General features: G+C 66.4%; 60 protein-coding genes, 1 tRNA gene, 1 pseudogene and 1 riboswitch (1 of these 63 running past the window's edge). Of the genes and pseudogenes, 21 read left to right on the top strand and 41 right to left on the bottom strand.

Annotated features, from left to right (window positions below):
- From miaA to rlmE, 6 genes are all read right to left on the bottom strand, one after another.
- Window positions 1–659, bottom strand: partial view of a tRNA (adenosine(37)-N6)-dimethylallyltransferase MiaA gene (miaA, locus tag AC5P9C_RS13790; RefSeq protein WP_074725911.1) — the 5' portion only. 295 nt of this gene lie to the left of the window's left edge; the window shows 659 of its 954 coding nt (coding positions 1–659); its start codon is at window positions 657–659; its stop codon lies beyond the left edge, outside the window.
- The gene (gene folP, locus AC5P9C_RS13785; protein ID WP_312558546.1) at window positions 659–1555 is read right to left on the bottom strand and encodes a dihydropteroate synthase; all 897 of its coding nucleotides are present in this window, start codon (window positions 1553–1555) and stop codon (window positions 659–661) included. Before folP ends, miaA begins: the two co-directional genes overlap by 1 nt.
- Before the next feature lie 192 nt (window positions 1556–1747).
- Window positions 1748–2251, bottom strand: a complete 504-nt coding sequence (locus AC5P9C_RS13780; RefSeq protein ID WP_053091676.1) for a hypothetical protein — start codon at window positions 2249–2251, stop codon at window positions 1748–1750.
- A 194-nt stretch (window positions 2252–2445) separates the two neighbouring features.
- On the bottom strand, window positions 2446–2631 hold the full coding sequence (locus tag AC5P9C_RS13775) for a hypothetical protein (protein WP_197639215.1): 186 nt from the start codon (window positions 2629–2631) through the stop codon (window positions 2446–2448).
- A gap of 99 nt (window positions 2632–2730) precedes the next feature.
- Window positions 2731–4665, bottom strand: a complete 1935-nt coding sequence (gene ftsH / locus AC5P9C_RS13770; RefSeq protein WP_049469014.1) for an ATP-dependent zinc metalloprotease FtsH — start codon at window positions 4663–4665, stop codon at window positions 2731–2733.
- 69 nt (window positions 4666–4734) lie between these two features.
- On the bottom strand, window positions 4735–5367 hold the full coding sequence (rlmE, locus tag AC5P9C_RS13765; RefSeq protein WP_312558548.1) for a 23S rRNA (uridine(2552)-2'-O)-methyltransferase RlmE: 633 nt from the start codon (window positions 5365–5367) through the stop codon (window positions 4735–4737).
- Between the two features lie 65 nt (window positions 5368–5432).
- Between rlmE and yhbY the strand changes: the two genes are divergently transcribed.
- Both yhbY and AC5P9C_RS13755 read left to right on the top strand, forming a co-directional pair.
- A complete protein-coding gene (gene yhbY / locus AC5P9C_RS13760) occupies window positions 5433–5738 on the top strand; it encodes a ribosome assembly RNA-binding protein YhbY (protein ID WP_049469012.1) in 306 nt (101 codons plus the stop codon).
- A gap of 13 nt (window positions 5739–5751) precedes the next feature.
- Complete coding sequence (locus AC5P9C_RS13755) at window positions 5752–6126, top strand: Mth938-like domain-containing protein (RefSeq protein ID WP_014646710.1); 375 nt, start codon at window positions 5752–5754, stop codon at window positions 6124–6126.
- A 27-nt stretch (window positions 6127–6153) separates the two neighbouring features.
- Here AC5P9C_RS13755 and AC5P9C_RS13750 read toward each other — a convergent pair whose 3' ends face one another.
- From AC5P9C_RS13750 to surE, 5 genes are all read right to left on the bottom strand, one after another.
- Complete coding sequence (locus tag AC5P9C_RS13750) at window positions 6154–6642, bottom strand: YqhG/Tai3 family protein (protein ID WP_343541306.1); 489 nt, start codon at window positions 6640–6642, stop codon at window positions 6154–6156.
- Window positions 6643–6941: 299 nt separating this feature from the next.
- The gene (locus tag AC5P9C_RS13745; protein ID WP_049464679.1) at window positions 6942–7727 is read right to left on the bottom strand and encodes a peptidoglycan DD-metalloendopeptidase family protein; all 786 of its coding nucleotides are present in this window, start codon (window positions 7725–7727) and stop codon (window positions 6942–6944) included.
- Window positions 7724–8338 (bottom strand): YqaA family protein, encoded by a 615-nt coding sequence (locus AC5P9C_RS13740; protein WP_014036746.1) that lies wholly within the window; start codon window positions 8336–8338, stop codon window positions 7724–7726. The genes AC5P9C_RS13745 and AC5P9C_RS13740 overlap by 4 nt, the downstream gene beginning before the upstream one ends.
- 18 nt (window positions 8339–8356) lie before the next feature.
- Window positions 8357–9034: a protein-L-isoaspartate(D-aspartate) O-methyltransferase gene (locus AC5P9C_RS13735; protein WP_049464681.1), complete on the bottom strand. Its 678-nt coding sequence runs from the start codon at window positions 9032–9034 to the stop codon at window positions 8357–8359.
- Window positions 9031–9810: a 5'/3'-nucleotidase SurE gene (gene surE / locus AC5P9C_RS13730; RefSeq protein WP_049464682.1), complete on the bottom strand. Its 780-nt coding sequence runs from the start codon at window positions 9808–9810 to the stop codon at window positions 9031–9033. The genes AC5P9C_RS13735 and surE overlap by 4 nt, the downstream gene beginning before the upstream one ends.
- A 209-nt stretch (window positions 9811–10019) precedes the next feature.
- Between surE and AC5P9C_RS13725 the strand changes: the two genes are divergently transcribed.
- A complete protein-coding gene (locus AC5P9C_RS13725; protein WP_049464684.1) occupies window positions 10020–10559 on the top strand; it encodes a Smr/MutS family protein in 540 nt (179 codons plus the stop codon).
- Window positions 10560–10682: 123 nt separating this feature from the next.
- Here AC5P9C_RS13725 and truD read toward each other — a convergent pair whose 3' ends face one another.
- The 9 genes from truD to AC5P9C_RS13680 form a co-directional block, all read right to left on the bottom strand.
- A complete protein-coding gene (gene truD / locus AC5P9C_RS13720; RefSeq protein WP_343541293.1) occupies window positions 10683–11714 on the bottom strand; it encodes a tRNA pseudouridine(13) synthase TruD in 1032 nt (343 codons plus the stop codon).
- Entirely contained in the window at window positions 11711–12208 is a 498-nt protein-coding gene (gene ispF / locus AC5P9C_RS13715; protein ID WP_049464687.1) for a 2-C-methyl-D-erythritol 2,4-cyclodiphosphate synthase, read from the bottom strand. The genes truD and ispF overlap by 4 nt, the downstream gene beginning before the upstream one ends.
- Before the next feature lie 34 nt (window positions 12209–12242).
- Window positions 12243–12941, bottom strand: coding sequence for a 2-C-methyl-D-erythritol 4-phosphate cytidylyltransferase (ispD, locus tag AC5P9C_RS13710; RefSeq protein ID WP_074725914.1), 699 nt, complete (start codon window positions 12939–12941; stop codon window positions 12243–12245).
- Window positions 12938–13291 carry a cell division protein FtsB gene (gene ftsB / locus AC5P9C_RS13705; protein ID WP_343541289.1) on the bottom strand — a complete coding sequence of 118 codons (354 nt, stop codon included), beginning with the start codon at window positions 13289–13291 and terminating at the stop codon, window positions 12938–12940. Before ftsB ends, ispD begins: the two co-directional genes overlap by 4 nt.
- A gap of 4 nt (window positions 13292–13295) precedes the next feature.
- Window positions 13296–14588, bottom strand: a complete 1293-nt coding sequence (eno, locus tag AC5P9C_RS13700; RefSeq protein WP_064238098.1) for a phosphopyruvate hydratase — start codon at window positions 14586–14588, stop codon at window positions 13296–13298.
- Between the two features lie 180 nt (window positions 14589–14768).
- The gene (locus AC5P9C_RS13695) at window positions 14769–15116 is read right to left on the bottom strand and encodes a hypothetical protein (RefSeq protein WP_053463430.1); all 348 of its coding nucleotides are present in this window, start codon (window positions 15114–15116) and stop codon (window positions 14769–14771) included.
- The gene (kdsA, locus tag AC5P9C_RS13690) at window positions 15113–15943 is read right to left on the bottom strand and encodes a 3-deoxy-8-phosphooctulonate synthase (protein ID WP_053463431.1); all 831 of its coding nucleotides are present in this window, start codon (window positions 15941–15943) and stop codon (window positions 15113–15115) included. Before kdsA ends, AC5P9C_RS13695 begins: the two co-directional genes overlap by 4 nt.
- Window positions 15944–16032: 89 nt before the next feature.
- Complete coding sequence (gene pyrG, locus AC5P9C_RS13685; protein WP_053506902.1) at window positions 16033–17697, bottom strand: CTP synthase; 1665 nt, start codon at window positions 17695–17697, stop codon at window positions 16033–16035.
- A gap of 397 nt (window positions 17698–18094) precedes the next feature.
- Window positions 18095–18328, bottom strand: a complete 234-nt coding sequence (locus AC5P9C_RS13680) for a hypothetical protein (RefSeq protein ID WP_005416022.1) — start codon at window positions 18326–18328, stop codon at window positions 18095–18097.
- Window positions 18329–18488: 160 nt separating this feature from the next.
- Here AC5P9C_RS13680 and parE point away from each other — a divergent pair, with 160 nt between their 5' ends.
- From parE to AC5P9C_RS13665, 3 genes are all read left to right on the top strand, one after another.
- Window positions 18489–20378, top strand: a complete 1890-nt coding sequence (parE, locus tag AC5P9C_RS13675) for a DNA topoisomerase IV subunit B (protein ID WP_049464702.1) — start codon at window positions 18489–18491, stop codon at window positions 20376–20378.
- Window positions 20379–20573: 195 nt separating this feature from the next.
- A complete protein-coding gene (locus tag AC5P9C_RS13670; RefSeq protein ID WP_049464706.1) occupies window positions 20574–21152 on the top strand; it encodes a GNAT family N-acetyltransferase in 579 nt (192 codons plus the stop codon).
- A 108-nt stretch (window positions 21153–21260) separates the two neighbouring features.
- The gene (locus AC5P9C_RS13665; RefSeq protein WP_343541530.1) at window positions 21261–22757 is read left to right on the top strand and encodes a S10 family peptidase; all 1497 of its coding nucleotides are present in this window, start codon (window positions 21261–21263) and stop codon (window positions 22755–22757) included.
- A 248-nt stretch (window positions 22758–23005) separates the two neighbouring features.
- On the opposite strand, the gene AC5P9C_RS13660 is transcribed toward AC5P9C_RS13665, so the two are convergent.
- Complete coding sequence (locus tag AC5P9C_RS13660; protein WP_064238092.1) at window positions 23006–24127, bottom strand: inorganic phosphate transporter; 1122 nt, start codon at window positions 24125–24127, stop codon at window positions 23006–23008.
- 13 nt (window positions 24128–24140) lie between these two features.
- On the bottom strand, window positions 24141–24767 hold the full coding sequence (locus AC5P9C_RS13655) for a DUF47 domain-containing protein (RefSeq protein ID WP_004152833.1): 627 nt from the start codon (window positions 24765–24767) through the stop codon (window positions 24141–24143).
- Between the two features lie 292 nt (window positions 24768–25059).
- Here AC5P9C_RS13655 and AC5P9C_RS13650 point away from each other — a divergent pair, with 292 nt between their 5' ends.
- Window positions 25060–26364 (top strand): hemolysin family protein, encoded by a 1305-nt coding sequence (locus AC5P9C_RS13650; RefSeq protein ID WP_032959200.1) that lies wholly within the window; start codon window positions 25060–25062, stop codon window positions 26362–26364.
- Window positions 26348–27007, top strand: a complete 660-nt coding sequence (locus AC5P9C_RS13645; RefSeq protein WP_343541528.1) for an exopolysaccharide biosynthesis protein — start codon at window positions 26348–26350, stop codon at window positions 27005–27007. Before AC5P9C_RS13650 ends, AC5P9C_RS13645 begins: the two co-directional genes overlap by 17 nt.
- Before the next feature lie 563 nt (window positions 27008–27570).
- On the opposite strand, the gene AC5P9C_RS13640 is transcribed toward AC5P9C_RS13645, so the two are convergent.
- The 4 genes from AC5P9C_RS13640 to AC5P9C_RS13625 all read right to left on the bottom strand — a co-directional run bounded on the left by AC5P9C_RS13640 (window position 27571) and on the right by AC5P9C_RS13625 (window position 30843).
- Window positions 27571–28068 (bottom strand): pyridoxamine 5'-phosphate oxidase family protein, encoded by a 498-nt coding sequence (locus AC5P9C_RS13640; RefSeq protein ID WP_014646688.1) that lies wholly within the window; start codon window positions 28066–28068, stop codon window positions 27571–27573.
- Between the two features lie 67 nt (window positions 28069–28135).
- A complete protein-coding gene (locus AC5P9C_RS13635) occupies window positions 28136–29131 on the bottom strand; it encodes an LLM class flavin-dependent oxidoreductase (RefSeq protein WP_150827263.1) in 996 nt (331 codons plus the stop codon).
- A gap of 221 nt (window positions 29132–29352) precedes the next feature.
- Window positions 29353–30120 (bottom strand): sulfurtransferase, encoded by a 768-nt coding sequence (locus AC5P9C_RS13630; protein ID WP_103283296.1) that lies wholly within the window; start codon window positions 30118–30120, stop codon window positions 29353–29355.
- Window positions 30121–30477: 357 nt separating this feature from the next.
- The gene (locus tag AC5P9C_RS13625; protein ID WP_049468563.1) at window positions 30478–30843 is read right to left on the bottom strand and encodes a DUF6164 family protein; all 366 of its coding nucleotides are present in this window, start codon (window positions 30841–30843) and stop codon (window positions 30478–30480) included.
- 69 nt (window positions 30844–30912) lie between these two features.
- Between AC5P9C_RS13625 and AC5P9C_RS13620 the strand changes: the two genes are divergently transcribed.
- Both AC5P9C_RS13620 and AC5P9C_RS13615 read left to right on the top strand, forming a co-directional pair.
- Window positions 30913–31347, top strand: a complete 435-nt coding sequence (locus AC5P9C_RS13620) for an FKBP-type peptidyl-prolyl cis-trans isomerase (RefSeq protein WP_049468561.1) — start codon at window positions 30913–30915, stop codon at window positions 31345–31347.
- Window positions 31334–32581 (top strand): TIGR03862 family flavoprotein, encoded by a 1248-nt coding sequence (locus AC5P9C_RS13615; protein WP_312558552.1) that lies wholly within the window; start codon window positions 31334–31336, stop codon window positions 32579–32581. The genes AC5P9C_RS13620 and AC5P9C_RS13615 overlap by 14 nt, the downstream gene beginning before the upstream one ends.
- A gap of 37 nt (window positions 32582–32618) precedes the next feature.
- Here the strand turns inward: AC5P9C_RS13615 and AC5P9C_RS13610 are convergent, their stop codons facing one another.
- The 4 genes from AC5P9C_RS13610 to AC5P9C_RS13595 all read right to left on the bottom strand — a co-directional run bounded on the left by AC5P9C_RS13610 (window position 32619) and on the right by AC5P9C_RS13595 (window position 36707).
- A complete protein-coding gene (locus AC5P9C_RS13610) occupies window positions 32619–33080 on the bottom strand; it encodes a GNAT family N-acetyltransferase (RefSeq protein WP_312581908.1) in 462 nt (153 codons plus the stop codon).
- An 84-nt stretch (window positions 33081–33164) separates the two neighbouring features.
- The gene (locus tag AC5P9C_RS13605) at window positions 33165–34787 is read right to left on the bottom strand and encodes an FMN-binding glutamate synthase family protein (RefSeq protein WP_150827266.1); all 1623 of its coding nucleotides are present in this window, start codon (window positions 34785–34787) and stop codon (window positions 33165–33167) included.
- 55 nt (window positions 34788–34842) lie between these two features.
- On the bottom strand, window positions 34843–36129 hold the full coding sequence (locus tag AC5P9C_RS13600; RefSeq protein ID WP_343541726.1) for a nucleotide sugar dehydrogenase: 1287 nt from the start codon (window positions 36127–36129) through the stop codon (window positions 34843–34845).
- Window positions 36130–36272: 143 nt separating this feature from the next.
- Window positions 36273–36707 (bottom strand): BLUF domain-containing protein, encoded by a 435-nt coding sequence (locus tag AC5P9C_RS13595; RefSeq protein ID WP_049468552.1) that lies wholly within the window; start codon window positions 36705–36707, stop codon window positions 36273–36275.
- 131 nt (window positions 36708–36838) lie between these two features.
- Here AC5P9C_RS13595 and AC5P9C_RS13590 point away from each other — a divergent pair.
- Window positions 36839–36925 (top strand) — tRNA-Leu (locus AC5P9C_RS13590).
- 21 nt (window positions 36926–36946) lie between these two features.
- On the opposite strand, the gene hemN is transcribed toward AC5P9C_RS13590, so the two are convergent.
- Complete coding sequence (hemN, locus tag AC5P9C_RS13585) at window positions 36947–38356, bottom strand: oxygen-independent coproporphyrinogen III oxidase (protein ID WP_053463579.1); 1410 nt, start codon at window positions 38354–38356, stop codon at window positions 36947–36949.
- Window positions 38357–38400: 44 nt separating this feature from the next.
- Complete coding sequence (locus tag AC5P9C_RS13580) at window positions 38401–38841, bottom strand: group III truncated hemoglobin (protein WP_343541730.1); 441 nt, start codon at window positions 38839–38841, stop codon at window positions 38401–38403.
- Between the two features lie 179 nt (window positions 38842–39020).
- Here AC5P9C_RS13580 and AC5P9C_RS13575 point away from each other — a divergent pair, with 179 nt between their 5' ends.
- On the top strand, window positions 39021–39308 hold the full coding sequence (locus tag AC5P9C_RS13575) for a hypothetical protein (protein ID WP_049468548.1): 288 nt from the start codon (window positions 39021–39023) through the stop codon (window positions 39306–39308).
- Window positions 39305–40345 carry a 4Fe-4S dicluster domain-containing protein gene (locus AC5P9C_RS13570; RefSeq protein ID WP_057493667.1) on the top strand — a complete coding sequence of 347 codons (1041 nt, stop codon included), beginning with the start codon at window positions 39305–39307 and terminating at the stop codon, window positions 40343–40345. The genes AC5P9C_RS13575 and AC5P9C_RS13570 overlap by 4 nt, the downstream gene beginning before the upstream one ends.
- A 9-nt stretch (window positions 40346–40354) precedes the next feature.
- Here the strand turns inward: AC5P9C_RS13570 and AC5P9C_RS13565 are convergent, their stop codons facing one another.
- Both AC5P9C_RS13565 and AC5P9C_RS13560 read right to left on the bottom strand, forming a co-directional pair.
- Window positions 40355–40591 (bottom strand): hypothetical protein, encoded by a 237-nt coding sequence (locus AC5P9C_RS13565; RefSeq protein ID WP_049468543.1) that lies wholly within the window; start codon window positions 40589–40591, stop codon window positions 40355–40357.
- 352 nt (window positions 40592–40943) lie between these two features.
- A complete protein-coding gene (locus AC5P9C_RS13560) occupies window positions 40944–41153 on the bottom strand; it encodes a helix-turn-helix domain-containing protein (RefSeq protein WP_080375681.1) in 210 nt (69 codons plus the stop codon).
- Between the two features lie 111 nt (window positions 41154–41264).
- On the opposite strand from AC5P9C_RS13560, the gene AC5P9C_RS13555 reads away from it, so the two are divergent.
- Window positions 41265–41666 carry a hypothetical protein gene (locus tag AC5P9C_RS13555; protein WP_049468541.1) on the top strand — a complete coding sequence of 134 codons (402 nt, stop codon included), beginning with the start codon at window positions 41265–41267 and terminating at the stop codon, window positions 41664–41666.
- Between the two features lie 22 nt (window positions 41667–41688).
- Window positions 41689–41751: riboswitch (Fluoride riboswitch) on the top strand.
- Window positions 41752–41832: 81 nt separating this feature from the next.
- The gene (crcB, locus tag AC5P9C_RS13550; RefSeq protein ID WP_103283301.1) at window positions 41833–42225 is read left to right on the top strand and encodes a fluoride efflux transporter CrcB; all 393 of its coding nucleotides are present in this window, start codon (window positions 41833–41835) and stop codon (window positions 42223–42225) included.
- Window positions 42226–42228: 3 nt separating this feature from the next.
- Here the strand turns inward: crcB and AC5P9C_RS13545 are convergent, their stop codons facing one another.
- Both AC5P9C_RS13545 and AC5P9C_RS13540 read right to left on the bottom strand, forming a co-directional pair.
- A complete protein-coding gene (locus AC5P9C_RS13545; RefSeq protein WP_495205186.1) occupies window positions 42229–43062 on the bottom strand; it encodes an AraC family transcriptional regulator in 834 nt (277 codons plus the stop codon).
- A 95-nt stretch (window positions 43063–43157) separates the two neighbouring features.
- Window positions 43158–43676, bottom strand: coding sequence for a P-loop nucleotide/nucleoside kinase family protein (locus AC5P9C_RS13540; RefSeq protein ID WP_103283302.1), 519 nt, complete (start codon window positions 43674–43676; stop codon window positions 43158–43160).
- 261 nt (window positions 43677–43937) lie between these two features.
- On the opposite strand from AC5P9C_RS13540, the gene AC5P9C_RS13535 reads away from it, so the two are divergent.
- A complete protein-coding gene (locus tag AC5P9C_RS13535; protein ID WP_343540672.1) occupies window positions 43938–45008 on the top strand; it encodes an alpha/beta hydrolase family protein in 1071 nt (356 codons plus the stop codon).
- A gap of 9 nt (window positions 45009–45017) precedes the next feature.
- On the top strand, window positions 45018–45167 hold the full coding sequence (locus AC5P9C_RS13530; RefSeq protein WP_206150142.1) for a hypothetical protein: 150 nt from the start codon (window positions 45018–45020) through the stop codon (window positions 45165–45167).
- A gap of 21 nt (window positions 45168–45188) precedes the next feature.
- Here the strand turns inward: AC5P9C_RS13530 and AC5P9C_RS13525 are convergent, their stop codons facing one another.
- Window positions 45189–45458: a hypothetical protein gene (locus AC5P9C_RS13525; protein WP_005415995.1), complete on the bottom strand. Its 270-nt coding sequence runs from the start codon at window positions 45456–45458 to the stop codon at window positions 45189–45191.
- A gap of 217 nt (window positions 45459–45675) precedes the next feature.
- Window positions 45676–46590 carry an ADP-ribosylglycohydrolase family protein gene (locus AC5P9C_RS13520; RefSeq protein WP_343540668.1) on the bottom strand — a complete coding sequence of 305 codons (915 nt, stop codon included), beginning with the start codon at window positions 46588–46590 and terminating at the stop codon, window positions 45676–45678.
- 312 nt (window positions 46591–46902) lie between these two features.
- On the opposite strand from AC5P9C_RS13520, the gene AC5P9C_RS13515 reads away from it, so the two are divergent.
- The 3 genes from AC5P9C_RS13515 to AC5P9C_RS13505 all read left to right on the top strand — a co-directional run bounded on the left by AC5P9C_RS13515 (window position 46903) and on the right by AC5P9C_RS13505 (window position 49331).
- On the top strand, window positions 46903–47448 hold the full coding sequence (locus AC5P9C_RS13515) for a hypothetical protein (RefSeq protein WP_495205185.1): 546 nt from the start codon (window positions 46903–46905) through the stop codon (window positions 47446–47448).
- Entirely contained in the window at window positions 47445–47876 is a 432-nt protein-coding gene (locus tag AC5P9C_RS13510; protein ID WP_495205184.1) for a hypothetical protein, read from the top strand. The genes AC5P9C_RS13515 and AC5P9C_RS13510 overlap by 4 nt, the downstream gene beginning before the upstream one ends.
- Window positions 47877–47978: 102 nt before the next feature.
- On the top strand, window positions 47979–49331 hold the full coding sequence (locus AC5P9C_RS13505; RefSeq protein WP_495205183.1) for an ApeA N-terminal domain 1-containing protein: 1353 nt from the start codon (window positions 47979–47981) through the stop codon (window positions 49329–49331).
- Between the two features lie 44 nt (window positions 49332–49375).
- On the opposite strand, the gene AC5P9C_RS13500 is transcribed toward AC5P9C_RS13505, so the two are convergent.
- Both AC5P9C_RS13500 and AC5P9C_RS13495 read right to left on the bottom strand, forming a co-directional pair.
- Window positions 49376–49873, bottom strand: coding sequence for a hypothetical protein (locus tag AC5P9C_RS13500; protein WP_495205182.1), 498 nt, complete (start codon window positions 49871–49873; stop codon window positions 49376–49378).
- A gap of 53 nt (window positions 49874–49926) precedes the next feature.
- Entirely contained in the window at window positions 49927–50487 is a 561-nt protein-coding gene (locus tag AC5P9C_RS13495) for a hypothetical protein (RefSeq protein ID WP_495205181.1), read from the bottom strand.
- 123 nt (window positions 50488–50610) lie between these two features.
- Between AC5P9C_RS13495 and AC5P9C_RS13490 the strand changes: the two are divergent.
- Window positions 50611–51251 (top strand): annotated as a pseudogene (locus AC5P9C_RS13490) (SOS response-associated peptidase).
- Window positions 51252–51594: 343 nt separating this feature from the next.
- On the opposite strand, the gene AC5P9C_RS13485 reads toward AC5P9C_RS13490, so the two are convergent.
- A complete protein-coding gene (locus AC5P9C_RS13485) occupies window positions 51595–52620 on the bottom strand; it encodes a hypothetical protein (protein ID WP_495205180.1) in 1026 nt (341 codons plus the stop codon).
- Window positions 52621–53402: the final 782 nt, after the last annotated feature.

Genomic DNA, 53402 nt, shown 5'->3' with positions numbered 1-53402 from the left:
AGCATGGCGTCGAAGCGCGCCTCGATGCGCTGGTGCAGCACCGCGCGGTCACGCGGGGCCAGGATCAGCTTGAGGGTGCGCACCGGCAGCGGCGCCACGCCAGGCCGGCGCTGCCATTCAGTGATGGGGACGCCGGTCAGGCGAAAGACCTCCAGCGCGCGCTGGATGCGTTGCGGGTCGGTGGCATGGATGCGCGCGGCCGCGGCGGGATCGACCCTGGCCAGCTCTGCATGCAGTGCCGCCCAGCCGCGCTCGGCGGCTTCGGCGGCCAGCACCGCTCGCACCCCCGGATCGGCCTCCGGCATCGGTGACAGGCCCTGCAGCAGTGCACGGAAGTACAGCCCGGTGCCACCGGCCAGGATCGGCAGCTTGCCGCGCGCCACGATGTCGGCCACGGCCCGGCCGGCATCGGCGGCGAATTCGGCCGCCGAATACGCCTGCCAGGGATCGCGCACGTCCAGCAGATGGTGCGGCGCCTGCGCGCGCTCGGCCGCATCGGGCTTGGCCGAGCCGATGTCCAGGTGGCGGTACACCAGCGCCGAATCGACGCTCACGATCTCGCCATCCAGCTGCTGCGCCAGGGCGATCGCCGTGGCGGTCTTGCCGCTGGCGGTGGGGCCCATGACGGCGATCGCCAACGGACGCCGGTCGATGGCCATCAGTCTTCGTCCGGCCAGCGGATCGTCGGCGCGGCATCGGCACGCGGCGTCGGCACGGCCTCGACCGCCTGCCAGATCTTCAGCGCGTCGACGGTGGCCGCCACGTCATGCACGCGCACGATGCGCGCGCCGCGCTGGACCGCGATCAGGTGCGCGGCCACCGACGCCGCCACCCGCTCGGAGGGCGTGTCGCGGCCAGTGAGTTCGCCCAGGCTGCGCTTGCGCGACAGGCCGGCCAGCACCGGTACGCCCAGTTCCAGGAAGCGCTCCGAGCGCGCCAGCAGGGTCATGTTGTGGGCGGTGGTCTTGCCGAAGCCGAAACCGAGGTCGATCAGCAGGTTCTTCTTCGCGATGCCAGCCATTTCCGCGGCGAACAGGCGCTGCACCAGGAAACCGTGCACCTCGGCGACCACGTCGTGGTACTGCGGATCGGCCTGCATGCGGCCCGGCTCGCCCTGCATGTGCATCAACACCACCGGCACACCGGCTTCGGCGGCCGCCTCCAGCGCGCCGTCCTGGCGCAGGGCGAAGATGTCGTTGATCATGCCGGCGCCAGCGGCCACGGCCGCGCGCATCACCTCCGGCTTGAAGGTGTCGATGCTGATCGGCACCCGCGTGCGCGCAGCCAACTGCTCGATCACCGGAATCACCCGACGCAGCTCTTCCTCGATCGAGACCGGCGCGGCGCCCGGGCGGGTGGATTCGCCGCCGATATCAAGCAGGTCCGCCCCCTCCTCGACCAGCTTCAGGCCATGCGCGACCGCAGCCTCGGTGGTGTCGTGCGCGCCACCATCGGAGAACGAATCGGGGGTGACGTTGACGATGCCCATGACCCGGGCACGGTCCAGGCGCAGGATGCGGCCGGCGCAATCGAGCTGGGGCGAGGTATCGAACATGGGCAATCCTGCTGGGGCAACGAGGCGTAGTTTAAGCCGCGGCCCGGACCCTCGCATGCGCGCCGTTGTTCCCGCACCCGCATTGCCGCTTGGCCGCAGGCGCTGCGGCACGCCCGTCCGGGCAATGACACACGGTGGGGATGTCCGCGCCACCGAAGCGGGCACGGACATCCGAGGGTAACGACAGCGCCCTCAGAAATCGCCGAGGCGCGCGTTGTCCGTCGGCGCCGCCAACCAGCCCGCAAGGTCTTCGCCAATGGCGCTGACGGTGCGATCGAGCACGGCACAGGACCCCTTGAAACCGCCGAACGCCCCGCCGCGGGACACGCGGCGTGCGGTCACCGTCGCGACCTGGTGGCCATCCTCGAACAGCACGCCACGCACGGCGGCGGACTTGAAGTGGCCGACGAAGGCGTTGCCTGCGCTCTGCGCTTCAACCAGCTCAAGCTTCAGTGAACGTCCGTTGCCGCTCTCGGCACCCACCGGGCCGGGCACGACGGTATTGCCGTGACGGGTGGCATGGGTGGACAGCGACTGCGCCAGCGTGGTGCCGATGCTGCACTCGTTCCTGATGGCGTCGGCGATGATCGCCGAGTCCGCGAAAGGAACCGGCTGTGCGGTGCGGATGTCTGCGGCAGCGGCGGGTACGGCGATGGTTGCCAGCCCTGCGAGGGCCAGCGGAAGCAGCAGTTTCATGGTGTTCCCCTGTAATCCCGGCCTCCCCCTATGGCGGCCGTGGCCGCGCATCGTGACGCGCGAACGGGCTGTCGTGCAAGGCCCAACCCGTGCAGGGGGCGGTCGTGTTGCGCGGTGGAGATCATGCGCACGCGGCGGGAATCACCGCCCACCGCGCAACGGTGCTGACGGGAACGCGCCCTGCCGCGGCGCCGTCAACGCCGCCGGCGCCGGCGATCCACGTACAGGGTCCTGGCGATGCTCAGCACGACGCCGACGGCGATGCCCACCACGCAGCCCAGCAGCAGGTTGTCGGCGCCCAGCCCTACGCCCACGCCGACCACGGTGGCAATGATCATTTCGGCGGTGTGGGAAATCGGTTCGGGCTTCGCGGCGGACATGCAGGCTCCAGCATCAGTTCGGTTCGGGAGGGGCCGAAGGCCCCGAAACGACAAGGCCGGGTTGCCCCGGCCTCGTCTGGTGTTACGTGCAGCGGGCCGTCAATGCGATTCGGCCGGGCCTGCGATCGGCGGCAGCGGGCGGGCGTCGCCGCCCTTGTCGTTGCCACCATCCTTGTTCGACTTGCTCCAGCCCGCCGGCGGCGGCGGATCGCGGCCTTCCATGATGGCGTCGATCTGCGGTGCGTCGATGGTCTCGTACTGCAGCAGCAGCTGCGACATCGCATGCAGCTTGTCGATGTTCTCGGTCAGCAGCTGGGTGGTGCGGGCATAGGCCTTGTCGAGGATGTTGCGCACTTCCTCGTCGATCCGGCGCGCCGTGTCGTTGGACACGCTCTTGTGCTGGGTGACCGAACGGCCCAGGAACACCTCGTCATCCTCTTCGCCATAGGCGATCGGGCCGAGCTGCTCCGACAGGCCCCACTTGGTGACCATGTTGCGGGCCATCTTGGTGGCGCGCTCGATGTCGTTGGAGGCACCGGTAGTGACCTTGTCCTCGCCGAAGATCAGCTCTTCGGCGACACGGCCGCCGTACAGGGAGCACAGCTGCGACTGGATCGCCACGCGGTTCATCGAGTACTTGTCGCCTTCCGGCAGGTACATCGTCACGCCCAGCGCACGGCCGCGCGGAATGATGGTGACCTTGTAGACCGGATCGTGCTCGGGCACCAGGCGGCCGACGATGGCGTGACCCGCTTCGTGGTACGCGGTCAGGGTCTTCTCGTCCTCGCTCATGGCCATCGAGCGGCGCTCGGCACCCATCAGGATCTTGTCGCGGGCACGGTCGAAGTGGTCCATGCGGACTTCCTTCTCGTTGCCGCGCGCGGCGAACAGGGCCGCCTCGTTGCAGAGGTTGGCCAGGTCGGCGCCGGAGAAGCCCGGAGTACCCCGCGCGATCACCATCGGCTCGACGTCGTCGGCCAGCGGCAGCTTGCGCATGTGGACCTTCAGGATGTGCTCGCGGCCCTTCACGTCCGGCAGGCCGACCACGACCTGGCGGTCGAAACGGCCCGGGCGCAGCAGCGCCGGGTCCAGCACGTCCGGACGGTTGGTCGCGGCAATCACGATCACGCCTTCACCGCCCTCGAAACCGTCCATTTCGACCAGCAGCTGGTTCAGGGTCTGCTCGCGCTCGTCATGGCCACCGCCCAGGCCGGCGCCACGATGGCGACCGACGGCGTCGATTTCGTCGATGAAGATGATGCACGGGGCATGCTTCTTGGCCTGCTCGAACATGTCGCGCACGCGGCTGGCGCCGACGCCGACGAACATTTCCACGAAGTCCGAACCGGAGATCGAGAAGAACGGCACCTTGGCTTCGCCGGCAATGGCCTTGGCCAGCAGCGTCTTGCCGGTACCCGGCGGGCCGACCATCAGCACGCCGCGCGGAATCTTGCCGCCCAGCTTGGTGAACTTCGACGGGTCGCGCAGGAAGTCGACCAGCTCGCCCACTTCTTCCTTGGCCTCGTCGCAGCCGGCGACGTCGGCGAAGGTGACCTTGATCTGGTCCTCGCCCTGCAGCTTGGCGCGCGACTTGCCGAAGGACATCGCGCCCTTGGCACCGCCACCGCCGCCCTGCATCTGGCGCATGATGAACAACCAGAAGCCGATGATCAGGATGACCGGCAGGAAATTCATCAGGATCGCGCCGAGGGAAATGCCGCTGGACGGCTCCTCCTGCACGATTTCCACGTTCTTGGTACGCAGCACGTTGATCAGGTCCCGATCGAACGGCGCGGTGATGGTGGACGACTGCCCACCGCGGGTGGTGTAGGTCAGCTGGCTGGTGCCGCCGCGCATGTCGCCGCCGAAGGCGACCTTCTGCACGTTGCCACTGTCCACCTGGTCCAGGAACTGCGAGTAGGACGCACCCTGCGCGCCCGCCCCCGAGGTCTTGGGCGAGAAGCTCTGGAAGACCACCATCAGCACGACGGCGACGACCACCCATAGCAGGAGGTTCTTGGTCAAGTCGTTCATCCTCATTGGCTCCGGTGTTCCTCTCAGTGCTGGCGTTGCGTGGGGGTCGAACTTGCGTACAGTGCGAGCTTACTTCATGTGGGCGCGTTTTCCCTGACCCAAGGCATACACCTCGGGGGAGCGCTTGCGCGAGGCTTCCGGCTTGCGGATGGAGACCTTTTCGTACCGGCGGCGCATGTCGCGCACGTAGTCGTCAAAGCCCTCACCCTGGAACAGCTTGATCAGGAATGCCCCACCGGTCTTGAGGTGGTTGTCGGCAAAATCCAGGGCCAGCTCCGCCAGGTGCATCATCCGCGGCTGGTCGACCGCGCCCACACCACTCTTATTGGGGGCCATGTCCGACAGCACAAGGTCTACCGGCTGGTCCCCGAGCATGGCTTCAAACTGTGATAGGACGGCTTCTTCCCTGAAGTCACCATGAAGGAACTCCACGCCGGCCAGCGGCGGCATGTCCAGGATGTCCAGCGCCAGCACGCGACCGGTGTCGCCGATCTGTCTCCGAACCTGCTGAGACCAGCCGCCGGGGGCCGCGCCAAGGTCGACCACCACCATGTGCGGCTTCAGCAGGCGGTCACGTTCGAGCAGCTCCTCGAGCTTGTAGGCGGCGCGCGAGCGCATGCCCTCGGCCTGCGCCTTCTTCACGAAGGGGTCGGAGAAGTGTTCCTTGAGCCAGCGCTGGCTGCTTTTGCTGCGGGTAGCCATTGAAAATAGGGGCTGATGGGGTCCTCATGATACCCTGATCGCCCCATTCAACCGTGTTTTCCTGCATGTCCATCGCCCTGACCGCCTCCCAGACCCGTTTCCTGCGCGGCCAAGCCCACGACCTGAAGGCCCTGCTGCAGACCGGCGGCAAGGGTGTGACCCCGGCCTTCATCGCGGAGCTGAACGAAGTGCTGGAGCGCCACGAACTGGTCAAGGTGAAGGTCGCCGCAGAGGATCGCGACGCCCGTGACGCGATGATCGGCGAGATCGTCGAAGCCACCGGGAGCGCACTGGTGCAGCGCATCGGCCACGTCGCGGTGCTGTACCGCCCGAGCAAGGAACAGCGTCAGATCGTGCTGCCGCGCGGCTGATCGTCCCACCGTCATGCAGCTGAACCACGAACCGCCGGATTACGCCTACAGCCTGCGCGCCGCCGATGGCCGCTCGGCCAAGGTGAATGACCAGGTGCTGGGCGGCAGTTTCTTCCTCACCCCGGACCAACTGGTCACGCACTGGCCGGTGGCAAGTGCCGCCGCGCTGCAGCTGGCGGACCTGGAGCCGATCCTGGCGCTGAACCCGGCGCTGATCGTGCTGGGCACGGGTGACCGTCAGGTGTTCCCGCCTGCGGTGGTGATGGCCGCCTGCCTGTCGCGTGGCATCGGCCTGGAGGTGATGAACAATCCGGCCGCCGCGCGCACCTTCAACATCCTGGCCGGCGAAGGCCGCAAGGTCGCCGCCGCCTTCATCCTGGAAGGCTGAATTCGAGGCGCCGGGTGCCGCCCGGCGCTAGCTGCGCGAAGGCGTGCAGCGGAACGCGGAGAACGCCTGCAGCCGACCGATCAGGTTGCCGCCCTGCCCCCAGCGGATCTCCATGACCTGCCAGTCCTGGCCCTGCCGCTGCAGCAGGACCCGGTCGGTCCAGCGATAGTCACCCACCGCCAGATCGACCGGGACCCACGTGGCGTTGCCGGTGGATCCGGGCATTCCCACGCTCACCGTCTGCGGTCGATCCGGCGCCATCAGGTAGGGACTCTGGTCGAGCATGTGCGGCTTCTCGTCAGGCGCAGCCAGTGTGGTACATGCCCGCTCGTAAGCGCGCTGCGCCTCGACCGCTGAGCGCAGGGCATCGCCCAGCAGCGGCGCAATGGCCGCGTCGTCCGACGCTGGCGCCTGGACGACAGCGTACAGGCGGATAACCACCTCGCGCGGATCGGTGCTGGCGGCGGACAGCGGCGCGACGATGAACAGCGGCAGGAAGACGGCGAAGCGGCTCATACGGCACCGGGTTGGCTGGGTGCGCAGCAGCATGCCGCGTTCCGCGCCCATCGGGAAGATTGAGATACGTCTCTCAAACGCGCGCCTCGCCCGGCCCGACGCCACCAGGCGAGGACGCCGGGCGTGGCCCGGCGCTTGCGCATCCGGCGATCAACGCACCGGGAGGTATTGCTGCGGGTCGACCGGCTTGCCGTTGTAGCGGGTGAGCTGACGGCGCTTGCGGCCCATGGGCCGTGCCGTCAGTGAACGCCCGGCGCGCTGCGCCGGGCCGGGGATCCGCCCAGATGGCGAACCCGCGATCAACGCGCCGGGAGGTACTGCTGCGGGTCGACCGGCTTGCCGTTGTAGCGGATCTCGAAGTGGACCATGTCGCGGTTCGCGCCGGTGCGGCCCATCTCGGCGATCTGCTCGCCTGCCTTCACGCTCTGCCCTTCGTTCACCAGGCGCTTGCGGTTGTGGCCATAGGCCGACAGCCACTGGTCGCTGTGCTTGATGATGATCAGCTCACCGTAGCCGACCAGGCCGGCGCCGGAGTACACCACCACACCGTTGGCGGCGGCCTTGACCGGCTGGCCGCTGGTACCGGCGATGTCCACGCCCTGCTTGGTCGCATCGCCGGCAACGTAGCGGCCGACGATGGCGCCATCGGCCGGCCAGCGCCAGGCGATATTGCTCTTCACCGGACCGGCCGGTGCCGGGGTCGGCGCAGTACTGCCAGCGCTGCTGCCACCCGGGCGCGGCGCAGTGACCACCGTGGTCGGCGCACGACCACCGCCCGCACCCGGCGGATACAGGCGGATCACCTGGCCCGGGTAGATGGTCGAAGGATTGTCCAGGCTGTTCCACGCGATCAGGTCGGCCGGCGTGATGTCATGGATGCGGGCCAGCGCATAGATGGTGTCGCCTTTGCGCACCACCACGGTCTGCCCGGGCTTGGGCACCGAGGTCTTCGGCGTGGTCACCGCACCACCGGCACTGCCGCCGCCCGGGCGGACCACGGTGGCGGTGCCGCAGGCGGCCAGGGTGGAAACCAGCAACGCCAGCGCGCCGATGCGCACTCCCTTGCTCAGACGATCAGGACTCATGCGAACTTCGACCTCCATACAAGCCAGGCGATCAGCACCACCACCAGCGCGGTGGCGATCCAGCCCAGCGGTTCAATCCAGCGACGCAATGCCGCTTCGGCACGCGCACCACCGATACGGATCACCGCAGCCAGCACGAACACGCGCTTGCCGCGACCGATCAGCATGCTCAACAGATACTGCGGCATCGGTACGCCGACGATACCCGATGCCCACGTGAAGACCTTCATCGGGATCGGCATGAAGCCGCCCAGCACCAGGAAGGTGAACACCGCCCACGGCGATTCGGCCATCTTCGCCTGCACGGTGGTAATGCCCTGTTCGATCGCAGGCAACATGCCCAGCGCTTCGAACAGTGGCTTGATCGCCTCGAAGGCGTAATGCCCCAGCGCGTAGCCGACCAGTGCGCCGACCATAGAGCCCGCCAGGCTGAGGGTGGCGAACCACCAGCCCCGCTTGGGCTGGGCCACGCACATCGGCGCCAGCATCACCTCCGGCATCACCGGGAAGATGATGGCTTCGAAGAAGCTCAACACCGTCAGGTAGGTCGGCGCGCGTTCGTGCGCCGCCCACTTCATCGCCCGCTCGTACAGCGGCCCGAAAATCTTCATGCAACCCTGCTCCGTGGATTAGTCGAGCATGCCAGACAGCAGCGGCACGAACGTGACCGGCGCCAGCACGCGTTGTTCGATGCTGCCATCGGGTCTGCGGTCCAGCTGCACCAGCGACTGCCCGCCCGGGCCACCGACCGGTGCGACCAGACGCCCGCCTTCGGCCAGCTGCCCGACCAGTTCGTCGACCAGCGCCGGCGCCGCGGCAGTGACCACGATGGCATCGAACGGACCGTGCTCGGCCCAGCCAGCGCGGCCGTCGTCATGCTTGGTGCGGATGTTCATGCCCAACGCACGGAAGCGCTTGCGCGCCTGGCGCAGCAGGTCGCCGATCCGTTCCACGGTGTAGACCTCCAGGCCCAGCGCGCCGAGGATGGCGGCCTGGTAGCCGGAACCGGTGCCGACTTCCAGCACCCGCTTCGGCGCGACCTGGAGGACCGCCTCGGTCATCCGCGCAACCACCCAGGGCTGCGAGATCGTCTGCCCGTGGCCGATCGGCAGCGCGGTGTCCTCATAGGCACGCGACGCCAGCGCTTCATCAATGAACAGATGGCGCGGCACCACGCGGATCGCATTCAAGGTGGACTCGTCGGCGATGCCGGCCTCGCGCAGGCGGTCGACCAGGCGGTCACGCACGCGCTGCGAGGTCATGCCGATACCCACGGCCTCCGGCTGCAGTCGCAGGCGCGGACTCATGCCGGCTGGTCCAGCGCGGCGCTGAGGCCGCCGACCCAGCTGGCCACCTTTTCCAGGGCCTGGTAGCGGGTCAGGTCCACCTGGATCGGCGTGATCGAGATATGGCCGGTGCGCACGGCGTGGAAGTCGGTACCGGGGCCGGAGTCCTGCTCGCGGCCGGCCGGGCCGATCCAGTACACCTCGTTGCCGCGCGGATCCTTCTGCGCGATGCAGCCCTCGGCGCGGTGCCGGTTGCCGAGACGGGTGACCTCGAAGCCCTTGACCTCGCTCCACGGCAGGTCCGGCACGTTGACATTGAGGATGGTGTCGGCCGGCAGCGGATCGGCCTTGAGCCGGGTGACGATCTCCACCGCCGCGCGCGCCGCGGTTTCGTAGTGCTTCGGATCGTGGTTGCGGCTGACCAGCGACACCGCCACGGCGGGCAGTCCAAGGAAGCGACCTTCCATCGCTGCCGAGACGGTGCCGGAATAGATCACGTCGTCGCCGAGATTGGCGACATTGTTGATGCCGGACACGACAATGTCGGGCTCGAACTCAAGCAGGCCGGTCAACGCCAGATGCACGCAGTCGGTGGGTGTACCTGCCACCGAAACGGTGTAATGGTCGATGCGCTTGAGCCGGATCGGCAGGTCCAGGGTCAGCGAATTGCTGGCACCGGAGCGGTCGCGGTCGGGCGCGACCACCGTGACTTCGTGTCCAGCCTCGCGCAGCACCGAGGCAAGCATCCGGATGCCTGCGGCGTCGACGCCATCGTCATTGCTGACCAGGATTCGCATCTTCGATTTAACCGCTTGATTTTCCAAGAATTCGATTCCGTCACCGTGCAGTGTGGGCGGGACCGTCGCGCTCCCCTGCGGAAGCCGTCGACCCTGCAAGGGCATCGTCTATTGTGCCGCATGCGGGCCGCCGGTCCTACCCTGCCGGCGGTCACGACCGACATCGAACCGTCATAGGCAGACCTGCGCCGGCGGTTTACCCTGTGCGCATGTCGCACCCTGAAGACGAAGATCCCGCCGCGCTGTTCCGTGCGGCCATCGGCGCAGTGACGCCGCTGCGCAAGGATGCCGAGCCGGCGCCTGCCGCGCCCCGGCCGAAACCACGCGCGCGGATGGCCGAACGTGACGAGGCCGAGGCAGCCGGCGAGTTCGCCCGGCTGCTGCGCGACAGTACTCCGCTGGAAGCTGGCGACGTGGCCAGCTATCGCCGCGACAACCTGCCGCCGCGCCTGTTCCAGCGCCTCAAGCGCGGCCAGTACTCGGTGCAGGACGAGCTGGACCTGCACGGTGCCACCGCCGCGCAGGCCGAAGCCCTGCTGCGCCAGTTCTTGCTGGAAGCGCATGCCCATGAGTATGGGTGCGTGCGCATCATCCATGGGAAGGGACTGCAGTCCGACGGCGGCGCGCCGGTGCTGAAGAACCTGGTTGACCGCCTGCTGCGGCTGCGCAACGACGTGCTGGCGTTCCATTCGGCGCCGACCGGCCAAGGCGGGACCGGCGCGGTACTGGTGCTGCTGGCACGGCGCTGAAAAAAGGGGTCGCCGTGTGTCCAGGTAGAGTCGACTGTCAGTCGACTGCTCTTCCAGCGGCAAGCGAATACCTCGCGCTGCGCGCGCAAGTCGACTGACAGTCGACTCTACCGCGCGCCCTGCTCAGGCCTGCGAGGCGTCTTCGACGGGGCCGAGTTCGTGCAGTACGGCGGTGGCGTAGCAGCCCGGCGGCAGCGCGAACGAGAGTTCCAGTACATCATTGGTCAGCCACTGATGCTGCAGCAATGCCGGGCGCAGGCGCAGCGCGCGCCGTTCCTGCTTCAACCGCGCCTCTTCCAGGCCGGCCCGCAGCGCCTTCGATTCGTCGTCGTCCAGCGCGGCCAGCTCCAGCGCGCGTGCGGCATCGGCGCTGCGCAGCTCGCCTTCGCCCCACAACGGCGCGCTGGGATGGATGTCGAAACGCGCCAGGCGCTCGGCCAGTACATCGGTGTACGGCTCGGGACCGAACACGCTGCGGCTGCCGTCGAGCATCCACACTTCACCCTGCAGCGGCTGATCCCAGTTGCCCTGCTCCACGCGCGCGGCGAGCACGCGGTTGAACAGCGCCGAACGGGCAGCCGACAGCAACAGCGAACGCTGGTCCTTGCGCATGCGGCGACCACCGAACATCGCCAGTGCCGCTGGCACGTTGCCGCCATCGCGCCCGAAGCGCTGTTCGCCGAACCAGTTCGGCAGGCCGCGTTCGGCAATCTGCTGCAGGCGTTCGCTGATTGCGGCGGCATCACCCCGCACTTCGCGCAGCACCAGCCTGAAGCGGTTGCCGGCCAGTGCGCCGCGCTGCAGCTTGCGGTTGTGCCAGGTCGCGTCGAGCACCTCGATCTCGTCGCTGGCCAAACCGGCCAGGTCCGGTGCGATGCGCTTGGGCAGGTGCACGCTGAAACGCTGGGTGGTGACCGCGTTGCGATCCTTCATGCCGGCATAGCTCACTGCCATCTCCGGCAGGCCCGCCCACGTGGCCAGCCGCTTGGCCACATGCACGGTGTTGGCACCGCGCTTGCGGATGTGCAGCAGCAGGTGCTCGCCTTCGCCGGTGGCCTCGAACGCCGGCAACTCGTCCACCTGGAAATCCTCCGGCGTGGTGCGGATTCGAGCCGACAGCAACGGCGCACCAAATGCCAACGGCAGCGGGATCATGCCGCCACCAGCAACACGACCGCCTGTGCGGCGATGCCTTCGCCACGGCCGGTGAAACCGAGCTTCTCCGACGTGGTGGCCTTGACGCTGACCGCATCCAGCGGCAGCTGCAGCAGGCCGCCGATGCGCTCGCGCATGGCCAGTGCATGCGGGCCGACCTTCGGACGCTCGCAGATCACGGTGATGTCGGTGTTGCCGACGCGCCAGCCCCGCTCGCGCAGCAGGCCGTCGCAGTGGCGCACGAAGTCACTGCTGTCGGCCCCCTTCCAGCGGTCGTCACTCGGCGGGAAGTGCTGGCCGATGTCACCCAGCGCCAGCGCACCGAGCATCGCGTCGCACAGGGCATGCAGGATCACGTCGCCGTCGCTGTGCGCGAGCACGCCGCAGCTGTGCGGCACGTTCACCCCACCGAGCATGATGTGATCGCCCTCACCGAAGGCATGGACGTCGTAGCCCTGGCCGATGCGGACGGGCGGGAACGGTGCGGTGCTCATGGATGCAACCCTTGCAGCAGGGCCGCGCGGGCGGTCAGCCGGCGCGGCGGGAAAGTACGAATTCGAACCGGTCGAGATCGGCCGGAGTGGTGACCTTGAAGTTGTCCTCGCTGCCTTCCACCAGCAGCGGGCGCTGGCCCTGGCGCTCCATGGCCATGGCCTCGTCGGTGACTTCGACACCGGCGGCAGCGGCTTCGGACAGCGCGCGGCTGAGCTGGTGGCGGCGGAACAGCTGCGGCGTCAATGCACGCCACAGGCGCTCGCGCGGCTCGGTGCCATCGATGCCACCGTCGTCGCCGGCGCGCTTGAGGGTGTCGCGCACCGGTGCGGCCAGGATCGCCCCGACCGGGTCGGCACGACCGACTTCAAGCAGGCGGCCAAGGTCGGCCAGCGACAGGTTGGGCCGGGCCGCATCATGGACCAGCACGAACTCATCGGCGCGCACCGAATCCGGCAGCGCCTGCAGCCCGGCCAGCACCGAGGCGGCACGGGTTGCGCCACCGATGCAGGTCCGTACCGGCTTGCCGGCCCACTCATTCCAGCCGGGCCAGTCCGCATCGTCCTGGCCGATCACCACCATTGCCCCGGCCACGGCCGGGTGCGCCAGCAGGGCGTCCAGGGTATGGGCAAGCAGGATCTGCCCGCCCGCCTGCAGGTACTGCTTGGGCAGCGGCGCGCCGAAGCGGGTGCCGCGGCCTGCGGCCGGAACCACCACCCAGATCGCCGCGCTCATGGCACATCCGCCGGGTGTTCGCCCGCCGGCGCGTTGGCCCCTGTAGCAGGCTGCGCCGGAGCGACCGGCGCATCCTCGACCACGCGGTAGAACTTCTCGCCGGGCTTGATCATGCCCAGCTCGCTGCGCGCGCGCTCCTCGATGGCGGACTGGCCTTCCTTGAGGTCCTTCACTTCGGCAGCCAGCGCGTCGTTGCGCTGCTGCAGGCCCTCATTGTCCCGCTCCTGGTTGGCGACCTGGGCTTCGAGCATCATCACTTCGCCCGAATTGCCCGGACCGAACCAGAAGCGGTACTGCAGCCAGCCCAGCAACAGGGCCAGCACCAGCAGCATCCAGCGCCAGTCGCGCATCGGCTCAGCGCTTCAGCGAAACGAACGCGTCACGACCGGCGTAACGCGCGCCGGCGCCGAGGGCTTCCTCGATGCGCAGCAGCTGGTTGTACTTGGCCACGCGATCACTGCGGCACAGCGAACCGGTCTTGATCTGGGTGGCGGTGGTGGCCACGGCGATGTCGGCGATGGTGGTGTCTTCGGTTTCGCCCGAGCGGTGCGAGACCACGGCGGCATAGCCGGCGCGGTCGGCCATGGCGATCGCTTCCAGGGTTTCGCTGAGCGTGCCGATCTGGTTGACCTTGATCAGGATCGCGTTGGCGGTGCCCGAATCGATGCCTTCCTGGAAGATCTTCGGGTTGGTCACGAACAGGTCGTCACCGACCAGCTGCACCTTCTTGCCGATGCGCTCGGTCAGCAGCTTCCAGCCGGCCCAGTCATTCTCGGCCAGGCCATCTTCGATCGTGATGATCGGGTACTGCGCGGCCCAGTCGGCGAGGAAGTCGACGAACTGCTCGGAGGTCAGGCGCTTGTTCTCGCCGACCAGGTTGTACTTGCCGTTCTCGAAGAACTCGCTGGAGGCCACGTCGAGGCCCAGCAGCACGTCTTCACCGGCGGTGTAGCCGGCCTTGCCGATCGCTTCGAGGATGGTGTCGAGTGCTTCGACGTTGCTGCGGAAGTCCGGCGCGAAACCGCCCTCGTCGCCCACCGCCGTGCTCAGGCCGTGGCCCTTCAGCACCGACTTCAGCGAATGGAAGATTTCGGTACCGGCACGCAGCGCTTCGGAGAACGAGGTGAAGCCGACCGGCAGCACCATGAACTCCTGGAAGTCGACGTTGTTGTCGGCATGCGCGCCGCCGTTGATGATGTTCATCATCGGCACCGGCAGCGACGGGGTCACCCCGGTCTTGGCCGCCAGGTACTGCCACAGCGCCTGCTTGTTCGACGCGGCAGCGGCGTGCGCGGCGGCCATCGAAACACCCAGCAGTGCGTTGGCGCCCAGCCGACCCTTGTTCTCGGTGCCGTCCAGATCGATCAGGCGACGGTCGAGGCCGGCCTGGTCGGTGGCTTCGAAGCCCTTCAGCGCGGCGGCAATCGTGGTGTTGACGTTGTCGACGGCCTTGCGCACGCCCTTGCCCAGGTAACGGGTCTTGTCGCCGTCACGCAGCTCGACCGCTTCCTTGGTGCCGGTCGAGGCGCCGGAGGGAACCGCGGCGCGACCGAACGAACCGTCCTCCAGGATGACTTCGGCTTCCAGCGTGGGGTTGCCACGGCTGTCGAGGATTTCACGGGCGTGGATGCTGCGGATCGTACTCATGGTCGGGCCGGTTACCTGTCTGGAGAGGGGGCGACAAAACGAATGCCGCGTGATTATCCCCGGCTGCCCGCCACTTGCCAAATGGCGCGGGCGCCGTCAGCCAGACTGGCCCAGCAACGCGCCGCCAGCGCCAGCGCGATCAGACCCCGGGCCGATCACGCCTTGCCAGGGTCGCATTCATCAGAGCAGCCCGTAGAACAGGGCGCCGAGCCACAGCGAGAGCAGGATGATCGCCAGGCCGGCCGCCACCTTGCCACGGTTCAGGCGCCACGCCAGTCCGGCGGCAGCGATGCAGCCCACGGCCGCCACCAACTCCCCGATCAGCAGCGCGATGAAGCAGGCGCGCAGGTTGAAGCCGCTGCCACCATCGCCCGGCGGGCGCACGGACGCGGCGCCGATCAGCACCAGCCCGAACATGCCCGCGGTGAACAGCACGGCCAGGCCCAGCGCGATCAGGCCCCACGGCCACTGCCTCCAGTGCCGGCGCTGACGCTGGCTTTCCAGCGCCAGCCACGGGTCACGGCTCACGCAAAGCGCGAGAAGCCGTGCTTCTTGGTGACCGCGTCGAGCTCCATCAGGGTCTCGAGCAGTGCTTCCATCTGGTCCAGCGGCCACGCATTGGGGCCATCGGACAGGGCCTTGGACGGATCCGGATGGGTCTCGGCGAACAGGCCGGAGATGCCCACTGCCACTGCAGCGCGCGCCAGCACCGGCACGTGCTCGCGCTGGCCACCGGAACTGGTGCCCTGCCCGCCCGGCAGCTGCACCGAATGGGTGGCATCGAACACCACCGGGCAACCGGTATCGCGCATCACCGCCAGCGAGCGCATGTCGCTGACCAGGTTGTTGTAGCCGAAGCTGGCACCGCGCTCGCAGACCATGATCTGCTCGTTGCCGGTGGCCTTGGCCTTCTCCACGACCGGCTTCATGTCCCACGGCGCCAGGAACTGGCCCTTCTTGATGTTGACCGGCTTGCCGGCCGAGCACACCTTGCGGATGAAGTCGGTCTGGCGAACCAGGAACGCCGGGGTCTGCAGCACATCCACCACCGAGGCCACTTCGTCCATCGGGGTGTATTCGTGGACGTCGGTCAGCACCGGCACGCCGATCTGCTTCCTGACCTCGCCCAGGACCTTCAGGCCCTCTTCCATGCCCGGGCCGCGGAACGCGGTGCCCGAGGTGCGGTTGGCCTTGTCGAAGCTGGACTTGAAGATGAAGTTGACGCCGAGCTTGTCGGTGATTTCCTTCAGCTTGCCGGCGGTATCGAGCTGCAGCTGCATCGACTCGATCACGCAGGGTCCGGCGATCAGGAACAGGGGCTGGTCCAGCCCGACCTCGAATCCACACAGTTTCATGGCGTTTCCTTGTTGTCCGCGGCACCGGCCGGGCCGGTGCGCTGGGGGTTTAAGCATGCAGGATGGGGGCCGAAGCCCCCATTCACAAGTCAGGCGCGCGCTTCGGAAAGCAGCTTGCCGCCCGCCTTGCGCTCGCGCGCGGCACGGATGAAACCGATGAACAGCGGATGGCCGTCACGCGGCGTGGACAGGAATTCCGGGTGCGCCTGGCAGGCCAGGAACCACGGATGGGTATCGCGCGGCAATTCGACCACTTCCACCAGCGTGTCATCCATCGACTTGCCAGCGATCACCAGCCCCGCATCTTCCAGCTGGGTGCGGTAGCGGTTGTTGAACTCGTAGCGGTGGCGATGGCGCTCGGCGACCACGTCCTTGCCGTACAGCTCGCGGGCCAGCGTGCCCGGCTTCAGGCGCTGCTCCTGCAGGCCGAGGCGCATGGTGCCGCCAAGATCGCTCTTGTCGTCACGCTTCTCGACATCGCCGCTGGCGGTGCGCCATTCGGTGATCAGGCCGATCACCGGGTTCGGCGACTGGCGGTCGTTCTCGGTACTGTTGGCGCCTTCCAGGCCGACCACGTTGCGCGCGTAATCGACGACGGCCGCCTGCATGCCGTAGCAGATGCCGAAGTACGGCACGTGCTGCTCGCGGGCGAACTTCGAGGTCAGCACCTTGCCTTCGAAACCACGGTCACCGAAGCCGCCCGGCACCAGGATGCCGTCGACATCGGCCAGTGCGGCCATGTCGGTGCCTTCCAGATCCTGTGCTTCCAGCCACTTCAGGTTGACCTTGGTGCGCTGGCGCAGGCCGCCGTGCTTCAGTGCTTCGCCGACCGACTTGTAGGCATCCTGGTGATCCACGTACTTGCCGACCACGGCGATGGTGACTTCATCCAGCGGATGCAGGGTCGCATCGACTGCGTCCTCCCACATCGACAGATCGACCGGACCGGCCTTGTCAGCCAGCTTCAGCTGGTTGACCACGATCTCGTCCAGGCCCTGCGCGTGCAGGCCCGACGGAATGCGATACAGCACGTCGACGTCCGGCACGCTGATCACCGCGCGCTCGGAGACGTTGGTGAACTGGGCGATCTTGCGGCGCTCCGAATCCGGCACGGTCTGTTCGGAGCGGCACAGCAGCACGTCCGGCTGGATGCCGATCGAGCGCAGTTCCTTCACCGAATGCTGGGTCGGCTTGGTCTTCAGCTCACCCGCGGCGCCGATGTACGGCACCAGGGTGAGGTGCATGAACAGCGCCTTCTCCGGGCCGCGCTCGGTGCGCACCTGGCGGATCGCTTCCAGGAACGGCAGCGACTCGATGTCGCCGACGGTACCGCCGATCTCGACCAGCGCGACGTCGTAGCCCTCGGTGGCCTCATCGATGCAGCGGCGGATCTCGTCGGTGATGTGCGGAATGACCTGCACGGTCGCGCCGAGGTAATCACCACGACGCTCCTTGCGGATCACGTTCTCGTAGATGCGACCGGTGGTGACCGAGTTCTTGCGGCTCAGGCGGGTACGCACGAAGCGCTCATAGTGGCCCAGGTCGAGGTCGGTCTCGGCACCGTCGTCGGTGACATAGACCTCGCCGTGCTGGAACGGACTCATCGTGCCCGGGTCCACGTTGATGTACGGGTCGAGCTTCATCATCGTGACCTTCAGGCCACGGGCTTCGAGAATGGCGGCCAGCGACGCGGCGGCAATGCCTTTGCCGAGCGAGGACACCACGCCGCCGGTTACGAAAATCAAGGGAGTCATGGCTGCAAGCATCCTGTCTGGAAATGGAAAACGGCAGCGCCACGCGCCGCCGGAGGGCGGGCATGGTGCTCAGAGGGGGTTTTCCGGTTCGCTGGAACAGCGAGGGAGGTGCGGATCCGCGCGGCAGGCGCCGGACCGGGACCACCGTGCGAGGTCGGGGCGGCCGTGCCGGCCACATCGACCGTCACCTGCGACCCGCATTGCTGGCGGCCACGCTTGGCCGTGCCAGCCCATTCGCAAAGGGTGGACACGCACTTACTCCCGGAAAGCCATAGTTTACAGATTGATGGCCGCCAACCCAAGGGGCAGACGCCACGTTCCTCAAAAGAAACGCCCCGCTGGGCGGGGCGTTCCGGAGCGCAGCCCTTGTCGCAAGGGCGTCTGGCAGGCTGCGGGATCAGCGCTTCTTGCGCGCTTCCTCTTCCTCTTCCTGCTGCGGGGCCGGCTGGCCCTGCGCCTTCATTTCGGCATTGGCCTGGGCACGGCGCTTGGCCTTGGCGTCGGCCTCGGCCTGCGCCTTGTCGGCCTGGTCACCCTGCTGCGGGGCCGGCTGGCCGGCGTTCTGCGCCACCACCAGCGGCACTGCAACGGCGGCAGCGGCCAGGATCGCAATGGTCAGCAACTTCTTCATGGAGTCCTCCTCGCGGTATGGCTGGGATGTGCGGGCGCCGGCGTTCAGAATCCAGCGGCTGTCATTTTACCCCCTCCCCGCCATCGAGGCTGAACCGCAGGCGTGCAAAATCGCCGTCCAGACCGCACACTTGCGCGTCGCTCCGCGCTTTAGAACATAGATGAACGCCCGCTATAACGCCGCCGATATTGAAGTCCTGTCCGGCCTTGACCCGGTCAAGCGCCGTCCCGGCATGTACACCGACACCGCGCGCCCGAACCACCTGGCGCAGGAAGTGATCGACAACTCGGTGGACGAGGCCCTCGCCGGCCACGCCCGCTCGATCGAGATCACCCTGTACAAGGACGGCAGCGTGGAGGTCAGCGATGACGGCCGCGGCATGCCGGTGGACATCCATCCGGAAGAGAAGATCCCCGGCGTCGAGCTGATCCTCACCCGCCTGCATGCCGGCGGCAAGTTCAGCAACAACAACTACACCTTCTCCGGCGGCCTGCACGGCGTCGGCGTCAGCGTGGTCAACGCGCTGTCGACCCTGGTGGAGGTGCACATCAAGCGCGAAGGCGCCGAGCATCGCATCACCTTCCGCAACGGCGACCGCGCCACGCCGCTGGAAGTGGTCGGCAGCGTCGGCAAGAAGAACACCGGTACCCGCGTGCGCTTCTGGCCGGACCCGAAGTACTTCGATACGCCGAAGTTCGCGGTGCGCGCGCTGAAGCACCTGCTGCGCGCCAAGGCCGTGCTGTGCCCGGGCCTGACCGTGAAGCTGACCGACGAAGCCACCGGTGAAGTCGATACCTGGTACTACGAGGACGGCCTGCGCGATTACCTGAAGCTGGAACTGGGCGAGCGCGAATCGCTGCCGGCCGACCTGTTTGTCGGCAACCTCAAGAAGGACACCGAGGTGGTGGACTGGGCCGTGGCGTGGCTGCCGGAAGGCGAGCTGGTGCAGGAAAGCTACGTCAACCTGATCCCCACCGCCCAGCACGGCACCCATGTCAACGGCCTGCGTACCGGCCTGACCGAGGCGCTGCGCGAGTTCTGCGACTTCCGCAACCTGCTGCCGCGCGGCGTCAAGCTGGCCCCGGAGGACGTGTGGGACCGCGTGTCGTTCGTGCTGTCGCTGAAGATGACCGACCCGCAGTTCAGCGGCCAGACCAAGGAACGCCTGTCCTCGCGCCAGGCGGCCGGCTTTGTCGAGGGCGCCGCCCACGACGCCTTCAGCCTGCTGCTGAACCAGAACGTGGAACTGGGCGAGAAGATCGCGCAGATCGCCATCGAGCGCGCCAGTGCACGCCTGAAGACCGAGAAGCTGGTCGTCCGCAAGAAGGTCACACAGGGCCCGGCCCTGCCCGGCAAGCTGGCTGACTGCATCAGCCAGGACCTGTCCCGCACCGAGCTGTTCCTGGTCGAGGGTGACTCGGCAGGTGGCAGTGCCAAGCAGGCGCGCGACAAGGACTTCCAGGCGATCCTGCCGCTGCGCGGCAAGATCCTCAATACCTGGGAAGTCTCGTCCAACAGCGTGCTGGCCTCGGAGGAAGTGCACAACCTGGCCGTGGCCATCGGCTGCGACCCGGGCAAGGACGACATCACCGGCCTGCGCTACGGCAAGGTGGTGATCCTGGCCGACGCGGACTCCGACGGCCTGCACATCGCAACCCTGCTGACCGCGCTGTTCCTGAAGCACTTCCCGGCGCTGGTCGATGCCGGCCACGTCTTCGTGGCGATGCCGCCGCTGTTCCGCATCGATGTGGGCAAGCAGGTGTTCTACGCCCTGGACGAGGAAGAAAAGCGTTCGATGCTGGACAAGATCGAGCGCGAGAAGATCAAGGGCGCGGTCAACGTCACCCGCTTCAAGGGCCTGGGCGAGATGAACCCGAACCAGCTGCGCGAGTCGACCATCCACCCGGATACGCGCCGCCTGGTGCAGCTGACCGTGGACGATGGCGAACAGACCCGCTCGCTGATGGACATGCTGCTGGCCAAGAAGCGCGCCTCCGACCGCAAGGGCTGGCTGGAGTCGAAGGGCGACCTCGCCTCCCTGGAAGTCTGATACCGGCGTGGGGTCGGATCCGTTTCCTGACAGGAGACGGCTCTGACCCGGTTGCCCGGTAGTGCCGGCCGCTGGCCGGCAACCTCGACGGCCGGCCAGCGGCCGGCACTACCGGTTCATGCGCCCTTGGCATTACGCCCCCATCGGCAAACCCGGCAGCGCCATAATGCGCGTCCACCCGTGTGGACCATCGTATTGGCCAGCCACTCGCTGCTGTTCCCCGGCCTGCCGCTGCACAGTGCACGGCTGGTCCTGAGCCCGATCCGCCGTGACGACGCCGCCGCGCTGTTCACGCTGCAGTCCAACCCCGATGTGATGCGCTGGTGGAACCATCCTGCCTGGACACGCCAGGCCGAAGCACGCGCGCAGATCGACGATGATCTGGCCGCCCAAGCCATCGGCAGCCAGCTGAAGCTGGCGGTGCGTGAATCGCTGGAGGGCCCGCTGCTGGGCATCTGCGTGGTGTTCGCGGTGGACCGCGATGCAGCGCGCGCCGAGATCGGCTACCTGCTGTCGCCTGATCGGCAGGGACAGGGCTACATGCACGAGGCCCTGCAACAGGTACTGGCCTACCTGTTCCGCACCCTGCATCTGCATCGGGTGGAAGCCGAGATCGATCCGCGCAATGCGCCATCCGCGCACGTGCTCGAACGCCTCGGCTTCCATCGCGAAGGCGTGCTGCGCCAGCGCTGGCGGATCCAGGGGGAACTGGCCGACTCGGCCGTCTATGGCCTGCTGGCCGATGACGAAGCGGCCGCCACCCTGCCGGCTTGACCCAATCTGGCCAGTCGTGGCCGCAACGCCACGCCATGCCTTTGGACACATACGGCATGGGCTGCCACCGGCCTAGCATCGGAATCCCCTTCCGCTGGATCCGGTGCCATGAAGTCCCTGCTGCACACTGCCGCGCTCTGCGTCGGCCTGCTCGTCGCCCCTGCCAGCGTGCTGGCGGCGCCCGACGCCGACCCCAAGCCCGACCCGAAAGACGACAAGACCGAAGCGCCTGCGCTGCCCGCCGATGCCTCGGCCCGCCAGAGCATGCGCCTGGCAGGCCGCACGCTCGACTACACCGCCACTGTCGGCACCCTGCCGGTGCGCGATGCCAAGGGCAAGGTGATCGCCGATGTGGTGTTCACCGCCTATACGATGCCGGGCAAGGACCGGCCGGTGACCTTCGCGCTCAACGGCGGTCCCGGCGCGTCGTCGGTGTACCTCAACATGGGCGCGATCGGACCCAAGGTGGTGACCTTCGGCTCCAAGGGTGACAGCGCGTCGGCGCCGGCGACCCTGCACGACAACCCGGGTACCTGGCTGGACTTCACCGATCTGGTGTTCATCGATCCGGTCGGCACCGGCTTCAGCCGCGCGCGCATTGGCGACGAGGAAGCGAAAAAGCAGCTGTACAACCCTGCTGCCGACATCGAATACCTGTCGCGCTCGATCTACGACTGGCTGCTGCGCAACCAGCGCATGGCATCGCGCAAGTACCTGACCGGCGAGAGCTACGGTGGCTACCGTGGCCCGCGCATCACCCACTTCCTGCAGACCCGGCTGGGCGTGGCGATGAACGGCCTGGTGCTGGTTTCACCCTACCTGAGCCCGACCCTGGAAGACAACGCCGACGTCTCGCCGATGGCGTGGATGCAGACGCTGCCGTCGATCGCTGCCGCGCACCTGGAGCGCCAGGGCAGGTTGACCGATGCGGCGATGCGTGAGGTGGTGGAGTACACCCGTGGCGACTACGCCACCGCATTGATGAAGGGCCGCAGCGATCCGCAGGCGACCGAGGCGATGCTGCGCCGGGTGACCGAGCTGACCGGACTGGACCCGCAGTTCGTGCGCCGTGCCGGTGGCCGCCTGGAAACCCAGGCCTACCTGCGCGAAGTGTTCCGCGACAAGGGCACGCTGGGCAGCCGCTACGACTCCAACGTGACCGCGTTCGACCCATTCCCGAATGATCCGGAACAGCGCGCCAACGATCCGCTGCTGGACAGCATCATCGCGCCGACCACCACGGCGATGGTCGACTTCGTGACACGCGTGGTCGGCTGGAAAGTAGATGCGCGCTACCAGGCGCTGAACTACGACGTGAACCGGTTGTGGGACCGCAATGGCGAGCTGCGCCAGGGCGCGGTGACCCAGCTGCGCCAAGCAGTGGCGATCGACCCGCACCTGCAGGTGCTGATCGTGCATGGCTGGAACGACCTGTCGTGCCCGTTCATGGGATCGATCCTGACCGTGGACCAGATGCCGACGATGGGCAGCAATCCGGACCGGGTGCAGGTACGCAGCTATCCGGGCGGGCACATGTTCTACAGCCGGGCCGACAGCCAGGCGGCGTTCCGCAAGGATGTGCAGGCCCTGTTCCAACGGAATTGAGGGGTTCGGCCGGGCCTGCGGCCCGGCACCCGCTGACTGCAACGGCAAGATCAACGGCAAAAGCGGGCTTCCTGAGGGCTGGCGAGGTTCCTGCTGCTGTTGGTGGGTGTCGACCTTGGTCGACACACTGGATACCGAAGAATGATCTGCCATGAAAAAAGCCCGCCGGAATCCGGCGGGCTTTTTCGATTGTCGGGGTCAGATCCCTTTCCTCAGGGGGAAGGGCTCTGACCCCAGGGCTGCGGGCATCAGGTCCAGCCGAACAGCTCGAACAGCTTCAGGATCAGGTATGCGCAGCCGCCGGCCGCCGGGATGGTCAGGATCCAGGCCCAGACGATGCGCTCGATCACGCCGAACTTGAGCGAACGCGGGTTCTTGGCGAAACCGACGCCCATGATCGCGGTGGAGATGCTGTGCGTGGTCGAGACCGGCATGCCGAAGTGGGCCGCCAGGGTCAGGATGGTGGCCGAGCTGGTCTCCGCGGCGAAACCGTGGATCGGGTGCAGCTTGACCATCTTGTGGCCCAGGGTCTTGATGATTTTCCAGCCGCCCGAAGCGGTACCGGCCGCCATCACCACCGCACAGGTCAGCACGATCCACATCGCGATGCCGTCACCGGCATGCGCATCCGGGTGCATGAAGGCCAGCCAGGACGGCAGGTCATCCAGTGCGCCGGTGGCTTCGGCACCGATCAGGGTCATGGCGATGATGCCCATCGTCTTCTGGGCGTCATTGTGGCCGTGGGCAAAGCCCATGTAGGCCGCCGACGCGATCTGCGCCTTGCCGAAGAACGCGTTGACGATGCGCGGACGGGCCAGGCGGCCGATGGCACCACCGATCTTGGCCAGGCCGGCGATCAGCGCCCACAGCAGCACCATCACCACGATGCCGAGCAGGAAACCGGCGATCGGCGAGGTGATCATCGGCACGAACACCTTCCACAGCAGGCCCTTGTTCTGCGCCCAGCTGCCCAGGCGCTCGGACCAGATCAGCGCGTCCCAGTTGTTGTGGGCGGCGGCCAGGCCGGCGCCGCAGAGGCCACCGATCAGCGCGTGCGAGGACGAGGACGGCAGGCCCTTCCACCAGGTGATCAGGTTCCAGATGATGCCGCCCAGCAGGGCGCACAGGATCACCTGCGGGGTGACCTCGACCACGTTGGTGTTGAGCAGGCCCGAGGCGATGGTCAGCGCCACCGCGGTGCCGGTCAGCGCACCGATGAGGTTCATGAAGGCGGCCAGCATCACCGCCCAGCCGGGCGAGAGCACCTTGGTCGCCACCACCGTGGCAATGGAGTTGGCAGTGTCGTGGAAGCCGTTGATGAACTCGAAGACGAGCGCGGCCAGGATCACCACCAGGACAAGGGTCAACATGCGGCGGCGTCCGTCAGCTGTTCTTCAACACGATCTGGTACGCCACCACGCCGGCCTCGCGGCAACGGTCGATGGCCTTTTCCAGGATCTCGAAGAATTCCTTCAGCAGGAACATCTGCAGGTTGTCCAGGCGGCCCGAATAGATGTCGCGGTACAGCTCGAGCATCAGGCGGTCGGCCTCGTTCTCCAGCGAGCGCAGCTTCTCGTTGAGCGCGGTCATCCGGTCCAGGTTCATGTGGCGCAGGTCGGCCACCATCTCCACCACCACGCCGGCGGCCTGTTCCAGCATCGCCGCGCGCGGCGCGAAGTCGATGTGCTCCAGGTGGGTCGTGGCCAGCGAATAGCGATCGGCGAACTTTTCGATCTGCTTCGGAATCTTGTACAGCGCCGAGCCCAGCGCTTCGATGTCTTCGCGCTCGATCGGGGTCATGAAGCTGTCCACCAGCGCCTGGCTGATCTTGTCCGAGGCGGCGCGTTCGCGCAGGCGGGCCAGCTTGAAGGCGTCCAGCGCGGGCTGGCGATCGGCCTCGCGCAGCATGGAATGCAGTGCCTTGGCGGCGTCGGACGCCGCGACGGCAGCCTCATCGAGCAGGGTGTAGAACTGTTTGCCGGAACCGAAAATGGTCTGCAGAGAGAACATTGAGAAACCTGTCAGCCGTCGCGGGAAGGACGGCACCAGACGGAATTATGACGGCTAGATGACCATCACGGGTATCCCCGCCGCCTTTCGGGGCGCTGGAACCCCCAACCTGAACAGGCGGTTGCCACCCTGCCACGCCCCTTTGCTAAGATGCCAGCGCGCCTTCGGGCGCACCTTATGGACGACGACCCTTATCCCCCTGCGCCGCGCCGGACCCCGTTCCTGAGCGCCTGCCGCCATCGCAAGCACCCGCCCTCCCTGCCACCAACCGGGGACGACGCCCGTGTTTGAAATGATCCTGATTGTCTTCGCGCTTGTTCTGCTGAACGGCTTCTTCGCCATGTCCGAGATGTCGGTCATGACCTCGCGCAAGAGCCGCCTGAAGCAGATGGCTGCCACCTCCAAGCGCGCGGCCAAGGCGCTGGAGCTGTCGGAGAAGCCGGAGAGCTTCCTGTCCACCGTGCAGATCGGCATCACCGTGATCGGCGTGCTGACCGGCTACCTCGGCGGTGAGGCGCTGGGCGAGGCCTTCGCCGGCTGGATCCAGGGGCTGATGCCGGGGTTTGCGTACGCGGGCAACATCGGTACCGCGCTGGCCGTCAGCCTGATCACCTTCATCACGCTGATCTTCGGCGAACTGGTGCCCAAGCGCCTGGCGCTGACCCGCTCGGAAGCCATCGCCGGCCTGGTCGCAATGCCGATGAGCTGGCTGGCCAAGCTGGCCCTGCCCTTCGTCTGGCTGCTGTCCAAGACCACCCAGCTGGTGCTGCGCCTGTTCGGCCTGGGCAAGGATGAAGTCGCCTCGGTGACTGAAGAAGAGATCCGCATGCTCGTGGCCGAGAGCCATGAAGCCGGCGTGATCGACGCCCACGAGCGCGACATGATGAACCGTGTCATGCGCCTGGGTGACCGCACCGCCGACAGCCTGATGACCCCGCGCAACCGCATTGCCTGGCTGGACACTCAGGCCGGGCTGGAGCGCAACCTGGAAATCATGGCCGAGCACGAGTTCTCGCGGTACCCGGTGTACCGCGACAACGACATGGACGTGGTCGGCGTGCTTGAACTGAAGTCGCTGGCCACGCGCATGGCGCGCGGCGACAACGCGCTGTTCCAGACCCTGCGCGAACCGCTGTACGTCTCCGAATCGACCCACGCGATGAAGCTGCTGGAGATCTTCCGCGAGGAACAGCAGTCGATGGCGCTGGTGGTGGACGAGTACGGCGAGATCCAGGGCCTGGTGACCATCAGCGACCTGATGGGCGCCGTCGTCGGCCGCCTGCAGGCGGTGGAGAATGCCGATGAAGACGCGCTGGTGGTGACCCGCGAGGACGGTTCGCTGCTGGTGGATGGCTCGCTGCCGATCGAAGACCTGCGCGAGCTGATCGGCAGCAACGAGCTGCCCGATGCCGAGGACGGCGATTACTACACCCTGGCCGGCATGTGCATCCACTACTTCGGCCGCATCCCGCACGCAGGCGAGTACTTCGACTGGGCCGGCTGGCGCTTCGAAGTGGTCGACCTGGACGGTGCGCGGGTGGACAAGCTGCTGCTGCGCACGCTGTCCGACGAGCAGGCCGATGAGCTCACCGCCTGAGGCCGGCCAGGGTCCAGGCGGCGAGCGCCCGGCCTACCGCAACGAGGGCATCCGCACCCTGCTGGAGATGTTTACCTCCGGCGACCCGGCCGAGCACATGCCGCTGGGCCAGATTCTCGGCAACCTGCAGCAGAGCGCGTTCGGCGTGTTCCTGTTCGTGGCGATCCTGCCGTCCTTCATCCCGATCCCGGGCATGGGCGGCGCGGTCAGCGGCCCGCTGGTGATCCTGATCGGCCTGCAGATGCTGTTCTGCCTGCGACGGCCCTGGCTGCCCGGTTTCATCGCCCGCCGCGGGCCCAAGCGCGGCACCATGCACCGTTTCCTGGACCGCATCGACCGGCCGCTGCGGCGCCTGGACAGGATGCTGAGGCCACGCCTGCCGCAGCTGCTGACGCCCCTCCCCGCCCACGCCTTCAGCGGCCTGCTGCTGGTGCTGCTGGGCCTGCTGCTGTCGTTGCCGATTCCCTTCACCAACTTCCTGTTCGGCTTCCAGCTGCTGCTGTTTTCGCTGGCGCTGCTGGAACGCGATGGCGCGCTGATGCTGTTCAACTGGATCGCCGCGTTGGCGGCGATCGCCTTCTTCGGTTTCAGTTCGGGGCAGCTGGTGGGTTACACGGTGGACCTGTTCCAGCGCTGGTTCTGAGCCGGAACCCGGTAGAACCGGCCGCTGGCCGGCCGCCACGTTTCCAGGTCTGCCGGCCAGCGGCCGGCACTACCAGTACCCGGACATCTGTCATCACCAACTGATGCTGTTCAACTGGATCGCCGCGACGGTGGACCTGTTCCAGCGTTGGTTCTGAGCCGGAACCCGGTAGAGCCGGCCGCTGGCCGGCTGCCACGTTTCCAGGTCTGCCGGCCAGCGGCCGGCACTACCAATACCCGGACACCGGTCATCACCGACTGAGGCTGTTCAACTGGATCGCCGCGACGGTGGACCTGTTCCCGCGTTGGTTCTGAGCCGGAACCCGGTAGAGCTGGCCGCTGGCCGGCTGCCACGTTTCCAGGTCTGCCGGCCAGCGCCCGGCACTACCAATACCCGGACACCGATCATCACCGACTGAGGCTGTTCAACTGGATCGCCGCGACGGTGGACCTGTTCCAGCGTTGGTTCCGAGCCGGAACCCGGTAGAGCCGGCCGCTGGCCGGCTGCCACGTTTCCAGGTTTGCCGGCCAGCGGCCGGCACTACCAATACCGGACGTCGGTGATCACCGAAGATCGATGAAGCCGTTGTCGGCCAGTTGCGCCGGCTCGTCCTGCACCGCCGACAGCACGAAATTCAACGCCTTGCCCAGCAGCGTGCCCGGACCATCCCAATACTCGGCCGAATCGGCCCGCACGTGGATCAGGCGCAGGTTCGGGTCGTCCTTGCCGCCCGGGAAGAACAGCTTCATCGCTGGCGACCACAGTTCCTCGATCTTCGCGCGGTCGTCAACGATGCGCGCGCGCCCTGCCACCGAGACATAGGTGTTCTTCGAAGGCGAGGCATAGGCCACGTTGACGTGCGGATCAAGCGCGATCTCGGCAACCTTCGGGCTGTCGGCGGTGATGACGAACCACAGGTCACCGTCGAAGGTGACCTGCTGGGTGGCCAGCGGCCGGCTGTAGAGCCGCCCGTCGACGCCGGTGGTGGTGAACATCGCCACCTCCACGTCCTTGATCAGTTCGGCCAGCTGGGCGATGTGTTCGGCGCGGGTATCCGCCATGGGAGGCTCCAATGGGTAGAGCCCCCATCAGACCCGTCGCGGCTGCAACGGGCCGTGACGCCATTGTTCAGCCCGCGTGGCGGGCGTGCCAGGCCTGCATCGCCAGTTCGAACGAACGCAGGCGCGCGCGGTGGTCATACAGGTTGGCGGTGAGCATCAGCTCGTCCGGCGAGTGCCGCTCAACGAACGCGGCGATGCCATCGGCCACCTGCTGCGGATCGCCGAGCACGGTGCAGGCCAGGGCCCGCTCCACGCCGAGCTTTTCGTGCGGCTCCCAGAACGCTTCGATGTCGTCGATCGGCGCCGGAATCTTGCCCGGCCGGCCGCGGCGCAGGTTGACGAAACTCTGCTGCTGGCTGGTGAACAGGCGGCGCGATTCGGCCTCGCTGTCACTGGCGACGACATTCAGGGCCAGCATCGCGTGCGGCTGCTTCCACGTGGCCGAGGGGCGGAACTCGCGGCGGTACACCGCCAGCGCCTCGTCCATGGCGTCGGGCGCGAAGTGCGAAGCGAACGCATAGGGCAGGCCCATCGCGGCGGCCATGCGCGCGCCGAACAGGCTGGACCCCAGGATCCAGGTCGGCACCCGCAGGCCACCGCCCGGAACCGCCTGCACTGCCTGCCCGGGCTGTACCGGCTCGAAGTAGTGCAGCAGCTCGCGCACGTCCTGCGGGAACTGGTCGGCGCTGTCAAAGTAGCGGCGCAGTGCACGCGCAGTCGGCTGATCAGTGCCCGGCGCACGGCCGAGGCCGAGATCGATGCGGTCCGGATACAGCGACGCCAGCGTGCCGAACTGCTCGGCCACCTGCAGCGGCGCATGGTTGGGCAGCATGATGCCGCCGGCACCGACGCGGATGCGCCGCGTGCCGCCCGCGACGTGGCCGATCAGCACGGCCGTGGCCGCGCTGGCGATGCCCGGCATGTTGTGGTGTTCGGCCAGCCAATAGCGGCGGTAGCCCAGCGCATCGGCATGCTGGGCCAGTTCCAGCATGTTGGCGAAGGCGGCGGTGGTGTCACTGCCCTCGCAGACCGGGGCCAGGTCAAGGATCGACAACGGGATCATCAGCGGTTTTCCGTCACAGGATCCCCCCTGCATGGGGTCGGCCGGGCGCAGCGGCCAGTGCCGGTGGCAGGATGCTGATTCCCGCGGCGCGGGTTCGGCGCTGACCGGGCCGATCCGGGTGCCCTGATCCGCGACAAGCGCGATTGGTAGTGCCGGCCGCTGGCCGGCATTCAGGTAGAGGGCTTCGCGCTCGGCCAGCGGCCGGCTCTACCGGAGCGCGGTCAGAACGCGCTCGGGCGCGGCTCCGGCAACGGCTGGTCGACCATCGGCTTCAGTTCCGCATCCAGCGCAATGCGCTCGTCGAACACGAAGCAGCGGCCTTCGTAACCCTCGCCGCCCACCTCCTCGAAGTACCCCAGGATGCCGCCGTCGAGCTGCAGGACGTTGTCCATGCCGTCGTTGACCATCCACAGCGCCGCTTTCTCGCAGCGGATGCCACCGGTGCAGAAGCTGACCACCGTGCTGTCCTTCAACGCTTCGCGGTGCGGCGCCAGCGCCTCGGGCAGCTCGGTGAACTTGTGGATGGGCAGCACCAGCGCATCCTTGAACGTGCCGTACTCCACTTCCTGCAGGTTGCGGGTATCGAGCATCACCACCGGCTTGCCGGCGTCGTCGTGCCCCTGCCGCAGCCAGCGCTGCACGGTGGCCGGGGCGACCGCCGGTGCGCGCGGATAGTCCAGCGGCTGGCCGTCATCGCGACGGAAGCTGATGATCTCGTCCTTCACCTTGGCCTTCAGCCTTGCGAACGGCTGGTGCTCACTCAGGCTGGTCTTGACCCGCATATCGGCGAAACGCACATCGGCGCGCAGCACCGCGTAGAAGTCCTCGATCGCGTCCGGTGCACCGGCCAGGAACAGGTTCAGTCCCTCGCCCGCCACCAGGATCGTGCCCCGCAACTGCGCCGCCTCGGCACGCGCCAGCAACTGGTCGCACAGGGCCTGGGGAGCGTCGATGACGGAGAAATGGTAGGCAGCAGTATTGGCGATCATCCCGCCATTTTAGCGCCTCCCGCCCGCACAGACAGATTCAGGGGTCAGCGCCCTCTGCACGGCAGAGAGATCCGGCCCCGGCAGGCATCCGGAACCTGTCAGAGGCAGGGCGGTGTGGGCAGGCGGGACCGTTGGCGCCGTGGATGGCGACATCGAGCCCCCAAGGGTGAGGGCGCTTTGCTTGCGAAGCACTGCTTCGCAAGCGCCCGAACGCACAGTCGCCAGCGGCTGGGCCGGACCGCGGAGCGGGGTTTACGGCGTGTCCCGCCTGCCCACACCGCCCTGCCCGCCACGGATTGCCTGCTGTTGCTGTTGCCGTTGCATCGGCGGGTGCCGGGTGCAACCCGGCCGAACGCTCTACCCCCGCAACAGCACGAACGGCAGCAGCACCAGCGCCGCCGCAGCCACCATCCCCAGCAGTACCAGCACCACGTAGACCGGCCGCCGCCGGAACAGGCTGCCGAAGGTCTCCGCCGTGCCATCACGCAACGCCTGCTCGCGCTCGGCCCGCACGCGCACGCCGCGCGCCGCCTGGTACTCGGCCATCAGCGCCTTCGCGCGCGGATGATCGGCGTCCTCGCGCAGCCACAGGCCACCGTTGGAAATGCCCCAGGGGCTGGGTTCGGTGCGATACCAGGCGATGCCGTGCTGGTCGAGCAGCGTGCAGACATCGGCATATTCGTCGTCGCCGACATTGCGCAGATTGAGCAGGAGTTTTGCCATGCCGCCATGATACCCGGCGCCGATGCGCTACCCTTGCCGCCCTCGACCTGCGCCTACCGGAGACGCCCGATGCGCCGCCTGCTGCTTCCCCTGCTGCTGTCCCTCGCCGCCGCTGGCTGCTCGACCGAACCGTCCGGCCCGCCGCCGGGGGGCACCCTGACCACCTTCGAGCGCATCGATACCGTCGCCGGCACCGGCACCGAAGCCGTTCCCGGCAGCAAGGTCACCGTGCACTACACCGGCTGGATCTACGACAACCGCACCGAGACCAAGCACGGCAAGACCTTCGACAGCTCCTTCAAGCACGGCCAGCCGTTCACCTTCGCGCTCGGCGCCGGCCAGGTCATCCGCGGCTGGGATGAGGGCGTGGCCGGCATGAAGGTCGGCGGCAAGCGCACGCTGATGATCCCGCCGGACTATGGTTACGGCGACCGCGGGGTCGGCCCGATTCCGGCCGGTTCGTCGCTGGTGTTCGACGTCGAGCTGCTTGATGTCAAACCGTAATTCCGCCGATGCGCGTCGGGTTGCCGTGATCGGCGGTGGCCCGGCCGGCCTGTTCGCTGCCGAGCGCCTGCGCGCCGCCGGGCTGGACGTCGACCTGTACGAGGCGAAGGGGTCGCCTGGCCGCAAGTTCCTGATCGCCGGCAAGGGCGGGCTCAACCTCACCCACTCCGATCCGCGTCCGCTGTTCGACCGCCGTTACCGCGAACAGGCCGCTGCCGTGGGCCGCTGGCTGGACGGCTTCGACGCGCAGGCACTGCGCGACTGGGCGGCCGGCCTGGGCGTGGAGACCTATGTGGGCAGCTCGGGCCGCGTGTTCCCGGTCGACCGCAAGGCCGCGCCGCTGCTGCGCGGCTGGGTGCGCCGCCTGAAGGAACAGGGCGTGCGCCTGCATGCCAACCATCGCTGGATCGGCTGGAGTGACGACGGCGCGCTTCGCTTCGCCACTGAAGCGGGCGAAATCGAGGTTCACGCCGATGCCACCGTGCTGGCCATGGGGGGCGGCAGCTGGCCACAGCTGGGCAGTGATGGCGCCTGGGTCGCTGCCCTGCAGGCGCGTGGCGTGGATGTCGCGCCGCTGCAGTCGGCCAATTGCGGTTTCGATGTGGACTGGACGCCGTTCTTCGCCCAGCGCAACGCCGGCGCGCCGTTGAAGCCGGTGGTCGCGCACTGGATCGACCTGGACGGACAACCACAGTCGCTGCAGGGCGAATGCGTGGTCAGCGGATACGGCATCGAAGGCAGCCTGGTCTACGCACTGGCGGCGGATCTGCGCGAGACCGTCAACCGTGATGGCCACGCCATGCTGTGGTTGGACCTGGTGCCGGGCCGCGACGAGGCGCGCCTGCAGGCCGAACTGTCGCGCCCGCGCAAGGGCCGCAGCTTCGGTGAGCACCTGCGCCGCCAGGCCGGCCTGGACGCGGTGAAGGCCGCGCTGGTGTTCGAGTTGCTCGGCAAGGACGCGGGCAACGACCTAGCGTCGGTCGCTGCCACGCTCAAGCGCCTGCCGCTGCGGCTGCTGCGGCCGCGACCCATGGCCGAAGTGATCAGCACTGCCGGCGGCGTGCGCCTGGATGCGATGGATGACGGCCTGATGCTGCGGGCAGTGCCCGGCGTGTTCTGCGCGGGCGAGATGCTGGACTGGGAAGCGCCGACGGGTGGCTACCTGCTGACCGCGTGTTACGCCAGTGGCCTGCGCGCGGCCGAGGGCGTGATCGGGTGGCTGGCCGGACGGTGACGCCTGCGTTGTAGCGTCGAGCAAGCTCGACGCTACATCACCACGGCCGGCGCATGCTCACCGAGGCCAGCGCCACGCCGCTGGGATGCGGGTAAGTCTCTTCGCGCACGCTGACAAAGCCCTGACGTTGATAGAACGGTACCGCGTTGAGCGAGGCCGACAGCACCACCTCACGCCCGCGGTCTGCCATCGCCAGCAACCGCTGCATCAGGGCCTGGCCGATGCCCTGCCCACCGCGGTCCGGATCAACGAACAATGCATCGACTTCGTTGGCGTCGATATCGAACACGCCGAAGCCGAGCAGGCCGCGCTGCCCGTCCTCGGCCACCACGCAACCGCCCTGCCCCAGCAACCGCGCGTACTGCGAAGGTGGCGGCGATGCCGACCACGGTGCAATGACCTCGGGAGGGTAGTGACTGCTGCAGGTTTCACGTACACAACGCGTGCGCAGCGCCCACAGCGTGGCGACATCATCGATGGTGCCGGTCCTGAACTGCATCACGTCTCCTTGTAGCGTCGAGCCCTGCTCGACTGTTCTTCGTTCCAGACAAGCAGTCGAGCATGGCTCGACGCTACAGGGACATTAGCGCGACTTGCTGGCGCGCAGCGCCTGGATCTTCGGCGGCGGCTGGAACGAGTCGCTGCGCGCATCGGCCCAGAACGCATGGAACACCGCATGGTCGGGCACCTTGTGCAGCAGCTCACCGGGTTCCAGATAGCGGTACAGCGACGCCAGCGAGCGGATCTCCACGGGCGAAACACGACGCAGGATGTGCTCGGGCCCCAGTTCGGCTGGATCGTTCAGGCCTGCGGCGCACAACAGCTCCTTCAACGCATGCAGCGTGTGCTCGTGATAGCTGTACACCCGGGTGGCCTTGTCCGGTGCATCCAGGTGCTTCCAGCGCGCCGGGTCCTGGGTGGCGATGCCGGTCGGGCACTTGTCGGTGTGGCAGCTCAGCGACTGGATGCACCCCAGTGCGAACATGAAGCCACGACCGGCGTTGCACCAGTCGGCACCGAGGGCGATGGTGCGCGCGATGTCGAACGCACTGGTGATCTTGCCGGCCGCGCCGATGCGGATGCGCTCGCGCAGGTCCAGGCCGACCAGGGTGTTGTGCACCAGCAGCAGTGCTTCGTGCATCGGTACGCCGACATGGTCGACAAATTCGGCCGGTGCCGCGCCGGTGCCGCCCTCGGCACCATCGACCACGATGAAGTCCGGCAGCAGCCCGGTTTCCTGCATCGCCTTGGCGATGCCGAACCATTCCCACGGGTGGCCGATGGCCAGCTTGAAACCAACCGGCTTGCCACCGGACAGCTCGCGCAGCCGGGCCACGAACTGCAGCAGCTCGACCGGGGTGGAGAAGGCCGAGTGACGCGACGGCGAGACGCAGTCCACGCCCATTGGCACGCCACGGGTGGCCGAGATCTCGGCGGTCACCTTCGGTGCCGGCAGCACGCCGCCGTGGCCGGGCTTGGCGCCCTGCGACAGCTTGATCTCGATCATCCTGACCTGGTCCTGGGTGGCATTGGCGATGAAGCGCTCTTCGCTGAAGCCGCCCTTCTCGTCACGGCAACCGAAATAGCCCGAGCCGATCTCCCACACCAGGTCGCCGCCCATCTCGCGGTGGTACGGCGAAATCGAACCTTCGCCGGTGTCGTGGTAGAAACCACCGCGCCGCGCGCCTTCGTTCAATGCGCGGATCGCATTGGCCGACAGGGAACCAAAGCTCATCGCCGAAATATTGAACACGCTCGCCGAATACGGCTTTGCACAGTTGGCACCGATCAGCACGCGGAAATCGTGCTTGGCGATGGCGGTCGGCGCCAGCGAGTGGTTGATCCACTCATAATCCACGGCATAGGTGCTGCGCAGGGTGCCGAACGGCACCGTGTCCATCTCGTTCTTGGCGCGCTGGTAGATCAGCGCACGCTGCTGGCGCGAGAACGGCACGTCCTCCAGGTCGCTCTGCACGAAGTACTGGCGGATCTCCGGGCCGATCGATTCCAGGCCGTAGCGGAAATGCGCCATCACTGGATAGTTGCGGCGCAGCGTGCTGCGCTTCTGCAGCAGGTCCCAGGTCCCCAGCGCCACCATCGCGGCAGTCAGGCCGACGCCCCAGTACCAGGCCGGCCAGATCGTGGCCAGCCACAGGCAGATGGGAAACATCAGGATGGCGAGCAGGTAGACGATATACCGGTGCATGGCGTTCCTTGGTTGCAACTGCCTGCGAGTCTACCGCGCCGGCCAGCACCGGCGTTTACAGGCGAGCGTCAACCACATTGCGCGGCCAGGCCGATTTCACGTCGTAGACCAGGCCATCAGGTGCCAGCAGCGCCTGGATCTGCGCCTCGTCCATCGCCTTGAAACGGGCGTGGGCCACCGCCAGCACCACCGCGTCGTAACGCCCCGCCTGCGGCTCGGGCCGCCAGTCCAGGCCCGCATCGGCCAGTGCCGCCGGGCCGACCCACGGGTCGCTGACCTCGACCTCGGCGCCGGCATCACGCAGGCGCTGCGCCAGCTCGAGCGCGCGGCTGTTGCGCAGGTCCGGGCAATCCTCCTTGAAGGTCACGCCCAGCACCAGGATTCGCGCCTGTGCGGGTGCGCGGCCGCGTTCGGCCAGCATCGCCAGCACCCGCGACGCCACATGTTCACCGACGCGGTTGTTGACCTGCCGCGCAGTGTGGATCAGGTCGGGGTGGTAGCCCACGCTCTCGGACTTGTGCAGCAGGTAATACGGGTCCACGCCGATGCAGTGGCCGCCGACAAGCCCCGGCCGGAAAGGCAGGAAGTTCCATTTGCTGCCGGCGGCATCGAGTACATCCTGGGTATCGATGCCGAGCCGGTCAAAGATCAGCGCCAGCTCATTGACCAGCGCGATGTTGACGTCACGCTGGATGTTCTCGACCACCTTGGCCGCTTCGGCCACGCGCATCGATGGCGCCGGGAAGGTCCCGGCGGCGATGATGCGCTGGTACAGGCCATCGATCACCGCCGCCACTTCCGGCGTCGAACCGGAAGTGATCTTGCGGATGTCGGCCAGGCGCCGATGGCGGTCGCCGGGACTGACCCGTTCCGGGCTGTAACCGCAGTAGAAGTCCACGTTGAAGCGCAGCCCGGAGACCTGCTCCAGCAGCGGCACGCACACTTCTTCGGTGGTGCCGGGATACACCGTGGATTCGTAGATCACCAGGTCGCCCGCGCGCAGATGGCTGGCGATCAGGCGCGTGGCTGAACGCAGCGGCTCCAGGTCGGGCTGCTCGTAGGCATCGATCGGCGTCGGCACGGTGACGATGTAGACGTTGCAGGCATCCAGCAGGTCCGGCTCGCTGCCGTACTGCAGCAGTTGCGCACTGGCCAGCTCGTCGGCCTCCATTTCCAGCGTATGGTCCCGGCCATCGCGCAGCTCGGCGATGCGATCGGCATCGATGTCAAAGCCGAGGGTCGGCCAGTGCCGGCCGAAGGCCACGGCCAGCGGCAACCCCACGTAGCCCAGCCCGATCACCGCGAAACGCGGCGACTCCGCCGCCGACAGCGGCGCGCTCACTGGCGCATCCCGCGCAACCGATGAAATCGCATGCGCGCTGGCATGGCTTCGGCCGACCTGCTCATTCGCTGTACCACCCCGGGATGATCCACACCAGAAAGGCCCCAGCGTAACGGTCCGCGGGCCTCGCCGCCAAGGCGGGTTCAGGACCCCAGCGCGACCGCCGCCGGTTCCAGTTCACCGTCGGCGCCGGTCCAGGCCTGCAGCAGCCGTTCGAAACCCCCGCTGCCGAGCAGGAAGCCCGGCCACGCGGCGTCGACGATCTGTGCCAGCAGCTCCGCCTCGATGCGGCGGGTGCCCATCGACCAGCGCGGAAACGCCCGCTGCGCCACCGGTGCCCGGCACAGCACCTTCAGCTGGCCATGGCTGCGCGCGTTGACGATGCGCTGGTACACCGAATCGATGCCATCCTCCGGCCCTTCCAGGTACTGCAGGAAACGGCTGCCATCGAACATCAGCACACCGGTGACACCGGCTACCCGGTTGAATGCCGTGGCGTCGGCCAGCACGCGGTCAAGATCGGTTGTCCGCAGATCGGCGCGGGCCTCACTGGCATAGGCAATCGCGTGCAGCGACATCGGGCAGCTCCCCCCCTGGGAACAATGGCTTGGACTATGACATGAACGGGAGCGACAGTTAAGCATGCCGCCGCCGTTCCGCAATCCGGCCGGAAATGCGCAGCTGGGCTACAATCGGCGCCGCGCTGCAGGCCCGGATGGCGAAACTGGTAGACGCATCGGACTTAAAATCCGCCGGGGGCAACCCCATGCCGGTTCGATTCCGGCTCCGGGCACCACGCCTTTCGCACCACGCAGCGTCAGATCGCACGCGAGTAGCGCGGCTGCTCATGCGCCGCACGCAGGTACGGATCGAAGCACATCGCCAGCAGCCGCAGCAGCGGCCGCCCCGGCTCGCTGGCGCGCACCACACCGTCGCGGTATTCGGCCAGCCCGTCTTCCTGCAGCCGCTGCACCGAGCGCAGGTCTTCGGCGAAGTACTGCTCGAATGCGATGCCATGGCGCTGCCCCAGCATGGCGCCGTCCACCTCGCCCTGGCACATCAGCTGCTGGATCAGTTCGGCGCGCAGCTGGTCGTCGGCACTCAACGCTACGCCACGCCAGACCGGCAACTGGCCCTGGTCCACCGCGTCCTCCCACGACGGCAGGTCGCGCGGGTTCTGGCTGTAGGTGGCACCGATGTGGCTGATCGCACTCACGCCCAGGCCCAGCAGATCGGTGTCGGCATGGGTGGTATAGCCCATGAAGTTGCGATGCAGCTGGCCGGCACGCTGCGCGCGCGAGAGATCTTCTTCCGGCAGCGCAAAATGATCCATGCCGATGTACTGGTAGCCTGCGGCAGAGAGCTTCTCCACCGCCAGGCCCAGCAGCGCCAGCTTGTCTTCCGGTGAAGGCAACCGGCGTTCATCGATCTGCTTCTGCGCGCGGAACAGATGCGGCAGATGCGCATAGCCATACACCGCCAGGCGATCCGGGCGCAGCGCCAGCACCTGTTCAAGGGTGCGGCCGAATCCCTGCAGGCTCTGCCCCGGCAACCCATAGATCAGGTCGACGTTGACCGAACGCATGCCGCTGTCACGGCACGCACGCAGGATGTCCAGCGTCTGCTGCACGCCCTGCACGCGGTTGATCGATTCCTGCACCTGCGGATCGAAATCCTGCACGCCCAGGCTGGCCCGGTTGAAGCCCAGCCGTGCCAGCATCGCCACGTCATGGGTATCGATGAAGCGCGGATCGAGTTCGATCGAAAAATCGCGCTGCGGCGAATCGCTGAAGTCGAAGCGCCGGCGCAGGCCTTCCACCAGCGTGGTCATCGCCTCGGCATCGAGGAAGTTCGGCGTACCGCCGCCCAGATGCAGCTGGATGACCTCACGGCCATCCTCGAACTGCGGTGCCAGCAGATCGGCCTCGGCCAGCACGCGCGATACATAGCTGTGGCCACGACCGCGGTCGCGGGTGATCACCCGGTTGCAGCCGCAGTAGAAACAGGGACTGGAACAGAACGGCACGTGCACGTACAGCGACAACGCGCGGGCCAGCCGGTTGCTGTCGGCGATTGCCTGGCGCAGCGCCGGTGCGTCGAAGCCATCGTGGAAGTGCGGTGCGGTCGGATACGAGGTGTAGCGCGGCCCTGGCCGGTCGTGCCGGCGCAGCAGGTCGGGGTCGAAGGTCCAGGCCAGGCCACCGGCGGCGGGAGAGAACGTGTCCATGCGGCCAGCATCGCGCGGCCTGGCCGCAACCGCCTTGACCCAGATCAATCCCGGGCGGGGATCGCCAGCACCGGCAGGCCGACTTGTGGCCAGCGCAGCATCTGGTAGCGCTTCCAGAAGGTGTCACCGATGCGCGCGGCCACGTCGTTGGCCAGTTCCTGCATCGGCGCATTGCCGCACTCGGCAGTGGTGATGCGGAACAGCGCCAGCCAGCGGTCAAACAGGTCCTTGTCCAGCTCGATGGCCATGTGCTTGGACATCGGCGAGCCCTTGAAACGGCGCGTACCGCGCAGCATCGCAGACCAGAAATCGACCAGCTGCGCCAGGTGTTCCGGCCAGTCGCGCACATGCGCGTCGAACACCGGCCCCAACCGTTCTTCCCCGCGCACGCGCGCATAGAAATCGTGGACCAGGCGGGTCACTTCCAGCTCGCTGCAAAGCTCGGCCGAAGCGACGGGAAGGACAGGCGGCGGTGTTGCGTTCATCGGGGCACCCAGGGCTTGCCGGCAGTGTGCCGCGACAGGCCGGCACCACCGTTGATCCAGATCAATGTCGGCGCGGTCCACTGCACCTAGGCTGGCACGCCTGCAGGAAACATGCCCTGCGGATGCTGCGCCGGCCTCGGCGGAGTATACGCGCCGCCCTCATTCCGATCCGGGAAAGCATGAACAGACCCTCTCCCAGCCGTCGCCAGCAGCTGATCCAGCACTGGGGTGCCATTCTCTGGCCAAGCTTCATCGCGGCCGGCGTGGCCAGCGTGGTGTTCTTCGCCTTCGTCGACCCGCTCCGGCTGCAGGCGATCAGCTTTCCGGCTACGCCGATCAGCCGCGAACTGGGCTACACGGCAGGCTTCTTCATGTTCTGGACGGTGACGGCACTGTCCAGCGCGGTCACCTGGTACCTGCAACGGCCCATGCCCGGCGACGACGACGACGAGCTGCCACTGGGATGACCACGAAGCCCACCCGCCCCTGGCGTTGGCGCGGCATGCTCAGCGTGCTCGTGCTGGCCCTGTTCTATGCGCTGCCGTGGCTGCGTTGGGAGGGCCACCAGGCCGTGCTGCTGGACATCAACGCACGGCGCTTCGACCTGCTTGGCTGGACGCTGTGGCCAGGCGACGTCGGCGTGCTGATCGGGATGCTGGCCGTGATGGCGGTGGGGCTTGCACTGCTGACCCACCTGGCCGGACGCGTCTGGTGTGGCCATGCCTGCCCGCAGACGCTGTGGCGCCGTGCCTTCGACGGGATCGCACGCGGCATGGCCCGGGTGCTGCCGGTGCCGGCCGTAGGCCCCGCCACCCAGGTCGCCTGGGCGGTGCTCTCGCTGTGGACCGGCATCACCTTCGTCGGCCTGTTCAGCCCGATCAGCGAGCTGGTGGCAGCGGCACCGCGCGTCGGCTGGAGCGGCTGGGAAACATTCTGGGTGCTGTTCTATGCCGCAGCCACCTGGGGCAATGCCGGCGTGCTGCGCGAACAGGTCTGCCGATCGCTGTGCCCGTTTGCACGCATGCAGCCGTTGCTCACCGATCCGCATACACCGCGGATGCTGTACGACGCACGCCGGGGCGAACCGCGCGGCGCACGCCCGTTCGGCCTCGGCGGCGTGCTGGGCCGCGGCCGCGGCCTGCTCGACCCGGTGACCGCCCAGGACTACGTGTTCCGCGCGGCACATCCGCTGCTGGCCGGACCCATGCCGACCTTCAGCGCAGACCGCCTGGGTGATTGCAGCGATTGTGCCGCCTGTGTCCGCGCCTGCCCGATGCAGCTGGACATCCGCCAGGGACCGCAGGCCGACTGCCTGGCCTGTGGCGCCTGTCTGGACGCCTGTGCGCAGGAACAGCACCAGGCCGGTTTCGGGCCGGGCCTGGTGCGCTACTGCAGTCCGCAGGCAATGGCCGGGCAACCGCGGCAGTGGTGGCGACCGCGGACCCTGGCACTGCTGTCGATGCTGCTGGCGCTGCTGGCCTGCGGCGCCTGGCGCCTGCTGTGAATCAACCGGTCAACGCGGCCCGCTGGCGTGCGGCGGAACCAGCTGCGCACGCCGTACGATGCCGAGCTGCTCGATGATGAGCGCCATTTCATTGGTGAATTCGGTGCGCTCGGTCCCCTGCGGAACGAGGCGGTCAAGCACCTGCTGGTAGGTATCCCAGAACGCCGGACCGCATCCGTGTTTGTGGTAACTGGCTTCCAGTTCGCGGCGTACCCGTTCAGCCAAGCCATGCATGCCGTATTCCATACGACCTCCGTTGGACTTGTTCTGCATCGTTGACGGTCTACCGACTCACTTGCGAGCTACTGAAAGACTCCCGGGCTTCACGTCCGGTTGATCCCAATTAGTCACAGATTTCACGACAGGTCAATTACATACGGCGACTTTCGTGATTGAAATTATTAATCGTTCACGAAAGTACATACGGGGAGGCGGGTTCCCCGGATGGGCTGGACCCGACACAGCCTTCCATCCTCCATCCGCCGCTCCGTTAGGCATCGTCGATGGTCAATCCCGTGCCCATCGAACTTTCCTATGTTGCTAAGCATACTTTGCAAATGGCCCATGGGGTGTTGCATGCGACAAAAGGCGGCGTAACTCACGCCTGTTCGGGCTGTGTTGCCTGAGTTGCAGGGAACAGGTTGGGGTATCGCTGATGCAGGATGTATTGACGTAGCGCAGGAATCGGGAAATCCCGAGGCCATTGCGACACTGCGGATCGGCTTATGCCAAAGAAGCGCGCCAGTTCGGCGTCGGTCCGGAAACCCAGCCGGGTGCGCACCTGCCGCTTGCTCCAGAAATCGGTCACGGTCGGTCCTTCTGTTAACCAGACTTATTCTTGGAACAAGGGTTCTTTGCGATCCACGCGTTAAGCTGGCTTGCATAGATGAATACTCTCGGCCAACGACTCGCCATTGCCATGAAGAAAGCCGGCCACCCGCGCCCGGCCGATCTGGCCCGCGCCGCCGCTTCGACGACGGCAACCATCAGCAACTGGCTCAACGACCATGTCAGCCCCGCCCACGTGAAGGCCGAACAGCTGTTCCGCATCGCCGATGCGGCCAAGCTGGACGCGCGCGAACTGCTGTACGGCGTGGGCGGGCTTGGCGTCGGTGAGCGGGGCAACACCTATATCCCCAGCCAGGCCCACCTGGATGTCTGGCAGGACGCCTACGAACTGGTCAGCCACCTGGTGGAGGAGAAAGGGCTGGAGATCGACCATCGCCGCCACGCGGCCCTGGACCTGCTGGCCTTCGAGCTGCTGATGGACGGCTTCAGCCGCAGCAAGGTCATCCGGGTGCTGACGACCTCCATGACGTGAATGCACCGCCGCTGGTAGCATGGTCGGCGATGGGGATGGGGCTCCCCCGATAACCGCCTGAACGGCTGATGGCTCCTGCCAGGACGAACCGGCGTTCGTCGATGGCAGGCGGTGCCTGCCCTCGGCGTTCGCCATCGAATCAGCGAATCCGCACCCGAGGCACGTGATGCACGCACTGAACAACTACCTCCTGGTTTTCATCGGCGGCGGGCTCGGCGCCTGCGTTCGCCACGCCTGCAACCTGATGGGTGCGCGGGTAGCCGCTGGCAGTCCGTGGCCCTGGTCGACCTTCGTGATCAACATCAGCGGTGCGCTGCTGATGGGCGTGCTGGTCGAGGCCTTCGCCCTGCGCAACGGCGCGTCACCGCAGCTGCGCCTGCTGTTGGCCACCGGCATCCTCGGCGGCTACACCACGTTCTCCACCTACGCGCTGGAAATCGGCGTGCTGCTGCAGCGCGGGCAGCACGGCCTGGCCGCGCTGTATGCCGGCGGCTCGGTGGCACTGGGCCTGGTCGGCCTGTTCGCTGGCATGAAGCTGGCCCGGCTGGTGCTGGGCTGAGGCTCAGGCCGCGCCCGCGCGCGCCAGCCCCCGCCACTCCCGCGGCGACTGCCCGGTGTGCGCCTTGAACGCGCGCGACAGTGCCGCCTCGCTGCCATAGCCCACCTCGTCGGCAATCCGCTTCAACGGACGCCCCTGACGCAGTGCCTGCTGCGCCAGGCCCACCCGCCAGCCCTGCAGGTACTGGCCCGGCGTGGTGCCCATGGCTTCGCGGAAGCTGGAGGCGAACACGCTGCGTGACATGCCGGCGACCTCGGCGAGGTCTTCCAGGGTCCACGACTGCGCCGGCGCCTCATGCATTGCCACCAATGCCAGCCGCAACCGCGGATGACCCAGCCCGGCGAACAGGCCACCCCGCATCTCGCCCCCTTCCATCAGCTGGCGCAGCACCTGGATCATCACCACCTCGAACAACCGGTTGACCATCGCCGCACGCCCGCAGCGCTGCTCGAAGGCTTCTTCGAACAGCAGCTCCAGCGCGGCATTGCCGCCATGCAGATCCGTCAGGGGCATGCAGGTGAAATCGGGCAACGCCGCGCTGATCGGGTTGAGCCGGCCGCCCTCGAAATGCAGGCTTGCGCAGGCCATGTCGGCGCCGTGCTGCGGATCGGTAACGAAGCGGTGCGGCAGCGGCCGCGGATACAGCAGCAGGCTGGGCACCTCGCCCTGCACGGTGTGCGGCCCATGCGTGACCTGGAGCGGCCCTCGCCTTACCAGGTGCAGTTGGCCGGCCTCATCCTCGCCGTCCAGCGTGTTGATGCCGCACAGCGCGCCGGCATGGAACACCGAGGCGGTGACCGCGAAACGTTCCAGCAGAATGGCAAGGCGGTCGACCATGACGGGACTCCGGGTCAAGCGAGGCGAATTCAATGCGACAGATCGTATCGAAATCGGCGATTGAGTGGGCGGCAGCGGCTGAGTGACCGGCCGCGCTACGCCGGGCCTGCCTCGGTATAGCGCATCACCGCGAAGCCCTCTTCCGCGGCCGGTGCAACGAAGTGGCGGGTGATCCGTTCGAACTCCTCGTCGCTGGCCTGGAACGGATGCTCGCCGAGAGCATTGCGCGCGCGCAGCCGCGCCTTGCAGACCTCATCGGCAATGTCGAGGAAATGCAGTTGATGTGCAGCGCCAACCGGCGAGAACACTTCACGTGCCCACGCGCGGCTGGCTGGCGTATTGAATGGAAAATCGAGCACCACCGAAACACCGGCCTGCAGCAATGCGCGCAGATGATCGGCCAGCACATTGCGCAACGCGGCGGCGCGCTGCAGATGGTCGGCAATGGAATGGATTTCGCCCGGATACAGTGCCGCCAGCCATGCGTCTTCGCTGATCAATACATGGCGCGGCTTCAACGTCAACTGCTGCGACAGGGTGGATTTTCCGGCACCGATCTTGCCGCACACCAGGTGCAGGGTCGGCGCAGGGCCGTTCGATGAAAGGTCGTGCATCTGCGTTCTCCTTGGTGGATTCCACTACCCGGGAGAGCGCCGTATGCAACCCGCCTTCCCGGGCGGGTTGCTTGGCCGTGATGACCGCGCGCTACCCCGCCTTCCCGAAAGGAATGCGGATAATCGATGCGGTGCTGTGCAGGGCCATGCCGCCAGCATGGAGCGCAGTACGCCCGACCGGCAATGCCCTGCGGCAGTGCAGCGCGCGCTAGGTAGTGCGGGGATCTATGCTCGGCGCCATTCCCGCATGGAATGGCCCCGATGCCCGCCTTGCTTCGATGTGTTCTTGCCCTCTGCCTGCTGCCTTGGATGACATCGCTGGCTGCACCACCGCCAGCACGCACGCTCAGCGGCGAGCTCCAGGGGGCACCGTGGCGGCTGGATGTACCGGCCAATTGGAACGGCGACCTGGTGATGCTGGCCCATGGCTACGAACCGGTCGGCGTGCCGCGCACCGCACCCATGGCGGCCAATGACAGCACCGCGCCACTGCTGTCAGCAGGTTACGCCGTCGCGCAGAGCGCCTATGCCAGCCAGGGCTGGGCAGTGGCCGATGCGATCACCGATACGGAACGCCTGCGCCAGCAGGCAGTGGGTGAACTCAGGCATGTCCGCCACACCTGGATGCTGGGATTCTCGATGGGCGGTGCCGTGACCATCGGCAGCCTCGAGCGCTTCCCACAACACTACGCAGGCGGTGTGTCGCTGTGCGGCGCCAATCTCAGTGGCGAACAGATCGCGTCCGATCTGCTGACCACGCTGGTCGCATTCGACTACTTCTTCCCCAAGGCCGATGGGCTGCCGCCCGCCGGCCTGGTATCGCGCGAAGCCGCCACGCTGCCACAGGGCGAGCTGTACCGGGGCATCGCCAACGCATTGCAGCGCGATCCGCCGCACGCCGCAGTACTGGCGCGGCGGCTGCAGGTCTCGCCTGATGCACTGGCCGGCACGGTCAGCCTGCACGCGCTGGTCCTGCACCAACTGGCTACACGGAGCGGCGGCATGCCGATCGGCAACATCGGCGTGATCTACAGCGGATTCGGTGATGACGCCGCGTTCAATGCCGGCGTGCAGCGCATCGATCCCGTGCCTGCGGCGCAGGCGCAAGTGCGCAGCACGCTGGCAATGACCGGCGCACTGACGCGACCGCTGGTGATCCAGTTCAACCACAACGACCCGACCATCGTGCCGCACATGCAGACGGTGTATCCGCAATTGGCCGCACGGGCTGGCGCACGCCCGCTGCCACGCGTGCTGCCGCCGGTGGGCGAAGGTCACTGCGGTTTTTCTGGAGCGCAGGTGGTCGACGCCTTGAAGGCAGTGCAACGCTGAGTCCAGCGCGTGCCGCAACGCATCGCATCAAGTGCCTGCCGGAAGGGGCTGCTCTGGTGGCAGGGGGCGTTCAGCCGCCGGGGCCTCGGCCTGACCCGCAGGGTGCTGCACGATGCACGCGGCCCGATCGGCATCCAGGGCCAGGCGCTGACCATGTGAGCGCAACGGTGACGGCCCTAATCAGCCGCCCAGCGTGCCCATCGTGAAGGTGTAGCCCGAGCTCATCAGGAATTCGCGCATGCGCATTTCCGCGCGCCGCGGTGAGGCCAGGTTGGCCGGCGCATACAGGGCATACACCAGTCCCGACCCTTCGATATGCTCGCGGCGCACCCCGCAGCGGGCGGTTTCCGAGGCGATGACCCATCCGTCCTTCAGCCGATCCGGGCCAATGGATTGCCCGTTCTTCAAGCGGAAGGTCAACCAGCGCACATCTGCCGTGACTTTGCTCATTTCCGTATCGCTCCCTGGCTGGAGCGATACCTGGTGCCCTTGCTCGCCATTGCAGCTCCCTGAGACGTGGAACCCGACCATAGCGCCTTCCCATGTCGTGGGCGGCTGAGACTGGCCGCCACGGCGCGGCCAGCTGCCGCAGGGGACGCCCGTCGCGTCGGAAAGGGTGGCAGCCGGGAGCACCGTGCCCGCGCAGTTCGCAGGCACTGGATGGGCCTTATGCGGTGCGGGCGATGCCTTGGTTGAGGGCGTGCAGCGCATCGGCCAGCGCCTGGATTTCGGTGCGCAAGGCCAGCCGCTGCAGCCATCTCTCAGGAATTCCGCGCGCGCCATGGAATGCGCCCGCCAGCTGCCCGGCGATGGCGGCCGTGGTGTCGGCATCCTCGCCAAGGTTGGCCGCCTCGAGTACGACGGCTTCAAAGGTATCGTGGCGATCAAAGCACCAGAGTGCAGCTTCCAGACTGTCGACAACATAGCCATTGCCACGGATCTGCTCACGCGCCGCATCACGATAGCCGCCCGCTGCGATCTGCTGCAGCCGCGCGCTCTCGACGGGAACATCGCTGAGATCCAGCACTCCGTCGCGGGTGCTCCCCGCCAGCGCCCGCTCCAGCGCGACGGCCAGCAGGCGGCACGCCTCCAGGCACTCCTGCGCAGCGTGCGTGGTTCGCGAACTCAACGCGGCCATGGCCTGCAGATCGGGGGTCCCGGCGTAGCGCAACGCGACCGGCGCCAAACGCATGATCGAGCCATTGCCAGCGCTGCGCGGGTCGTCATTTCCCGCCAGCGGATGGCCATCCTGCAGGAACCGGTCGATGGCAGCCCGTGTCGCCATGCCGATATCGAAACACTCCCCGGTCGCACTCCAGTAACCATGTCGGTACCAGTTGGCGTAGCGGTTCATCTGATCGCGCGCGTCGAAGGTTTCGCAACGCACCAGGCTCTCGGCCAGGCACATCGCCATGGAGGTATCGTCGGTCCACTGCCCCGGCTGCAGCTGGAACGGCCCGCCACCCACCATGTCGGTGATCGGGGTGAAGCTGCCACGAGGCTTGAACTCCAGCGTGGTACCGACGGCATCGCCGCACGCGAGGCCGAGCAACGCACCCCGGAAGTGATCAATCTGGTTCATCAGGCAAGTGTAGCGCCGCCGTCGCCGCCATGACTGGCCGCCAGGCCGCGCAACGATCGCGCGAGCGGGAAAGCGATCGCAGCCAACAAAAAAGCCCTGACCGGAGTCAGGGCTTTTCAATTGGAGGCCTCAAGCGGAATCGAACCGCTGTAAACGGATTTGCAATCCGCATCACATTATTATTATTCAATGACTTACATACTCGCGCCACCCATTGTGACTCTCGAGCAATAGTCGTGTTCCCTCTCCTTCCGGCGATGCGTCCGCAAAGTTCAGCTAATCTGCTCGAAACAGGAGACCGGGGACCATGGAGTGAGCGTTGATGACTACCTGGACGAAGAGGGGCATGCGTACCCAACCGGTCCACAAAAGCAACCGCCGAATCCGACCCCAGCGCCAGCGCCCGCTTTTCATGACGAGTTGTCCGGCGCGATAGCCAGCCTCGCAAACGTCGGCCGTGGACTAGGAGACGCGCGTCTTAACTCAATTGTCCCTAGCCTCTTCTTCCAGGCCGAGGAGAAGCGTAAGCATCTAGAGGCAACATGCAGGCGTTTGGGCGAACAAAAGGACCAAGCGGAACGCGACGCTTCTGCGCTTAGAGTAGACGTCGCTAGACTACAAGGTGAAATCGATTCCCTCAAAGCTGATGCGCGCACCAGAGCCGCTGAGGTTACCTCGGAAGCACGCATTACTAAGCTTGCTCTCGGCCTTGCAGCGCTTCTCTTCCCGATGGCAATAGGCCTAATCCCCGACAAGCCCTGGCCCGGATTCGCCCTGCTAATTCTCGCAGCAGTGAGCGGCGTGATCGGGCTGTATCCAAAGGCCCTCAAAATTTTTGAGAAGGGAAGCAAACAATGATCATTGGCCTACCGCCACTTTTTGACCTCTCTGTGGAAGCTGTAATCGCGAGAGGTTTGGCCAATCAAGAGCGCATTGTGCTTCGAGCCAATATGCAGACCTACACAGCCAACATTGGCTTGATGCTCGGATACCGGCAAAAAGATGGCTCACTAGTGCCATTGCGCGACCGCATGTATTGGCTCGGCGCGGGTACTGTTAAAGCAGGAAGCACTATTAACGTTTACACCGGATCAGGCGATCAGACCGCTTTCGATAATGGAAACAATACGTCAACCTACAATCTTTTCTGGGGACTTCAGTTTGTAGCATTTGACATTCCACAGGTTGAGCCAGTGCTTTTCAGACTTGGAGAAGCCACCGCCGGAGCTACGCCTCTGCTCGGCCCGAACATTCCCGGCCCTCAGCTCAGATTGGGAACCGAATAGCGGCGCCTCCCCACGCCGCCACAACAGTAACGCCACGATTGATTCGGAAGCCACTCTAGAATCCCGTGACGCTCATGCGTCGGCACTAGCGAAAACTGATTGATGTCAAAGATAAATTCTGATCTTCTTTTGGAACATGAATGGCCGTGCGCTGTACATCCCCCCGGCCAGCCCCAGCTCGCTTTCCCGGGGACGCTGCGGTACTCACCAATCGGTGGCCTGACATTAGAGTACGCATGTCCTTTCAATCCCGATTATGACAAGGAGGTCGACCGTCTTCATGGCGCCACCGCATCCGGCGACGCTTTTACACTTGTCGGCAAATTCAGCACAGAAAGAGCTGGATTTAAAGCTCGCTCTTCCTCGGCCTACCAGACGGGAAAGCACTCGTTCAAGTACGCGATCTTCGGCCATCACGTCGACGCCGAATGCAAGTTCTCCAGCTTCGAATTCGACATTTGCGGACTAAAGGACTTCCTTACGGACTCTGACTACTCGGCACTGGCGACATTCGGCAGCCGTGACTTGTTCGACATTGATACCCCTGCTGGCAAGATTCGCGGCGTACAAAGCATGAATGCGACCCTTCTTTCTCGGCGCCTCTCAGACCAAATCCATTGCTTTGAACAAGACAAAGTAGCCATGTCGAAGCTGCAGGAAGCTTATGACTCCATTAGGCTGGAACATCCAAACTTCACTCCAATGGTCAAAGCCAAGTCGGAGTACCGAATAATCCTAGAAAGAGAGGATGGTGCGGACGTTGAGCAGATATATCCGACATGCCATGCTATCGCCGATCTCTTCTCGGTCCTTTTTTTTGGGCCAGCCCCACTGCGGACGTTAACGGCTCAAGTGATCGATCAGGCTGGCAAGACTCACTCCTGGGAAGTGTTCCCCTCAAAGCTCAGCGAAGCAGGTTCTATCAAGCGGGCTACCGAGCCAAAGAGCCACTTCCACATCCCCCTGAATTTCTTGGACATCGACTTAGGCCAAACGATTAAGAATTGGCTTACAGTTGAAACTGACTTTCGCACACTCATTTGCACTCTTCAGGGTGCAACGACGCTTACTTCCTATAGCGAAATTCTCTCCAGGATCGTGCTGTGTGCTGTGCAGCTCGAAGGCATTTCAAAGAAGGCAGGGAGAAACAAGGATGCTGAAAAATACCAGTATGCGATTTATTCGTACGCGAGTCCGCCTGTAATCGACCAGCTATGCAATTTACTCCATCGCGACCAGACTGAGTTGGGCAAAGCAATCGGAGATCTAAGAAACGACATAGCGCACATAGGCCGCAAGAGCAAAATAGCTCACATGCTCAGCACCCGAGAAAAACACGCCGCGTGCATTGCGCTAGAAGCGACCATCATTGGCTACCTGTTGACTACTGTGGGCGTCGAGAGACAAGCAGTCGAAAAATACCAGAAAACTCTGCTGCGTTTCGTCGAAGGATAGACGCTACTCCCGCAACGGACAGGAACCTTGTATTCGGGAAGCTTCTACCAGCCGCGCAGATCTCTGAGCCCTGCCCTCACCCACGCTTTGCGGGCGTCCCTCGGGCGGGGTTTCGGCTCCGCCGGCGGCTTACGCGGTTCCAGTGCCGTCTTGATGCGCTCGATCTCCTTCGCCCCAGCCTCGGCCAGACGCCGGGCCTGTTGCTGCTGCTCACGGGTTGGCGGCAGGCCGGGCAGCGGCGGCTCGGGCTGTATCGGGGTGCTGTCGGTCAGCCGGGCAACCGCCTGGCGTAAGGGCAGATCGGGATAGAGCCTGGCCGCACACCAGCGCTCGGCGTACCGCTTCGCCTGCCGGACATTGGCTGCGCGCACCTCCTTCACCTGCCACATCTTCTGGCCTTCCATCCACAGGCGCACGCCTGGGCCGCCATCGGGCGTGACGCTGGCCGTCTCGCGGCCGTTGTACCAAAGCGCCCAGCGGTCATCCATCTGGACCCAGCCAGAGGGGATAGGGGTGGTGCGGAAGCCGTGGGAGTACTTCATGGCCGGAAGGATACGGCTGGCGGTCGCAAAGGCTGCGACAGGTATCGTAACGGTTAAGGATCGCGGGGCTTGATCCTGCTCAGGAGCCAGTCCCCATCGCTTCCGAGCAAAGTGACCGCGCGATTGACCGCATCAGTTCCCAAAGACTCGATAGCATCGAGCAATCCGGTCATCTCCCCGTAGAGCTTTGCCGCGTGCAAAGGCTGGTCTGGATCGACAAGACACCTTGGGTCACCAAAATCATGTTCGAACAAGCGATCCAGATCCGCCTTTAGCCCATCTGCCGCCATGACGAATGAAGCAACCAGACCGGTCAGCTCCCCATCCCCAAGCGTTCCTTGCGCCAGCGCAGCACGGCACGATGGGATTGTGTCCTTTGGCAGGCGAATCGTGAGACGGACCACCTGACCACCCAATGCGTCGGCGTAACAGGCTCCAATATCTTCCCGCCAAGCCCGTGCCCGCACTATGTCCAAGGCCGCGATAATCTCCGCTCCGACAGACAACGCGGCAGAACGGCGAATTCGCCTGTTCTTCAGAATGTCTTGTCCGGTCGTGGCGGCAAAAGTGATCAAACCGCCCACCAGCGTTGAAATAATTACCTTCCAGTCCATCCGTCGCCCTCCTCCCTCAAGTGTCGTGGGGATGGTCCCACATGCGCCCGCTCGACAACACCAGGCACCCATTGGGACCGGCCTACACGCCACGGCCACGGCCGGCCGGACTACCCTCCGGCCATGTGCGGCCGATTCGTCCAGCTCCCCGTTGTCGACTTTGGCCAGCCCGGCCTGGCTGGCCTTGCCCCCGGCCTGGTCGAGATCCAGCCCAGCTACAACCTCGCGCCGACACAGCGCGCATCGGTGATCCTGGACCGGGGCGAAGGCCGGCGGGTAACCCGGCTGGCGTGGGGCCTGCTACCGTTTTGGGCCAAGGCCAAGAGCCTGCAGGGCTCAACCATCAACGCCCGGATCGAGACGGTGGCCACGAAGCCAGCGTTCCGGTCGGCCTTCAAGAAGCGCCGCTGCGTCATCCCGATGGCCGGCTACTACGAGTGGTCGGTCAGCCCCGAGGACGGGAAGAAGGACCCCTGCTGGCCGCTGGCCTGTGGGAGGACACCAGCCCGCTGCTGCCCGAGGGCAACCTGGGCACCTTCACCATCATCACCGGCGACAGCAGCGGCGTATCGGCCGACATCCACGACCGCATGCCGGTGTGGCTGCAGGCCGGCCAGATCGATGAGTGGATGGCCGCCAGCCCCGACGACGCCATGGCCATGCTGATGGCCAGCGAGCCGCCGGCGATGGAGGCTTACCGGGTCAGCCGCGCCGTCAACACGCCACGCAACAATCGAGAAGAACTGCTTCACCAGGTTGCGTGACCCCTACAGCAAGCTGGCCAGGCTGTCGCCCCAGCTCTTGAACCACTGCCAGGTGCTGAGATCACCTGTGTTGCGGCGCCGCCCGGCTGCTTGCCGGCAACCGGGCGGCGCCCTGTCTTGCTAGACGGTCAATTCGATGAGAGGCAAGTTGGGCGCGGCCTCAACCAGCCGCCCGCCCCGAACCCACACGTTGTATGGGATGGACAACTGGAGCTGCCCAAAGGCCCGCATCTGTACCCCGTCATAAGTGGTCAACGTGCTGGTGCCGTCACTGTTGTGGGCGGTGACTGTAGCGAGCAAGCGGGGGCTACCGCTTACCAACTCGCCAAATTGATCCCAAAGGTCAGTCCGCATCGGTGTAGTGCCTCTCCAGAGTGGCGGTTTGTTCGATCACAACGGCCTGCTGATCGATCACGACCTCAATGCGCAGCGAGTCGCACTGCCCGTGCCAGGTGCCTTCTGCCCCGACCACCTCCACCAGATCCAAGGGCATGATTGCGCCAACCTCGCCCGGCTTCAGCGGCTTCGGAAACAGTGGCACTGTCAGGTCCACCGCAGCCTGCTCCCCTCGATCGCATAGGACATTCCGCCCCCGCTCGGCGCCCGCCGCCGCCACGCTGATGAGGGGATTGCTCACCTGCTGAGCAAAGAGCTGTCCGGCTTCACCAGCCTTCCGTACCTTGCAGGTCACACCCTTGCCAGCAAGTTCACCAGTCACGACAACGGCGTCGTACAGGGGCGCGCTCCGCATCTGGAGGCTCTCCGTCAGCACGATGTCCTCCTGCAACACATGGTTCGGCTGGGTGTCGCGCCAGAGCCAAGGGCTGACCGGATAGCTCGCGCGAACATGCAGCGCAAGGTCCTTCGCATCAGACTGAACAACGGCGCCACTCGCCTCGGCCAGCGCACTGATGGCATCCAACGGCGCGCTACCGTCATAGAACCAAGCGCCAGGGGGAACGGTCCAGTCGACCGTCTCGTAGTGGCTGGTAAAGCCGGTATCCACCAGTTCCTCTGCCACAAGTTGCGCCATGCTCCTCGCCTCGTTTGCGACCTTTACCCGAGCAGGCGCATAAGGTGCGGCCAGGAGGGCGGTGCGTGAGCGCCCACTGCACCGGACGCCGCCGTCTGCGAACTCTCGTTGCTTCTGGAAGCTCTCCACGATACCCGTCCATGTGTAGCCGTTGAGGACGACTTCGAACTGGCGGGGGCCGGCCGCTGTTGGCTTCAAAAGGGACAGCTGCCCGGGATCGGCCAGTTCGAAGTCAAAGGTCCATCCCCACGCACTGCGGCTTGAGCTTAGCGAGATTCGTGTCAGCTCGATGGGGGTTCGGTCGGGGAGCCTGACAAAGGAGACCGTGTTGATCACGACATAGGTCCTACGTTGCGGGCGCACCGCGTAGCAAGCGACGACGCCAAGATTCAGAGGAACAACGCCAAATCCGCCTACCACCGGGCAGCCCAGATTCAGTCCAATTCTTGCGCCCGGAGGGCGCTGTGGTTCAGGGTCAGGATCGGGCGGAACTACGGGTGGCCGAACGATCCACGGAACCTTCGCCGCGCTTCCCCAGGGCAGCCGACTTAACTGGCGCCTCAACTGCGGCCGCTGCCATTGCCCCCGCCAGCGTTGGCGGATCGTTGGACCGTGTCCCCATCCAATAGCGGCACCCCGCTCCATCAGGGCCTGTTGATCCCAAGGAAGCTGCACATAGGAGTTGGTCAAACCGCCTAGCCCCCATCGGCTGTCCAACTGCACACTGCATCGGCCCAATGGCCGCCAGGAGGCCGACAGTGAGTGCCTGACCAGAGGCTGCCAACCGCGCCATGCCAGAGTGTCCGACTGCCGCAGGAGCGCAGATAGGCCCCAACCCAAGGCCAACGACGTGGAAGACCAGGTTTCCGCACGCTCCCATCCGGGCGCCACGCTCCGGCGCGCAACCTCTGACCGCCCCCAGCCCACCAAGGTCATGCCGCGCAGCGATCGAGCCGGCTCCCAACCAAGAGAGACGCTCGCTCGCAGGTCCCGCAATGGCGGCTCGGGAGGCTCTTCCGACCACCAATCGACTCCGAGATTGAGGCCAACCCACCGGCCGCCAGCTACCCACAGCGGCCCGAGGTTGAGCCCAGCCTGGTTACCGGGTGCGCTCATGT

This window comes from Stenotrophomonas sp. YJH_SMC_10 (assembly GCF_059371555.1).
Note: the sequence above shows the minus strand (reverse complement) of the source record. Positions and strands in the feature narration are given on the sequence as shown.

What these genes read in the sequence shown, in the direction of transcription:
- AC5P9C_RS13680 (WP_005416022.1), bottom strand. Translation starts at nt 18,328, where the DNA reads ATGAAGAAGTTGCTGACCATTGCGATCCTGGCCGCTGCCGCCGTTGCA.
- AC5P9C_RS13660 (WP_064238092.1), bottom strand. Translation starts at nt 24,127, where the DNA reads ATGTTGACCCTTGTCCTGGTGGTGATCCTGGCCGCGCTCGTCTTCGAG.
- AC5P9C_RS13510 (WP_495205184.1), top strand. Translation starts at nt 47,445, where the DNA reads ATGATCATTGGCCTACCGCCACTTTTTGACCTCTCTGTGGAAGCTGTA.
- AC5P9C_RS13520 (WP_343540668.1), bottom strand. Translation starts at nt 46,590, where the DNA reads ATGAACCAGATTGATCACTTCCGGGGTGCGTTGCTCGGCCTCGCGTGC.
- AC5P9C_RS13525 (WP_005415995.1), bottom strand. Translation starts at nt 45,458, where the DNA reads ATGAGCAAAGTCACGGCAGATGTGCGCTGGTTGACCTTCCGCTTGAAG.
- AC5P9C_RS13780 (WP_053091676.1), bottom strand. Translation starts at nt 2,251, where the DNA reads ATGAAACTGCTGCTTCCGCTGGCCCTCGCAGGGCTGGCAACCATCGCC.
- AC5P9C_RS13495 (WP_495205181.1), bottom strand. Translation starts at nt 50,487, where the DNA reads ATGGACTGGAAGGTAATTATTTCAACGCTGGTGGGCGGTTTGATCACT.
- AC5P9C_RS13555 (WP_049468541.1), top strand. Translation starts at nt 41,265, where the DNA reads ATGAAGAAAGCCGGCCACCCGCGCCCGGCCGATCTGGCCCGCGCCGCC.
- AC5P9C_RS13725 (WP_049464684.1), top strand. Translation starts at nt 10,020, where the DNA reads ATGTCGCACCCTGAAGACGAAGATCCCGCCGCGCTGTTCCGTGCGGCC.
- crcB (WP_103283301.1), top strand. Translation starts at nt 41,833, where the DNA reads ATGCACGCACTGAACAACTACCTCCTGGTTTTCATCGGCGGCGGGCTC.
- AC5P9C_RS13645 (WP_343541528.1), top strand. Translation starts at nt 26,348, where the DNA reads ATGAGCTCACCGCCTGAGGCCGGCCAGGGTCCAGGCGGCGAGCGCCCG.
- AC5P9C_RS13640 (WP_014646688.1), bottom strand. Translation starts at nt 28,068, where the DNA reads ATGGCGGATACCCGCGCCGAACACATCGCCCAGCTGGCCGAACTGATC.
- AC5P9C_RS13635 (WP_150827263.1), bottom strand. Translation starts at nt 29,131, where the DNA reads ATGATCCCGTTGTCGATCCTTGACCTGGCCCCGGTCTGCGAGGGCAGT.
- AC5P9C_RS13570 (WP_057493667.1), top strand. Translation starts at nt 39,305, where the DNA reads ATGACCACGAAGCCCACCCGCCCCTGGCGTTGGCGCGGCATGCTCAGC.
- AC5P9C_RS13545 (WP_495205186.1), bottom strand. Translation starts at nt 43,062, where the DNA reads ATGGTCGACCGCCTTGCCATTCTGCTGGAACGTTTCGCGGTCACCGCC.
- AC5P9C_RS13750 (WP_343541306.1), bottom strand. Translation starts at nt 6,642, where the DNA reads ATGAGCCGCTTCGCCGTCTTCCTGCCGCTGTTCATCGTCGCGCCGCTG.
- rlmE (WP_312558548.1), bottom strand. Translation starts at nt 5,367, where the DNA reads ATGGCTACCCGCAGCAAAAGCAGCCAGCGCTGGCTCAAGGAACACTTC.
- AC5P9C_RS13625 (WP_049468563.1), bottom strand. Translation starts at nt 30,843, where the DNA reads ATGGCAAAACTCCTGCTCAATCTGCGCAATGTCGGCGACGACGAATAT.
- AC5P9C_RS13775 (WP_197639215.1), bottom strand. Translation starts at nt 2,631, where the DNA reads ATGTCCGCCGCGAAGCCCGAACCGATTTCCCACACCGCCGAAATGATC.
- eno (WP_064238098.1), bottom strand. Translation starts at nt 14,588, where the DNA reads ATGAGTACGATCCGCAGCATCCACGCCCGTGAAATCCTCGACAGCCGT.
- truD (WP_343541293.1), bottom strand. Translation starts at nt 11,714, where the DNA reads ATGATCCCGCTGCCGTTGGCATTTGGTGCGCCGTTGCTGTCGGCTCGA.
- AC5P9C_RS13605 (WP_150827266.1), bottom strand. Translation starts at nt 34,787, where the DNA reads ATGCACCGGTATATCGTCTACCTGCTCGCCATCCTGATGTTTCCCATC.
- AC5P9C_RS13745 (WP_049464679.1), bottom strand. Translation starts at nt 7,727, where the DNA reads ATGAGTCCTGATCGTCTGAGCAAGGGAGTGCGCATCGGCGCGCTGGCG.
- folP (WP_312558546.1), bottom strand. Translation starts at nt 1,555, where the DNA reads ATGTTCGATACCTCGCCCCAGCTCGATTGCGCCGGCCGCATCCTGCGC.
- hemN (WP_053463579.1), bottom strand. Translation starts at nt 38,356, where the DNA reads ATGGACACGTTCTCTCCCGCCGCCGGTGGCCTGGCCTGGACCTTCGAC.
- parE (WP_049464702.1), top strand. Translation starts at nt 18,489, where the DNA reads ATGAACGCCCGCTATAACGCCGCCGATATTGAAGTCCTGTCCGGCCTT.
- AC5P9C_RS13580 (WP_343541730.1), bottom strand. Translation starts at nt 38,841, where the DNA reads ATGAACGCAACACCGCCGCCTGTCCTTCCCGTCGCTTCGGCCGAGCTT.
- yhbY (WP_049469012.1), top strand. Translation starts at nt 5,433, where the DNA reads ATGTCCATCGCCCTGACCGCCTCCCAGACCCGTTTCCTGCGCGGCCAA.
- AC5P9C_RS13505 (WP_495205183.1), top strand. Translation starts at nt 47,979, where the DNA reads ATGTCAAAGATAAATTCTGATCTTCTTTTGGAACATGAATGGCCGTGC.
- AC5P9C_RS13615 (WP_312558552.1), top strand. Translation starts at nt 31,334, where the DNA reads ATGTCAAACCGTAATTCCGCCGATGCGCGTCGGGTTGCCGTGATCGGC.
- AC5P9C_RS13535 (WP_343540672.1), top strand. Translation starts at nt 43,938, where the DNA reads ATGCCCGCCTTGCTTCGATGTGTTCTTGCCCTCTGCCTGCTGCCTTGG.
- AC5P9C_RS13755 (WP_014646710.1), top strand. Translation starts at nt 5,752, where the DNA reads ATGCAGCTGAACCACGAACCGCCGGATTACGCCTACAGCCTGCGCGCC.
- AC5P9C_RS13665 (WP_343541530.1), top strand. Translation starts at nt 21,261, where the DNA reads ATGAAGTCCCTGCTGCACACTGCCGCGCTCTGCGTCGGCCTGCTCGTC.
- AC5P9C_RS13630 (WP_103283296.1), bottom strand. Translation starts at nt 30,120, where the DNA reads ATGATCGCCAATACTGCTGCCTACCATTTCTCCGTCATCGACGCTCCC.
- AC5P9C_RS13655 (WP_004152833.1), bottom strand. Translation starts at nt 24,767, where the DNA reads ATGTTCTCTCTGCAGACCATTTTCGGTTCCGGCAAACAGTTCTACACC.
- ftsB (WP_343541289.1), bottom strand. Translation starts at nt 13,291, where the DNA reads ATGCGCGACTGGCGCTGGATGCTGCTGGTGCTGGCCCTGTTGCTGGGC.
- ispF (WP_049464687.1), bottom strand. Translation starts at nt 12,208, where the DNA reads ATGAGCACCGCACCGTTCCCGCCCGTCCGCATCGGCCAGGGCTACGAC.
- AC5P9C_RS13540 (WP_103283302.1), bottom strand. Translation starts at nt 43,676, where the DNA reads ATGCACGACCTTTCATCGAACGGCCCTGCGCCGACCCTGCACCTGGTG.
- AC5P9C_RS13650 (WP_032959200.1), top strand. Translation starts at nt 25,060, where the DNA reads ATGATCCTGATTGTCTTCGCGCTTGTTCTGCTGAACGGCTTCTTCGCC.
- AC5P9C_RS13620 (WP_049468561.1), top strand. Translation starts at nt 30,913, where the DNA reads ATGCGCCGCCTGCTGCTTCCCCTGCTGCTGTCCCTCGCCGCCGCTGGC.
- pyrG (WP_053506902.1), bottom strand. Translation starts at nt 17,697, where the DNA reads ATGACTCCCTTGATTTTCGTAACCGGCGGCGTGGTGTCCTCGCTCGGC.
- AC5P9C_RS13595 (WP_049468552.1), bottom strand. Translation starts at nt 36,707, where the DNA reads ATGTCGCTGCACGCGATTGCCTATGCCAGTGAGGCCCGCGCCGATCTG.
- ispD (WP_074725914.1), bottom strand. Translation starts at nt 12,941, where the DNA reads ATGAGCGCGGCGATCTGGGTGGTGGTTCCGGCCGCAGGCCGCGGCACC.
- AC5P9C_RS13610 (WP_312581908.1), bottom strand. Translation starts at nt 33,080, where the DNA reads ATGCAGTTCAGGACCGGCACCATCGATGATGTCGCCACGCTGTGGGCG.
- AC5P9C_RS13500 (WP_495205182.1), bottom strand. Translation starts at nt 49,873, where the DNA reads ATGAAGTACTCCCACGGCTTCCGCACCACCCCTATCCCCTCTGGCTGG.
- AC5P9C_RS13575 (WP_049468548.1), top strand. Translation starts at nt 39,021, where the DNA reads ATGAACAGACCCTCTCCCAGCCGTCGCCAGCAGCTGATCCAGCACTGG.
- surE (WP_049464682.1), bottom strand. Translation starts at nt 9,810, where the DNA reads ATGCGAATCCTGGTCAGCAATGACGATGGCGTCGACGCCGCAGGCATC.
- kdsA (WP_053463431.1), bottom strand. Translation starts at nt 15,943, where the DNA reads ATGAAACTGTGTGGATTCGAGGTCGGGCTGGACCAGCCCCTGTTCCTG.
- AC5P9C_RS13740 (WP_014036746.1), bottom strand. Translation starts at nt 8,338, where the DNA reads ATGAAGATTTTCGGGCCGCTGTACGAGCGGGCGATGAAGTGGGCGGCG.
- AC5P9C_RS13735 (WP_049464681.1), bottom strand. Translation starts at nt 9,034, where the DNA reads ATGAGTCCGCGCCTGCGACTGCAGCCGGAGGCCGTGGGTATCGGCATG.
- ftsH (WP_049469014.1), bottom strand. Translation starts at nt 4,665, where the DNA reads ATGAACGACTTGACCAAGAACCTCCTGCTATGGGTGGTCGTCGCCGTC.
- AC5P9C_RS13565 (WP_049468543.1), bottom strand. Translation starts at nt 40,591, where the DNA reads ATGGAATACGGCATGCATGGCTTGGCTGAACGGGTACGCCGCGAACTG.